The following is a 56,262-nucleotide window of genomic DNA, read 5'->3' as shown; positions in this document are numbered from 1 at the left end:
CCGCTCGTCGAATCGCACGTGGTCGTGCCAGTCGAGGCCGGCGTGCGAGAACGCCGCACCGAGGAACTCCGCGATCGAGTGCCCGACGCCCGTCGCCAGCACGTAGTCGTCCGGCTCGTCGACCTGGAGCATCCGCCACATCCCCTCGACGTACTCGGCGGCGTATCCCCAGTCTCGGATCGCCTCGAGGTTGCCGAGGTAGACATGCTCCTGACGGCCCGCGGAGATGGCGGCGACCGCCCGGGTGATCTTGCGCGTGACGAACGTCTCGCCGCGGCGGGGCGACTCGTGATTGAACAGGATGCCGTTGACGGCGAACATCCCGTAGGCCTCGCGATAGTTCCGCGTCATCCAGTACGAGTAGAGCTTCGCGGCGGCGTAGGGGGAACGCGGACGGAAGGGAGCGCTCTCGTCCTGAGGGGGCGTCGTGCTGCCGTACAGCTCCGAGGACGAGGCCTGGTAGAAGCGCGCGGGGACGCCCGCCACCCTCACGGCCTCCAGGAGGCGCGTGGTCCCCGTGCCGGTGATGTCGGCGGTGTGCTCGGGCTCCTCGAAGGACACGCGCACATGCGATTGCGCGGCGAGGTTGTAGACCTCGTGCGGAGCGATCTGCGACACGAGCGCGACGAGGCGGGATCCGTCGGAGAGGTCTCCGTAGTGGAGGAAGAGGCGTGCGCGCGGATCGTGCGGATCGACGTAGAGGTGGTCGATGCGGCTGGTGTTGAACGTCGAGGCCCGGCGGATCAGGCCGTGCACCTCGTAGCCCTTGGCCAGCAGCAGCTCGGCGAGATAGGAACCGTCCTGACCGGTGATGCCTGTGATGAGTGCACGCTGCTGCGTCACGGGGAACCTTTGCGGGGGAGGGAGGCGGCGCGGGGGCGTCGTCGTGACTGGGGTGGCATCAGCATACTGGAGTCCGGTTCGCCCGCCAGGCCCTCATGGATCCGGCCGGGGGCCGTGTGCGGATCGGCTCAGGCGACGGTGCGCTGCCGGTGGCCCTCGGCACGGGAACGGCGGACGACGTCGGACAGCAGCTCGGCGAAGCGGTCGACGGCGTGCTCGGCGTCCAGGACGGTCTCGCAGTACCTCCTTCCGCTCGCTCCGAGTCGGAGCGCGGCGGGCGCGTCGTGGCACAGGGCGAGCGCCGCGTCGAGGAGCGCGATCGGCTCGTCCGCCGGTACGACGACGCCCGCCCCGGCGGCACGGACCTCGTCGGCGGTGATGCTGTGGGCGTCGGTCGCGGCGAGCACCGGCCGGCCGGCGGCGAAGTACGACGTGAGCTTGCTCGGGACGGCCATGTCCGTCACGCCGGGACGCTCGTTGACGAGGAGCACGTCGGCCGCGCCGAGCGCGGCGAGGAACAGGTCGTCGCCGAGCGCGGGTGTGAACGTCAGGCTCGGGAGCTCCGCCGCCTCCCGGTGGAGGCGCTCCCGCTCGCTGCCGTCGCCCAGAAGCACGAAGCGGACCGCGGAGCCCCGCTCGTGAGCCGCTCTGGCGGCGGCGACGACGTTGTCGAGTCCCTGCTTGAGCCCCATGTTGCCCGCGTGCAGGACGATCCGCTCGTGCGGCCCCCAGCCGAGCAGCGCCCGCGTGCCCGTCGGGTCGGTCGGCGGCGTCCTGTCGACGTGGCTCCAGTTGCGGACGACGGAGATGCGTGAATCGTCGACCCCCAGATCGTCCCGGACGCGGGCGCGGAAGCGGTCGTGGATGACGACGACATGATCCGCGCCGTTGAGGAGACGCCGCTCCGCCGAGCGCAGTATCCTCGCGGCGAGTCCGTCGCCCTCGAGCTGAGACATCCCCTGGCCGTACAGATCCTGCACCCACACGACGAAGGGCGCGTCGCGATGCGTCAGACGCGCCCGCGCGGTCGCGATCCACGTCGCGAAGAGGGCGGGCGAGACGGCGACGACGGCGTCGGCGGAACCCCATGGCGTCGTGGCCAGGCGGATCCCGAAGGTGACCTCGGAGAGCAGACGGGCGAGGCCGCGGGGTCGTGCGGGGACGTAGTGGCGCAGCCGGAGCACCTCCACCCCCTCGGAGCGCTCCGCGCGCTTCCACTGGCCGTACCCCTCGTCGATGCGCCATGCGGGATAGTGGGGGTGCGCCGTCAGCACCTGCGTCGTGATCCCCCGCCGCGCGAGCCCTCGTGCGAGGCCGCCCGTGTACGGCGAGATGCCGGTCGACTCGGGCGGATAGTTCATGCCGAGCACGACCGTGCGGCGCAGCGGACGTGGCATAGCCTGAACATTACAACGATGCACGAGAGGCAGGGCGCCGTGGCAGACACGTCAGTGATCGATCTCTCGCGGGCGCCGGGCGAGCGGGCCAGCTGGGACCGGCCGGTCTGGGTCGTCTACGCCTGGTCGGTGTGCGAGCTGCTGTTCGTGAGCAACCCCTGGCAGATCAGCTCGCGGCTGCGTGCGCAGGTCCTCCGCGTCTTCGGGGCGGAGATCGGTCGCGGCGTCGTGTTCCGGCCCCGGACGCGGGTGAGGTTCCCGTGGAAGCTCCGCATCGGGGACAGGTCGTGGATCGGCGAGGGCGTCTGGTTCCACAACCAGGACGACGTGTCCGTCGGCAGCGACGTCGTCATCTCGCAGGAGACGATGCTCACCACGGGAAGCCATGCCCACCGGCGCGACATGGCCCTGCTCACGCGTGCCATACGGATCGACGACGGCGCCTGGCTCTCCGCACGCTGCCTGGTGCTGGGCGGCGCCCACGTGGGGCGGTCCGCCGTGGCCGCGCCCATGACCGTCATCCGGGGGGATGTGCCGGCCGGGGAGATCTGGTCGGGCAACCCCGCGAGAAGGACCGGTCTCCGTTTCCGGCGGGACGGGTCGTGATGCGCGTTCGCGCCGATGTCCGCGAGAGGCGCCTTCCCATCACGGTCCTCGTGCAGACGAAGAACGAGGAATCCGGGATCGGAGAGTGCCTGGACGCGCTGGGCGACTTCGACGAGGTCATCGTCGTCGACTCCGACTCGTCGGATCGAACGGCGGAGATCGCTCGGTCGCGAGGTGTCGACGTCGTCTCGTTCACGTGGGACGGCCGCTATCCGAAGAAGAAGCAGTGGCAGCTCGACAACGTGAGGACACGCCACGACTGGGTGCTGTTCCTGGACGCCGACGAGTTCCCCACGCCGGAGTTCGTTGAGGAGCTGCGCGCGTTCCCCTTCTCCTCCGTCGACGTCGCCGCCGTCGAGATCGATCTCGCCTATCGCTTCGCCGGTCGCATCCTCCGACACGGCCATCGTGTGACCAAGCGTGCGCTGGTGCACCGTTCGCGGGTGCGCTTCCCCGTCGTGGACGATCTCGACGCGCCCGGCATGGGGGAGCTCGAAGGGCACTACCAGCCCATCGCATCCGGGCGGGTCGTCTCGCTCCGCGCGCGCATCCTTCACGACGACCCGGACCCGGTCCGCACCTGGTTCGAGCGCCACAACCGCTACTCCGACTGGGAGGCCCACCTCCGCGAGAACGACCGCGTCCGCCGCGACGTCGCTCGTCGTCGAACGCTCAAAGGGCGGGTCTTCGACGCGGTTCCCGGCAAGCCCGTGCTGTTCTTCCTCTATTCGGCGGTGGCTCGAGGGGGCTTCCTCGACGGCCGCGCGGGCATCGACTACGCGATCGCGCTGTCGATGTACTACTGGCAGATCGGCCTCAAGACCCGGGAGCTGAGGCGAGACGCCGCCGGGGAGGCACGACGCGCGGACGGCCGCCCCCTCCGCATCCTCCAGGTCATCAACACGCTCGCCGCGACGGACGGAGGACCGCCGCGCAACGCCCTCGAACTCGGACACGCTCTCGGGCGCACCACGGGTGTCACGGACGTCATCGTCGAGATGAGGAGCACATCGGGCGCGACGGTGCTCGACGCCGACGAGGCGGACCTCCAGGGGACCGTGGTCCGACGGGCTCGGCGTCTCGCCGTCCGACGCGGTGCGATGACGCTGTCGCTCGTCGATTTCGCGCGACTCCTTCGGGCCGCGGACGTCGTGATCCTCCACGGCTACTATCTCTGGTGGCTGCCGGCGGTCGCTGTGCTCGCTCGGGTGTGCGGCGTTCCGGTGCTGCTGACCCCGCACGGGACGCTGACGGCGTACGACCGTGCACGCAAGCCCCGACGCAAGACGCTGTTCGACCTCGTCGCCTCCGTGCTCGTCGACCCGGGAGTGGCCGCCTTCGTGACGGGCTCCCCGGCCGAGCGCGCGGACCTCGTCCGCGCCCGCCCCGGTCGTCGTGTGGAGGTCGCGGGCATCGGCGTGGAGACGCAGGAGGGCGACGCGCCGGCCGCGCCCGTCGAGCGTGGGGAGCTGCATCTGCTGTCCGTGGGACGGATCGCGGAGAAGAAGCGCGTCGACCTCATGATCGACGCGCTCGCCGTGTGCCGTGAGCGGGGGGCCGACGCCTCGTTGTGCCTGGCGGGAACGGGCGATCCGCGGCTCGTGCGGAGGCTGGAACAGCTCGCGGAGAGGCGCGGCGTTCGAGAGCATGTCCGTTTCCTCGGCCATGTGGGGCCTGCAGGGAAGCGGGAGCTCTATCGGGAATCGCACGTCTTCCTCGCCCCGAGCGACGATGAGAACTTCGGCATCTCCCTCGCAGAGTCGCTGTGCCATGGACTGCCGGCGGTCACGAGCGACGCCGTCGCGGCGGCATCGTTGGTCGAACAGGACGCCGTCGTGATCGTCCCGGCGCCCGACGGGGAGCGACTCGCGTCGGCGATCGCGGAGATCGCCGAGCCCGAGCGCTGGCGGATCGCGGCCGCCGCCGCGCGGGAGAGCGCCCCGCGTGTCTTCGACTGGTCTGCGGTGGCGGGGCGCTGGCTCTCGATCGCCGAGAGCGTACGAGTCCGACATGGCGGACGCTGACGACCGGCGGACGCCCCTCCCCGTCATCGTCACGGTGAGCGCCGTCCACCCGTCCTACTCGGAGACGTTCGTCAGCAATGAGATCCTCGCTCTCCGGGAGCGGGGCGCGCGGGTCCTCTCGTACAGCCTGCGCCGGCCGCCGAGAGACCTCGTGCGTGCCGCCGAGCACATCGCGCCGCCCGCGGGGTTTCTCCGCCTGCTCCCCTGGGCCGTCCTCGCCGCCGTCGCACGACCCCGGCGGCTCCGGGTGCCCCGACTGCGAAGAAGAAGGGGGCTGCGCGCCGCGCTCTCGCGCTGGGCGGTCGACGCTCATGGTCTTCGCCTGGCCCGTGCCCTTCGGCGCCTGGGCGAGGAGCATGTCCTGCACGCCCACTTCCTCGCGCACACGGCGGAGGTCGCCGTGCGCGCGGCCGCGCCCACGACGCCGGTCGTGGTGACGGTCCATGCCGGCGATGCCGATCTTCGGCGGTCAGAAGACCATCGCGCCTTCCTCGGACGGGTCACGGCTTTCCGGTTCGCCAGCGAGGCGGTGCGACGCACCCTCCGTGCGGACCATCCCGAGGCGGGCGGCGAGGTGATCCCCTGTCTCGTGCACCTGCCGCCTCGCCGAACGCGCCTGCAGCCACTTCCGGACCGCCTGCGGGTCGTGACGGTCGCCCGCCTGATCGAGAGCAAGGGCTACGAGGAGATGATGAGCGCGATCGAGATGGCATCTCGCCGCGGACAGGTGACCTGGACCATCGTCGGCGAGGGGCCCGTGCGCGACCGGATCGAACGCTGGCAGCGTGATGCGGGGGGTCGGAACGTCACGACGATTCTCCGCGGCGCACTGCCTCACGCCGACGCGCTCTCGGCGCTTGACGACGCCGACGCCTTCCTTCTCCTGCCTCGCATGTACGGAGAGCGTGGCACCGTTCGCGACGGCGACGGCATCCCCGTCGCCCTGATGGAGGCGATGGCGCGCGGAGTGCCCGTCGTCACCACCGCCGCCGGCGGCATCCCCGAGCTCGTCGAGGACGCCCTGACGGGTGTCGTCCTCGACGGCGACGACGCTGCCCGCCTCGCGGATGCGCTCTGGGAGGCGGGACGCACGCCGCTGTCACAGGCGATCGTCGAGCGTGCAGAACGTCGTGTCCGGACGGACTACTCGCCCGCGACCGTCGCGTCGAGGCTCGCCGGGCTGCTCGGCGGCAGCCTCCGCCGCGGCGAGCAGTCGTCGTCGGGATGCGGCGCTCACTAGGGTGGAGTCGACCGGCCCGATTCGGGTGAGTCCCTTCCCGGGCGAGGAGCGCATGAGCGACGTGATCGCGATCTTCGGCGACTCGATCGTCGAGGGTCTCGGCGTGCGCGGCGGACGCTACGCCGACCTCGTCGCCGCACGGACGGGGCTCCGCCTGCTCGACTACTCCGTCAGCGGTTCCACCGTGGCGGACTCCGCGGAGCGGTTCCGGGCCGAGCCCGCGGACGTCGCGTACGCGGTCATCGCCCACGGCGTCACCGAGCCGATCCCGCGGCCGCGGGACGCAGCGCTTCGCCTGCTCCCTCGCCGCTACCGACGGCGCGGGTGGATGGACCCGCGGGCGTACTTCTCCCGGCGCAGATGGAAGCATGTGCTCGAGCGCGTGGAGTCCGCCCTGCGCTGGCGGACGAAGAACGTCCTCATGGCGTGCGCCGGGAGCGACGTCCTCCTGTCGATCGATGACTACGAGCGCGCGCTCCGCGCGCTCGTTCTCATGCTCGAGGAACGCGGCGCCGTGGTCCTCGTGCTCGGGCCGCCGCACATCGACGCCCGGTTCTTCCCCGGTGCGCCGGAGGGGCAGGCCCGGTACGCGGCGGTGGCCGAGAAGGTCGCGCCGCACTTCGTCGCCACACAGCCGGGCCTGAAGGCCTGGTCCGACTACTTCGCCGACCACTTCCACCCGAACGACTCCGGGCATGCGAAGCTCGCGGACCTCGTCACGACATGGATCGGCGACACGGAGTCCCGGCGAGGACGACATGCGCGGTGACGGGGAGCGCCTCGCGCGCGGCGGAGCCGTCCTCGCGGTGCATCTCTGGGTGCTGGAGGGGGCCCTCCGAAAGTGGGTGCCGGGGGTGGACGCGCTGTTCTACGTCCTCCGCGACGTCGTCGTCGTCCTGATCATCGCCGTCCTGATGCTGTCATCGGCGCGCGCCGCCCGACGCAGCGGCCTCCTCTGGGCGATCGGCATCGCACTCGGCCTGCTCGGCATCGTGCACGTCATCGGGGCGCTCGCGAGCCCCGCCGTCGCGCTCGCGGGACTGCGGGGCTACCTCGCTCCGCTGCTCATGCTCGGCCTCCTGTGGGCGTACGGCTCGGAACGCACCCTCGCCAGCGTGCTCCGGGTGATCGTCCTCTATGTGCCCCTCCAGGCCGCGATCGCGGTCGTGCAGGTCGTGAGCCCGCCCCGGTCCTGGATCAACCGCGAGGTCGTCGAGGATGCCGCTTCCTTCGTCAACGGCGACGTGGTGCGGGTCACGGGGACGTTCAGTGCACCGATCGGCATGACGCTCTTCCTCACGCTCGCCGCTGCGGCGGTGCTCAGCGCTGCGATGCGCTCGTCCGTCGCCCGGCTCTCGTGCATCTGCCTGGTCGTGCTCACGGTCGGGATCTCCGGTGCGCGCGGCGCGGTGGTCGCGGTCGCTGTCGTGTTCGCCGCGTGGCTGTGGAAGCTCGCAGCGACGCGGGGCGCGGCCGTCGTCAAGCCGCTGCTCGGCCTTGCCGTCCTCCTGGGCGCGACCGCATGGGTGATCAGCGCCGCCTTCCCGGGCGTCGTCCGCTCGTTCCTCGACAGATTCGCCACGGCAGCCGGGGAGGAGGACGTGGTCCGCCGGATCGTCGGCCAGACGCTCGGATTCGTGGCCTACGTCCCCTCCTGGATCGGGGAGGGCATGGGGGTGCACAGCCAGGTCGGGATCTCCCTCGGCTCCGGCGCGGAGTGGATCGAGACCGACTCCATCAGATGGGTCGCGGAGCTCGGGCTCGTCGGGCTCCTTTTCGCGATGGCGCGGCTCATCCTCGGTCTCTGGCTGGTCGGAGTCGTCGCGGTGCGGGCGCGCCACGTGTCGATGACTTTCGTCACCTTCGTCGCTGCTCTGGCGCCCGTGCTACTGTCCGGTCCCGTCACACAGAGCCCGACGACGCAGGGCTTTGCCGGGATCTGCGCGGGCGTCGTCGCTCTGGCCTCCGCCTCTGCCCGTCGTGACTCGTCGGTGTCGGCCACGGGGCCTGCGCGGCGGCGGACCGTGGACGTCTGATGGGCGGACGCAGGGCGTTGGCCGGCGCATTCACGCGTCATGCCTCCGGCCAGGTGGCGATCCAGGCAGTGCTCTTCGTCGTGGGCATCCTCATCGTCCGAAGCCTCGACAAGGACGAGTACGCCGCGTACTCCGTGGCGACGGCCGTTCTCGCCGCCGTCACCGTCCTCCTGGACGCCGGGGTGGGCGCCACTCTCCTCGCCGAGGGCGCGAAGCGGATCTCCCGTCCGCTCGCCGTCTCCGCGCTCTTCGCCACCGCCCGGCGGGCGCAGGGGCTGCTGAGCGCCGTGATCGGCGGCACGGCCGCGCTCTGGCTGTTCCTTCTGCTCACCGCGTCGGGCCAGACACCCGCCTCGTCGCTCCTCGTGACCCTGTCGTTCCTGCTCGCCTTCGCCCCGGTGCCCCACACGGCGCGCTACGAGGCCTACCTGCGTCTGACGTACCGCACGAGCCCGCTCCGGCGCGTCCCGCTGGCCTCCGCGGCCATCCGGCTCGTCGTCGTGCTGGTCCTGTCCGCGCTGGGGGTGCAGAGCGCCTGGGCGCTCGTGATCGCCATCGCCTCGGTCAACGTGATGTCTCTGATGGTCTACCGGTCCCTGGCGCTGCGCGAGATCCCGCGACGCTCGCCCCCGGAAGCGGAGCTGCGCGGGACGCTCTGGCACAACATCGCGCGCGCCCTCCCGTCCGTGGCCGCCCTGATCGTGTCGGAACAGGTCTTCCTCGCGCTCATCGCGGTGGAGGGAGGGGCCGACATCGTAGCGGAGTTCAGTGCGATGTCCCGATTCGGAGCGGCCTTTCTCATCGTCAATGCGGTGGTGACGGACATGGTCGCCCCACGTTTCGCGCGCACGGAGGCGCGACGTGCCGTGCTGCTTCCCAGATACGTCCTGTCCGTCGCCGTGTATGCCGCCGTGGTGCTGGCGTTCGTCGTCTTCGTCGCCGTCTGCGCGCCCCTGCTCCTGATGCTCCTGGGAGCGGATTACGCGGGACTCGAGGTCCCGCTGACCGTGATCGCCGCAGGCTTCGGGGCCGCGCAGACCGCTTACATGCTCAACGCCATCAACGCGTCGCGCGGGTGGCTCAAGCACTCGTGGATCCATCCGGCGCTCCTGCTCGTCTGGCTCATCGCGGTCCTCGCCCTGTTCGATCTGAGTGACATCGTGCAGGTGTCGCTCGCCTTCCTCCTGCAATGGCTCCCTGCGATCCTGATGCAATTGGTCCGGTCGGTCGCCGGATTCGTCGAACTCAAGCGACAGTGAGGGACCGGATCATGCGCGCACACTATGCGACGAACGTCTTCCATTACGCATACGTTGTCGACGCCCTCCGGCGTCTCTATGACGAGGTGTCCCTCAGCCGACGCTACGAGATCTCCCACCGCACGTTTGCACGGCTCGCGCCGTGGCTGCCGTCTTCGGCTCGACAGCTCGTGCGTCGACGCGTGGCGCCTGGGGACGGGGCGGATCGACGGTCGGTCCTCTGGGAGGCGAGCTTCGTTCCCGCGGTGCGCGGGCGGCTCGGCATTCCGCTGAGCGACCGCGAGGTCGTCGCGCTCACAGGCCGGTCGGCGGAATCGGCTCGCCGTGCCGCCGTCGGCGCGGCAGCCTTCCAATTCATCGAGGGACTCGGACATCGTGCGCTCAGGCGCGAGGAATTCGATGTGTCCGTCATGGAACGGCGGAGCCTGCATCACGGTGCGTTCGAGTCGACCGTCGAGGCATGGGGAGGATTCCCTCTGCAGACGTACGTCGACCCCCTTCGCGACGTCCTCGAGGAGGAGTACGCAGGAGCAGACGCGATCGTCGTCTACTCGGATGCGGCGCGGCAGTCCTTTCTCCAGCGCGGTCATGCGCCCGAACGTGTGTGGACGGTGCCTTTGCCGATCGTCGGACCACCGCCGGCTCCCGGAAGCGAGATCGCCAGGGATCCCTCATTGGCGATCTACGTCGGCCGGGGCCATATCGACCGCGGCCTGGATGTCGCCGTCGGCACGGTCGAGCGACTCGGCTCACCGTATCGGCTCGCCGTGGCAGGCCCCATGTCTCGTGACGTCCTGGAATGGATGCGCGGACATGACCGCGTCGATTACCTCGGCGTGCTCGGCGTGGAGGATCTCGGTCGTCTCTACGCCCGGGCGAGCATCCTGCTCGTTCCCTCCGTGGAGTCGTTCGGTCTCGCCCTTCTCGATGCCGCCGCGCTGGGCGTCCGAGTGCTGTGCCGAGAGACGTCGGGAGTGGGCCCGAGCCTGGGAGAGCCCTTCGCGCGTGTCGTCACCGGTCGCGACATCGCTGCGTGGGCGCATGCAGCGGCCGAGGAGTTCGCCGACGAGAGCGAGGAGCGGCGCGCCTCGCGCCGTGACGAGGCGCGAACCCTCGTCACACGGTTCACGCCCGCTGTCAGCAGCGAAGCGCTCACACGCGTGTACCGGGCTATCGGGTGAAGACCTGCTCGGCTCCTCAGCCACGGGAGCGCCGGGCGCGGCGGTTGCGGGTCGCCGGCTGGTCGGCGCGCGCGTCGTCGGCCCCCGGAGCGGGGGCGCCGTACCCGTATCCGTATCCGTCGTAGTCGTAGTACGCGTCCGGTCCCCGCGTGGGCACCATGGACAGCACCATGCCCGCGACGTTCGCGTGCACCGTCTCGAGCGCGTCGAGGGCGCCGCTCAGCTGAGGGCGCGTCGTCCGTCCGGCGGCGACGACGACGATCGCCCCGCCGGTCAGACGCGCGAGCACGGTCGCGTCGGTCACGGGCAGGAGAGGGGGCGCATCGAGGATGACCACGTCGGCTTCTTTTCGCACGCTCTCGAGGAGCTCCGTCATCCGGCGGGACCCGAGCAGCTCGCTCGGATTGGGCGGGACCTTCCCCGCGGGCAGCACGTAGAGACCATGTCGGCCCCATTTGCGCAGCACGTCCGGCAGGCGCACGCGTCCGATCAGCACGTCGGTGAGCCCGACGCCGCCCTCGATGCCGAGGTAGTCGGCGATCTTCGGCTTGCGGAGGTCGGCGTCGACGAGCACGACCTTCCTGCCCGCGTCGGCGAGGGCGATGGCGAGGTTGACCGAGGTCGTGGACTTGCCCTCGCCGGCCACGCTCGACGTGATGACGAAGCTGCGATTGCCCTCGATGTCGAGGAACTGGAGATTCGTCCGGAGGGACCGGAAGGCCTCGCTGCGCCGGTCGGCCGGATCCGCGTGCAGGATGATCGGCCGATCGCGTGCCTGCGGGTCGAAGGGGATGGCTCCGATGAGGGGGCTCGAGGTGAGCTGCTCGACGTCGCGGGGGGAACGGACCCTCACGTCCAGCATCGTGCGCAGAGCCGCTGCCGCCGCGCCGAGCACGAGTCCGGCGAGGAGGCCCAGCGCGAGATTGAGCGGCACGTTCGGGCTGACCGGATCCGCCGGGGCCTGGGCATCGTTGACGGGGGTGATCTTCACCGGGCTCGTCTCCGTCCCGGGAAGCGTCTCGACCTGATCGACCGCCTCGGTGAGGCTCATCGCGACGGCGTTCGCGATCTGCGCCGCGACGTCGGCGTCCTCGTCGGTCACAGTGAGCGAGATCACCGTCGTGTCGAGGGGCGACGAGGCGGTCACGCGCGTGGCGAGATCCGTCGCCGTCGTGTCGAGCGCGAGCTCGTCGATGACGGTGTCGAGCACGTACGGCCTGGTCGCCAGGGTGACGTAGGACTGCACGCGCGCCTGCGTGTAGGTGTTCCCCTGCTGCTGGTCCTCGATGGTCGTGCCCGCCTGCGAGGACACGAACACCTCGCTCGTCGCCTCGTACTCCGGCGTGCGGGTCAGCGAGTAGACACCTGCGGCCGCGACCGTGAGCAGCGCGATGAGGGCGATGAGGATGCTGTTCTTGCGCAGGATCCGGATGTAGTCGCGAAGCTCCACGGGAGACCCCTTCTGATCCCGGCCATCTTGCCACAGCGAGAGCGGATGTCCGGAGAGCACGGCCCGGCGCCGCGGGTCGGCCGTCGCCGCTCAGCTCAACGCCGCCCGAAGCACCCGGACCACCTGGTCGACGGCGGGGGCGATCTGCGCGCCGGCCATCTCATGGACGGGGTCCGGGCGACCGTGGGGATCGACGACGTCGTCTTCGCGGTCCGCGGGGAGCCCGGCGACGTCGCGCAAGCCGTCGAGGAGCAGGAGGAGCTCCCGGAGCCGTGCCGAGGGTCCGACGGCGCGGGACGCCGCATCCGACAGGGCGTCGTCGTCGGCGGCACGGGCGAGGCGTGCGAACTCGCGAAGCGTGAAGACGGAGCGGAGGACGGACGGATCGGTCTCGACCGCCCCGCGCCGGTGGCCGCGCGAGAGAGCGAGGACGAGATCGGCGCGACCGAGGTCGGCCGGGCGCAGCTGCCGTGCGCGGTGCGCGACGATGTGCTCCTCCCGCGCCCCGTGCTCCCGCGCGACCCGGGCGGTCGCGGCGTCGAAGGGCGAGCCCGTCAGCGCGCGCACGCCCGCGCTCGCGATCGACAGGCGAGGGTCGGCGATCCGCGCTCGCAGGAGCACCGCCGTCAGGGGGGATCGACAGACGTTCCCCGTGCAGACGGCGAGGACGCGTGGCATGGGATCCTCCCTCGCGGGTAGCGTTGCGGCGTGACTGATCAGCCTAGCGACGCGCCGTCGACGATGCCGCCCCGAGGACCGCGGCGATCGGCGCGCACATGGCGCTCGGGGAGCCGGACGACGCGTCGCTGGGGGACGGACCTGCTGGCGTGGGCGGCGGTGTGCGTGGGGCTCGGCCTCCTGCTCGCCGCCGCCGTGGAGGCGTATCTTCCTCGCGCGCCCGGGGAGATCGTCGGCACGCTCGTGCTCGTCGTCGCGATGGCGGTTTCTGCCGTCGTCGCGCTCCGCCGGGGGAGGCCGCGCGGGCTGCTGGAGCTCCGCCCCTCCGATCTCCTGTACGGAGTCGCGCTGGGCCTGCTCCTGCGCATCGCCGAGGGCTCCCTCGCGCTCGCGGCGGGGGACTCGGGGGCGCTGCCGGCCTTCGCGACCCTCGATGGGGAGATCCCCGTCGTCTCGGTGCTGACGACGGCCCTTCTCTCCGTCCTCGTCGCCCCCGTCGTGGAGGAGCTCCTCTTCCGCGGCGTCGTGCTGGTGACGGTGTTCCGCATCGCTCGGCGCGGTGTCGACGGCGCGCTGCTCGCGCTCGTGGCGTCCACCGCCGCCTTCGTCGGGCTCCACGCCGTCACGGGAATGACCCGGTGGGATCAGCCGGTGACGCTCTCGCTCGTGGGACTGACCTGCGGGATCCTCGTGCTCACGACCGGGCGCATCTGGGGCGCGGTCCTCGTCCACGCCGTCTTCAACGCGAGCTACGTCGTCCTCGCGGTCGTGGGGACCGTGCTGGGCTGAGCGCAGTCCGCGGTCGTCGACGCGCCGCCGCGAGACGTCACGACACGGCGTCGGGAATCCCCTCTGCCGTTCGCTCCGCTTCCGGCGCTATCCTGTGCGCACGAAGTCGCCCATCGTCGCGCGAACATCCGCGGCCGGTCCTCCGGCCGGAACGACGGGAGGCGACATGAGCGAACTGCGGGGGACCCGTCCTCCTCGCAGCCATGCCCGGTCGATCGTCGCCGGTACCCTTCTCGCGGCGTACACGGGGGCGATCCTTCTCGCGACCATGTGGCCGACGCCGATGGACCGCGGCTACTCCGCCGCGATCGAAGACCTCCTCGGCGTCCTCCACCGCAGCGGCCTGCCGTACTGGTTCGGCTACCGCAAGCTCGAGTTCGCGGCCAACGTCGCGATGTTCGCCCCCTTCGGCTTCCTCATCGGCTTGGTCATGCCGGCCCGTGCGGTCTGGACGGCATGGGTCCTCATCCCGGTCTTCTCGGCGGCCATCGAGCTCCTGCAGGGGGCGCTGCTGGCAGAGCGGTTCGCGAGCCCGTTCGACGTCCTCGCGAACACCGTCGGCGGCTACATCGGGATCTTCCTCGTCGCCGTCATCCGCAGGGTGATCTCGGGCCGCGACCGGAAGATGATCGCCGGCGCGATCTGGGATCACGAGGTGCGTCGCCAGGGGGCACGCGTCCGCCAGCGGTGAGCTCTCCGAGCCGAGCCGAGCCGGCCTCAGCCCAGGTTCGCCCCGCCCCGGTACCGCGCGCCGCGGTGGTTCCCGGGCAGCCGGTCGCCCCGTCCGAAGAGTCGATCGCGGAGGGACGTCGGCTCGCCGTCCTCGTGCAGCCGCCCGCGTCGGCGCAGCTCGGGGACGACGAGCTCGGCGAAGTCGCGCGCCGTCCCGAAGGAGTGGTACTGGCGCAGGTTGATGCCGTCGATGCCCGCCACGTCGAGCCACTGCTCGATCTCGTCGGCCACGACCTTCGGCGTGCCCGCGACGAAGAAGCGGTCCTCGCGCGACTCGACGATGCGATCGAGCGCCTCGCCGACCGTGCCGCCCGAGACGGGCAGGAAGCGTCCGGTGGCACCGGCCTCCCCGGCGTCCTCGAGCACCTTGGCGACCGGCGTCTCCCTCGGGTAGGCGGTGAGGTCGACCGGCAGGCTCGAGTGCGCCAGGATGCCGTCGACGCTCTGGTTCGCGCGGTAGGCGCGCAGCTTGTCCGCCGCCTCCTCCTCCGTCCTCCCGACGACGACGCCCGCCTGCACGACGAACTTGACGTCGTCGCCGGCGCGCCCCCGCGAGACGGCGGCGTCGCGCATGCCCTGTGCGTTGCGTCGGAAGTCCTCGATCGTCCGCCCTCCCGTGAAGACGACCTCGGCGTGCGTTCCGGCGAACGCGATGCCGGCGAGCGACCCCGTCGCCTGGTACAGGACGGGCGTGCGCTGCCGCGACGGCTCGGAGAGGTGAGGACCCTTCACGCGGAAGTGCTCGCCCGCATGGTCGATGTAGCGCACCTTCGTCGGGTCGGTGTAGACGCCCCGCTCGCGGTCGCGGATCACCGCGTCGTCGTCCCACGAGCCCTCCCACAGCTTGTAGAGCACCTCGAGGTACTCGTCGGCGATCTCGTAGCGCCGGTCGTGCGGGACCTCGCCGTCGAGACCGAAGTTGCGCGCGGCGTTCGGCAGATACGACGTGACGATGTTCCAGCCGATGCGCCCCTTCGTCAGATGGTCGAGCGTCGACATGCGCCGCGCGAAGGCGAAGGGCGGCTCGTACGTCGTCGAGAACGTCACACCGAAGCCGAGGCGCTTCGTCACGGCGGCCATCGCGGGGACGACGAGCAGCGGGTCGTTGCTGGGGATCTGGAGCCCCTCCCGCAGCGCGGTCTCGGGGCCGCCGCGGAAGACGTCGTACGCGCCGATCACATCGGCGAGGAAGATCCCGTCGAAGCCGCCGTGCTCGAGGATCTGCGCCAGCTCGGTCCAGTAGTCGAGGTCGTTGAACCGCTCGCGGTTGTTGTCGGGGAGCCGCCACAGCCCGTGGGTGATGTGGCTCGGGGTGTTCATCTCGAACAGGTTGACGATGAGCTTCTTCGGCTCGGTCATGCGGGGCTCTCCTCGCGGACGGCGGTGTCGTGTGCGCTCCTCGCGGCGCCCGCGGGCTCCCACCTCGGCAGCGTCCCGTTGAGCTCGAACTCGCCGATCGCGCGCCGTCGCTGCGCTGCCGGGTTGTGGGAGTGGATGGTGCGGACGTTGCGCCAGTGGCGGTCGAGCGCGACGCCGCGGCTCACGGCGGAGGCGCCGCCGACCTCGAAGAGCTCCGTGGCGGCCGAGAGCACGAGCGGGGAGACGACCTGCTGCAGCCGGAACACGTCGACGAGCACGTCCCGCAGCGCGTCCTCCTCTCCGCCGCGTCGGCGGGCGACGGCCCGTTCGACGTCGGCCGCCCCCGAGAGCACGAGGCGCGTGGCGGCGTCGACGGCGCTGCTGACCGAGCCGACGACGCCCTGGGTCACGGCGTCGTCGCGGGGGCGCGTCTCGCCGGGAGAGCCGAAGATCCGTCGGCGCGGGACGACGAACGCGAGCGTGTCGCGCAGGGCCGCCTGCCCGATCCCCGCGACGACGGCGAGCAGCACGAGCTGGAAGACCGCCGCCCGGTGGCCGTCGACGGCGAGGTCCCCTCCCGGCACGACGATCTCCGCGGGGTCGACGGGGACGGCGTCGAAGGTCGTCGTGCCGCTGCCCGTGAGGGGCTGCCCGAACCCGTCCCAGTCGTCGACGGACGTGACGCCGGGATCGTGCGCGGAGACGGAGACGAGCACCCGCTCGCCGTCGTCGAGCGCGCTCAGCACGATCCAGTCGGCGTAGATGCTGCCGGTCGTGTAGTACTTGCGGCCCGTGAGCAGGAGGCGCTCGCCGTCGCGATGCAGCGTCGTGGCGATCTCCGCGGTCTCCTGCCGTTCGGACTGCGCGTTGCCGACCAGGTCGCCGGCCGCGATGCGCTCGAACCAGGTGATCGTGTGCGCGTCGCCCGCGTCGCGTGCGAGCAGATCCTCGACGAACGCGATGTGCCCCCGGTAGACGTGGGCGAGATTCGAGTCGGCCGCCGCGATCCGCACCAGCCGTCGGACGAGCTGCTCGAACGAGACGCCGAGGCCCCCGTGGGCGACGGGCAGGCGCAACGCGCCGAAGCCGAGCGCCTGGAGCGCTGCGACGTCGTCGTGCAGCAGGACGCGATCGCGTTCGCGCTGCGCGGCGCTCGCGCCGACCTCGGAGAGGAGGCCGGAGAGGGCGCGGTCGAACTCCTCGAGCGTCGCCGGGCGGGGGAGAGGGGCGGAGGCACTCATAGGGCAGCGAGTCTATGGCGGCGATGCGACGCGCCGTGAACGCGCGTTGCGCAAGATTACCGCCCGTCCGCGGCGGTCCGGGAGGGGCCGATAGGTTTCTGCGGCACCCGGAGCCATCCGATCCTCCCGCCCGCACCGCGCCATCCCGTCGTCCGCAGCGACGTGCGCTCGTCTCTCAGGAGCAGACACACATGTCCTCACGCACCCGTCGTCTTCGCGCAGCCGCATCCCTCGCGCTCGCCGCCGCGGTTCTCGCGGGCTGCGCGAGCGCGGGCCCCTCGGACGCCGGCGGCGGCGAGAAGGAGGGCGGCACCCTCGTCTACCTCGACGCGGAGCTCACGAGCAACACCCAGCTGCAGTCGAGCGGCACCTGGCAGGACAGCGCGTACGTGACGAACATCACCGACCGCCTGATCTTCCGCGACCCCGACACCGGCGAGCTGCAGCCGTACATCGCATCGGCATGGACCGTGTCCGACGACGGCCTGAGCTACACGTTCGACATCGTCGACGGCGTCACGTACAGCGACGGCACCCCGCTCGACGCGGCGAGCGTCCGCCGCAACCTCGAATGGCAGGCGCGCGGAGACGCCGCAGGCGGCATCCCCGCCAACAACTGGTTCCCGGAGGTCGCCTCCGTCGAGTCCGACGACGACGCGCAGACGGTGACCGTCACGCTCGCGGAGCCGTATGCGCCGTTCCTCAACGTGCTCTCCTTCTGGCGGACCTCCCTCGTGGCCGACGCGACGATCGAGGCGAGCATCGAGGAGCAGTCGCAGATCACGGGCGTCATCGGGTCGGGCCCGTTCGTCGTCGAGTCGGAGAAGTACGGCGAGGAGATCGTCCTCGCCAAACGCGAGGGCTACGACTGGGCGCCGCCGAGCCTCGCGCACCAGGGCGAGGCCTACCTCGACGAGATCGTCATCATCCCCGTCACCGAGGACAGCGTGCGCCTCGGCTCGCTGACCTCGGGCGAGGCCGACGTCATCCGCTACGTCCAGCCGAGCGAGGAGGAGGCCCTGCAGGAGGCCGGCATCGACGTCGTCGGGGTTCAGGGCGCCGGCAACGCCAACGTGTGGGACGTCCGCCAGTCGGCCCCGTTCCTCGACGACGTGAACGTGCGACGCGCGCTGCAGCACGGCATCGACCGGCAGCAGATCATCGACGACCTCTACACCGAGAACTGGGAGGTCGCCACGAGCACGGTCACCCCCACGACCTTCGGCTACGTCGACCTCTCGGACGAGCTCGCCTACGACCCCGACGAGTCGAACCGCCTGCTCGACGAGGCGGGGTGGACCGAGCGCGACTCCGACGGCATCCGCCTCAAGGACGGCGAGCCGCTCCGCATCGTGACCTACGTCGACGTGTACGACAGCACGGCCAAGCCGCTGTTCCAGCTCGTGCAGTGGCAGCTGAGGCAGATCGGCATCGACCTCGAGATCAAGGAGACCGACTACGCCAACTACACGACGGTGCTCGAGGACACGACCGTGGGCCTCCGGCGCAACGGATGGCCGGAGGCCGACGCGTGGGTGCGGCAGACGGTGAACTACCACTCCGCGTTCAGCGACGCGTTCCTCCTGGCGGAGCCCGACACGACCCTCGACGGGCTGTACGACGCGCAGGCGGCGGCGACGGACGACGCGCGGCGCGCCGAGATCGTCGGGGAGATCCAGCGGTACGTCGTCGACCAGGCCTACGCGCTGCCGATCATCGACGACACGCAGGTGTTCGGCGTCCAGCCGACCGTGCACGACTTCCGGACCACCTATGAGGCGCGCCCGTGGTTCTACGACACGTGGACCGAGACCACGTGACCGCGACCACGTGACCGATACCGAACAGCGAGCTCGACGGGCCGGCCCGGAAAGGCATCCCATGCTCCTCACCATCGCGCGCCGGCTCGGGCAGTCCGTGCTCGTCGTCGTGCTGACGTACCTCTTCGTGTACTCCGTCCTGTTCCTGCTGCCGGGCGACCCGATCGAGAGCCGCATCGACAACCCCCAGAACCCGATCCCTGAGGACCAGGCTGCGGTCATCCTGTCGTACTACGGACTCGACCGCCCCGCGACCGAGCAGTTCCTCCTCACGGTCGAGCGCCTCCTGCGCGGAGATCTCGGCTACTCGCTGCGCGACGGGCGTCCGGTCGCCGAGCTGATGGCGCAGGGCATCGGCGGGACGCTCGCGCTCGCCTCGCTCGCGCTCGTCTTCGCGGTGGTGCTCGCTCTCGTCGTCGCGTTCGTCGCGGCGTTCGCCCCCTGGCCGCGCGTGCGCACGCTCGTGCGCACGCTGCCGGTGCTGGGGCTGTCGACGCCGAGCTTCCTCATCGGCCTGTTCCTGCTCCAGCTCTTCGCGTATCAGCTCGGCTGGTTCTCCTCCATCCGCGACGAGGGCTTCAAGTCGCTCATCCTCCCCGCCGTCACGCTGGCGATCGGCGTGAGCGCGCCGATCGCGCAGGTGCTCATCCAGGGACTGACCCGCGCCTCCCGGGAGCCGTTCGTGACCGTGCTGCGGGCATCCGGAACGTCCCCGAGCCGCATCATCGGACGACACATCCTCAAGAACGGCTCCATCCCCGCGCTCACGCTGCTCGGCCTCACCGCGGGCGAGCTGCTGGCCGGATCGGTGATCTCCGAGACGATCTTCTCGCGCACGGGGCTCGGCTTCCTCACGGAGCAGTCGGTGCGCGCCCAGGACGGGCCCGTCGTGCTGGCCGTCGTCATGTTCGTGTCGCTCGTCTTCACGACGGTGAACCTCGTCACCGATCTCGTCTATCCGCTGATCGATCCGAGGATCTCCACGCGTCGCGATCGTCGTGCGCAGCCCGCCCCCGAAGGAGTCGCCGCATGAGCCGGATCACGGAGGAGGCCCCCGTCGCGGCGGTGCGGACGCGAGGCGTGCGCGGATCGTCGAGGCTGAACGCCCTCGACGCGGTGGCGATCGCCTTCCTCGCGTTCCTGGCCGTGGCGATCGTCGCCCCGGGGCTGCTCTCGCCCTACGACCCGCTCGAGGCCGTTCCCGGTCAGACCCTGCTCGCACCGAGCCTCGAGCACCTCTTCGGCACCGACTACCTCGGGCGGGACCTCTTCACACGCGTCGTGCACGGCACCGGGCGGACGATCTTCGCGTCGTTCGTCGCCGTGCTCCTCGGCCTGGGGGCCGGCTCGCTCCTCGGTCTCGTCTCGGCCTCCTTCGGCCGCGCCGTCGACACGGCCATCAGCCGCATCGTCGACGTGCTCCTGTCCATCCCCGGCCTCCTGCTGTCGATGGTGGTCGTCGTGGCGCTGGGATTCGGCACGCTCAACGCCGCCATCGCCGTCGGCATCGCCTCGGTGGCCACCTTCGCGCGTCTCATGCGCTCGGAGGTGCTCCGCGTGCGCTCGCTGACGTTCGTCGAGTCGGCGCGGCACATCGGCGCCGGCCCGCTGACGGTGCTCGTGCGCCACGTGCTGCCCAACTCCTACGGGCCGGTGCTCTCGATGACGGCCCTGCAGTTCGGGTCCTCGATCCTGTGGATCGCGGCGCTGAGCTTCCTCGGCTACGGCGCCCCGCCGCCGCAGCCGGAATGGGGACTGCTCGTCGCCGAAGGCCGCGAGTACATCGCCTCGAACCCCTCGCTGACGCTGTTCCCCGGCCTCGTCATCATCCTCACGGTGCTCGCGGTCAGCCGCGTGAGCGGGCTCGTCGCGAAGACACCGGACGGGGCGGAGAGATGACCGGCCGCGGGCCCGACGAGGCCCCCGCGCTCGCCGCCGAGAACCTCGCCGTCTCGTACCGGCGCGGCGGCGTCCCGCGCGCGGTCGTGCACGGGGTCTCGCTCCGCGTCCCCCGGGGAGCGACCGTCGCGCTCGTCGGGCAGTCGGGCTCCGGGAAGTCGACGATCGCGCTCGCCGCCGCCGGCCTGCTCCCCGGCAACGGGGCCGTGACGGGCGGGGCGATCCGCATCGGCGACGAGGACGTGACCGCGTACGACGACCGTGCCTGGCGCACGCTGCGCGGGCGGCACGTCGGCTACGTCCCGCAGGATCCGCTGAGCTCCCTCGACCCGCTGCAGACCATCGGCTCGCGCCTCCGCGGCGAGCTGAGGGGCCACGGCGTCGCCCGGCGCGACCGCGCGCGGCGTTCCGTCGAGCTGCTCGAGCACGTCGGCATCGCCGACGCCGCGCACAAGCTGAGGTCGTACCCGCACGAGCTGTCGGGCGGGCAGCTGCAGCGCGTGCTCATCGCCGTCGCGATCGCCGGGAGCCCGAGCCTGCTCATCGCGGACGAGCCGACATCGGCCCTCGACGTGACGGTGCAGCAGACCATCCTCGATCTCATCGAGAGGCTGCAGCAGGAGCTCGGGCTCTCCGTGCTCCTCATCACGCACGACCTGGCGCTCGCGAGCGATCGCGCATCGGAGATCGCGGTGCTCCGTGACGGCCGTCTCGTGGATCGCGGCCCGACCGCGGAGGTGCTCGACGCGCCGTCGGACGTCTATACGCGGACGCTGTTCGCCAACGCACCCGCACTGACACCCGATCGCTACCGCGAGCGGGTGCGCGCGGAGGAGGACGACGGGGCGTCGGTCGCGATCACGGTGGAAGGGCTCGTCAAGCGCTTCCCCGGCACGTCGTCGCCCGCCGTCGACGGCATCGACCTCGCCGTGCGACGGGGGAGCATCCACGCCCTCGTCGGCGAGTCCGGGTCGGGCAAGTCGACCGTCGCGCGCGCGGTGTCCGGGCTCGCCTCGTTCGACGACGGCGTCATCCGCATCGGCGACAGGGAGCTGCCCCGCCGGGCGCCTGCGTCCAACCCGCACGCGCGGGAGCTGCAGCTCGTCTATCAGAACCCTCTCGCCGCGCTGGATCCGCGTCTGTCGGTGAGGAGGGCGGTCGAGGAGCCGCTGGCCCTGCACGGCTCGCTCGACGCCGGAGAGCGCCGCGCTCGCGTCCGCGCCGCGCTCGATCGGGTCGCGCTGCCGTCCGACGTGCTCGAACGACGGCCGTCCGAGCTCTCCGGCGGTCAGCGTCAGCGGGTGGCGATCGCGAGGGCCCTCGCGCTCGAGCCGCGGATCCTCGTGCTCGACGAGCCGACGTCCGCCCTCGACGTGACGGTGCAGGCGCAGATCGTCGATCTGCTCATGGACCTGCGCGACGAGGAAGGCCTCAGCTACCTCTTCATCTCCCACGACCTGAGCCTCGTGAGGCAGATCGCCGACGAGGTCTCGGTGCTCGAACGCGGCAGGCTCGTGGAGCACGCGTCGTCCGCGCGGCTGTTCGCCGCTCCGCAGCACCCCTGCACCGCGCGCCTCATCGCCGCGGTCCCGGGCCGGGGAGGAGCGCCGAGCCGGTCCCGGCGTCCTGCCGCTGCGGCGGCACCCGTCGGCTGACGGAGGAGGAGCGCGCCCGGCGAAGCGCGGGAGGCGCCGGAATCGTCGACGCTTTGCCGCGTCGCGCTTCATCGGCTAGCATTGATCTTTGGTGCCCGTTCCGGGCGCCGCGAACGTGAGCCCTCCACAGCGAGCGCTGGCCGGATGTCGTCGGGCCAAGCCGCACGGAGCGGGATTCACGAACGTCTCCGTTCGAAGAGAAAGCAGCACTCCTGTGACGCGCACTTACAGCCCGAAGGCCGGTGAAGCCCAGCGCGAGTGGCTCGTGATCGACGCCACCGACGTCGTCCTCGGCCGCCTCGCCTCGCACGCAGCCGCGCTCCTGCGCGGCAAGCACAAGGCGACCTTCGCCCCCCACATGGACATGGGCGACTTCGTCATCATCGTGAACGCCGACAAGGTCGCGCTCACGGGCCAGAAGCTCCAGCAGAAGAAGGCCTACCGTCACTCGGGCTACCCGGGCGGCCTCAAGTCGGTCACCTACGCGGAGCTCCTCGAGAAGAACCCCGTTCGCGCTGTCGAGAAGGCAGTCCGCGGCATGCTCCCCAAGAACACCCTGGGTCGCGAGCAGCTCGCCAAGCTGAAGGTGTACACCGGGTCCGAGCACCCGCACGCCGCGCAGCAGCCCAAGACGCACACCCTCGACCAGGTCGCCCAGTAAGCGCGCGGCACTTAAGGACTTCATCGTGGCGAACGAAATCGAAACCGAAGACATCCAGAACTACTCCACCGAGACGCCGGCCAACGACGTCGTCGTGGCCGAGCGCCCCGTCGTGAGCGTCCCCGGCGCAGCGGTGGGGCGTCGCAAGCAGGCCATCGCCCGCGTGCGCATCATCCCCGGCTCGGGCTCCTTCACGGTAAACGGGCGCAGCCTCGAGGACTACTTCCCGAACAAGCTGCACCAGCAGCTCATCACCGACCCGTTCACGGTCCTCAACCTGAACGGCGCCTACGACGTGATCGCCCGCATCAACGGCGGCGGCCCCTCCGGCCAGGCCGGCGCGCTCCGGCTCGCGATCGCGCGCTCCCTCAACGAGGTCGACCGCGAGAACAACCGTCCGACCCTCAAGAAGGCCGGCTTCCTCACGCGCGACGCGCGCGTCATCGAGCGCAAGAAGGCCGGTCTCAAGAAGGCCCGCAAGGCTTCGCAGTTCTCGAAGCGCTGAGTAGAGCCCACTCCATGCCGCTTTTCGGCACGGACGGCGTGCGAGGGCTTGCCAACGGCACCCTCACCGCCGACCTCGCACTGTCCCTGGCCCAGGCGACCGCCGTCGTCCTGGGCCAGGGGCGTTCCGCCGAGGCGCGACGCGCCGCGGGCAGGCGCACGACGGCGGTCGTCGGGCGGGACCCGCGCATCTCGGGCGAGTTCCTCAGCGCGGCCGTCGCCGCGGGGCTCGCGTCCTCCGGCGTCGACGTCTACGACGCGGGCGTCATGCCCACGCCGGCTCTCGCGTTCCTCATCGCCGACCGCGGCGCCGACTTCGGCGTCATGGTCTCGGCGTCGCACAACCCGGCGCCCGACAACGGCATCAAGATCTTCGCGCGCGGCGGCGTGAAGCTGCCCGACGAGGTCGAGCAGCGCATCGAGCAGTACCTCGAGCGCGACAAGCTGCTCCCCACGGGCGGCGATGTCGGGCGCATCCGCCGGTTCTCCGACGCGGAGGACCGCTACCTCCTGCACCTCCTCGGCTCGCTGCCGGCGCGGCTCGACGGCATCCACGTCGTGCTCGACTGCGCGAACGGCGCGGCCGCGGGCGTGTCCCCCGAGGCGTTCCGCGACGCGGGAGCGACGGTCACCCTGATCGGCGCGGAGCCGGACGGGATGAACATCAACGACGGCGTCGGATCGACGCACCTCGACAAGCTCTCCGCGGCCGTCCTCGAGCACGGCGCCGACGTGGGCATCGCGCACGACGGCGACGCCGACCGGTGCCTCGCCGTCACGGCCGACGGCACGCCGATCGACGGCGACCAGATCATGGCGATCCTCGCCGTCTCGCTGCAGGAGCGCGGGCTGCTCGCGGACGACACGCTCGTCGCGACGGTCATGAGCAACCTCGGCCTGCACGTCGCCATGCGCGAGCGCGGTATCGTGCTGAAGACGACGGGCGTGGGCGATCGCTACGTCCTCGAGGAGATGAACGCCCACGGCTACTCCCTCGGCGGCGAGCAGTCGGGCCACGTCATCATGAGCGCGCACGCGACGACGGGCGACGGGGTGCTCACGGGCCTTCAGATCGTGTCCGAGATGGCACGGCAGGGCAAGAGCCTCGCCGAGCTCGCGTCGATCATGACGGTCTACCCGCAGGTGCTCGTCAACGTGCGCGGCGTCGACCGCACGCGCGTCGGCGACGAGGTCGTGCAGGACGCGGTGCGCACCGTGGAGACCGTGCTCGGCGACACCGGCCGCGTCCTCCTGCGCGCCTCCGGCACCGAGCAGCTCGTGCGCGTGATGGTCGAGGCCGCGGACGAGGAGACGGCCCGCCGGCACGCGGAGGCGCTCGCCGCCGTCGTCGAGGAGCGTCTGGCGCTCTAGGGGCCCTTTCGGGCCGGCCGGAGCGCGTCCCGCGGGCGTCGTCGCGCGACGGAGGCGTCCGGCGATCCGGGAATACGTCGCGGGCGGCGGCGGTTCTCCCCCCATGTGATTGAGAATTCAAGCATCGTGGAGGCCCCCGTCGCCGCCGAGCGCGTCCGCGTCGAGGTTCCGCTGCGCTTCCCCGACGGATATGCGACGACGGCCGACGTCTTCACCTTCGACGGCCTCGCCGACGGCAAGGAGCACCTGCTGCTCGGACTCGGCGACTGGCGCGCCGCCCTCGGGCGCGACGGCGACGCGCCGCTCGTCCGCCCGCACAGCGAATGCCTGACCGGCGACGTGTTCGGATCCGAGCGCTGCGACTGCGGCCCGCAGCTCCGCGAGGCCGTCGAGCGGATCGCGGAGCACGGCGGCTTCCTGCTGTACCTCCGCCAGGAGGGTCGCGGCATCGGCCTCTACGCCAAGCTCGACGCCTACGCCCTGCAGGACACCGGCCTCGACACCTACGAGGCGAACGTGGCGCTGGGCCGCGGCGAGGACGAGCGCGACTACACGGTCGCGGCGCAGATGCTCCGCGCGGTCGGCGCCGACCGCATCCGTCTCCTCAGCAACAATCCCGACAAGGCCGCGCAGCTCGAGGCGCTGGGGGTCGAGGTCGTCGAGAGAGTGCCCACCGCGGTCCATCTCTCCGCGGCGAACGCCCGTTACCTGCGCGCCAAGCGCGACCGCACGGCCCACACGATCGACCTGCCCGCCGCGTGATGCGCGAGCCCACGGAACGGCGCCTCAGCGACGACGAGATGGCCGGCTGGCTGCCGCTCATCCGCACCGCGCAGCTGCTCCCGCAGTCCCTCGACCGCACGCTGCGCGAACGAGCCGGGATCAATCACGCGCACTACGTCATCCTCATCACGCTCGCGCAGGACGGAGACCGGTTCGTGACGCTGAGCGAGCTCGCGCGCGGAGCGGGGCTCAGCCGCTCGCGGCTCAGCCACGCGCTCGACGCGCTCGCGCGGCGCGGCTGGATCGAGCGCACCTCCTGCTCGAGCGACAAGCGCACCCAGTCCGCCGTGCTGACGGACGAGGGCCGCCGTGTCGTGCGGGGGGCGGCTCCCGCGCACGTCGCGCAGATCCGCGGACTGCTGGGGCGGCTCGACGCGGAGGAGAGGGAGAGCCTCGCGGCGCTGCTGTCGAAACTGCTCCCGGGCATCGAGGAGGCGCTCTGACGGCGGGCCCTCACCAGCCGAGGTCCTCGATGTAGCGCAGCAGCACGCCCTCGCGCAGCGCCCACGGCGACACCTCGATCTCCTCGACGTCGAGGGCTGCCATCGCCTCGTGCAGCACGACGGCGCCCGCCGTGATCTGGAAAGTGCGGTCGGCCGTGATGCCCGGCAGCTCGCGCCGCGCCTTCGCGGGGATGCGCGAGAGCACGGGGATCCACGACCCGAGCGCCTCGCGGCGCAGCACCATCCGCTCGGTCCCCGACCACCCCGCCATCGGATGCCCCGCGAGCCGGGCGAGGGACCGGATGGTCTTGGACGAGCCGACGACGTGGTCGGGGGAGGCGAGCGCGGCGAAGCGCTCCGCCACCGGCGCGAGCGTCGACGCCGCGTGCGCGCGCAGCCGGTCGACCTGCTCGTCTCCCGGCGGATCGTCCGGCAGGAAGGCGATCGTCATGCGGCCGGCGCCGAGCTGCACGGAGTCGGCGATCTCCGGCAGCTCCTCGCTGCCCCCGGCGATCTCGAGCGACCCGCCGCCGATGTCGAAGAGCAGGATCCGCCCCGCCGCCCATCCGAACCAGCGCCGCACGGCGAGGAACGTGAAGCGCGCCTCCTGCTCTCCGCCGAGGACCTGCAGCGGCGCGCCCGCCGCGGCCTCGATCTGCAGGATGACGTCGGCGCCGTTGGCGGCCTCGCGCACCGCCGAGGTGGCGGTGGCGAGCAGCTCGTCGACGCCCTCCTTCTCGGCCACCTCGCGCGCCCGCGCGACGGCGTCGACGATCGCCCTCACCCCCGCGTCGGAGATGCGTCCGTCGTCCTCGAGGTAGCGCATGAGGCGCAGCGTCGACTTCTCGCTCGTCCGCGCGAGCGGGCGTCCGCCGGGCTGCGCCTCCGCGACGAGCAGATGGACGGTGTTGGAACCGATGTCGAGGACTCCGAGGCGCACGACGCCAGAGTAGCGCGCGGCGTCCGGGGGCGCTCCGGCTGGCGCGCACGGGGCGAATCGGTGAACGGCGAATGAACGTGCACGGCTTGCGTCTCCTGCAAGCGCGATTGCCTCTAGCGTGGCGGCGTGCTCATCACGGAACTGGTCAGGAGCCGCGGGGACAGGCTCACCGCGACGGATCGCAGACTCGTCGCGGTGCTCCAGTCGCGGCCCGCCGAGGCGGCGTTCTGGTACGCGGCCGACCTGACCGAGCCGCTGGGCCTGCATCAGTCGGCGGCGACGCGGATGGCGCAGCGTCTCGGGTTCGAAGGGTACCCGCAGCTGCGCGACGCGCTCCGCCAGGACTACCTCGCCGGCGACGGGCCGTCGCAGCGGGTGCGCGGCCGGCTCGAACGGCACCCCGACGACGTGCTCGGCGGCCTCGTCGACGACGAGATCGGGGCGCTGGCGCAGCTGCCGCTCCACATCACGCAGGGCGAGCTCGACGATCTGGCGGCGCGCATCGCCGGCGCGGGCCACGTGCACCTCTTCGGGCACGGCAACGCGACCGTGCTCGTCGAGCTGCTCGCGCGCCGCCTCCGCCGATCGGGCATCCGCAGCACCGCCCTGGTCGGCTCCGACCGCGATCTGGCCGAGCACCTCTCCACCGTCGCGGCGGGGGACGTCCTCCTCGCGTGCGCCTTCCGCAGGGTCCCCGCCGCGCTCGGCACGGTCCTCGCCGTCGCCGGCGAGCGCGGCGCCTTCACGGCGCTCGTCACCGACACCCTCCTCTCCCTCTCGCCCCCGCCCGACGCGATCCTCGCCGCCCCGCGCGGCGCGGCCGACGACTATCTGTCGCTCACCGTGCCCATGGCGATCGCCAATGCGCTCGTCCTCACGATCGCGCGTCGGTCGCCCGACCGGGCGATCTCCTCGCTGGACGGCCTCGGGGCGATCCTCGAGCGCTTCGACCGCTGAGACCCCTCCGCCCCGTCCGCTCCCTCCCCGAACAGGAAAGACCACGATGCACACTCCCCGCAGAACCGGGCGCCGCGCGCTCGCCGCGCTCCTCCCGCTCGCGCTCGGCCTCGCCGCCTGCTCCTCCGAGCCCTCGACGACGGGCGCGGGAGACGACGCGACCGACTGGGACGCGCTCGGCCACGACGAGCTCGTCGAGCGCGCCGAGGCCGAGGGCGAGGTGGTCGTCTACGCCTTCACGAGCCGCATCGCCTCGATCGAGGAGTCGTTCGAGGCGGAGTACCCCGGCATCGACGTGGTCGCGAGCGACATCTCCTCGAGCGAGCTCATCACGCGTCTCGCGGCCGAGCACGCCGCCGTCAGCGCGACCGCGGACGTCGCCTACGTCTCCGACGCGCCCGTCGTCGTCTCGGAGCTGCTCGCCGACGGGGTGCTGCTGCCGTACGTGCCCGAGCGCGTCGCGGACGCGCTGCCGGAGGAGCACCGCACGCCGCTCGTCGCGAACCGCCTCTCCACCAAGGTGCTCATGTACAACGAGGAGGCGCATCCCGACGGTCCTCCCGTGTCGAACCTGTGGGAGCTCACGGAGCCGGAGTGGAGCGGGAAGGTGGTCCTCGTCGACCCGAACGCGCGCGGCGACTATCTCGATCTCGCGACCGAGCTCTCGCTGCGCGCCGACGAGATGTCCGCGGCCTACGAGGAGCACGCCGGGGCCCCGGTCGTCCTCGACGAGGGGGTGGCCGACGCGGGCCTCCAGTTCCTCAAGGACCTCTACGCGAACGACGCCGTGCTCGTCGACGACACCGACACCGTGAACGCCGCGGTCGGCGCGACGGGCCAGTCCGACCCGCCCGTCGGGTTCAGCTCCTCCTCCGACCGGCGGGACAACGCGGACGAGGGATGGGCGCTCCAGGTCGCATCGGGCGTCGTCCCGTCGCCCGGCATCGTCTTCCCCGCCCTGCTCGGGGTCACGGCGAACGCCGCGCACCCGGCCGCGGCCCGCCTGCTGATCGACTACATGATGGGCGACGAGACGGAGACGGGCGGCATCGCGTACGAGCCGTTCTACGTCGCGGGCGACTACCCGACCCGCACCGACGTCGTCCCGCCCGCCGGGGCGATCGCCCTCGACGAGCTGGGAGCGTGGCAGATCGACGTCGAGGCCACGGCGGAGCGTCGCGACGACGTCGCCGACTTCCTCCTCACCATCCAATGACGCTCCTCGCGCGCACCTCCGCGGCGGCGAGGCGGCCCGCGGCATGGCTCGCCGTCGTCGTCCTCGCGATCCTCGTCGTCCTCGTGGCCGCCCCGCTGGCCGCGCTCGTGGGAGCCACGATCGGCGAGGACGCGGACGGCGCCTGGGGCGACGTCCTCGCCAGCCCGATGTCGTCCGCGCTGCTGTGGCAGCCGCTCGCGGGCTCGCTGCTGGTGGGGATCGGCACGGGCGTGCTCTCCACGCTCGTCGGAGCCTTCCTCGCATGGGTGGTCGTCATGAGCGACGTCCCCGGGCGGCGCGCGATCGGCGTGCTCGCGGCGATCCCGTTCGCGCTGCCGAGCTTCGCGATCGCGCTCGCCTGGGAGAGCGTGTTCCGCAACGATCTCATCGGCGGCAGCCCCGGCCTGCTCGTCTCCCTCGGCGTGCCCGTGCCCGACGTGCTCGCCTGGGGGCCGGTGCCCGTCGTGCTCACGCTCGTCGCGCACTACTACTCCCTGAGCTTCGTGCTCGTGGCGGCCGCGCTCGCGAACGTCGGCGGCGACCTGGTCGCGGCGGCCGAGCTCACGGGGGCGTCCCGCCTCCGCGTGGCCGGCCGGGTCGTCATCCCCGTCGTGACGCCTGCTGTGCTCTCGGGATTCCTCCTCGCGTTCGCCGAGGGCGTCTCCAACTTCGCCGTGCCCGCCCTCCTCGGCCTGCCGGTCCGTTTCCACACGCTCAGCACGCGGCTCTACGGGGCCATCTCGACGGGAGACGCGGCGCGCGGCTCCGTGCTCTCCATCGTCCTCGTCGTCATCGCGGGTCTCATCCTGCTCGCCGGCGGACGCATGACGGCCGGACGCTCGTACTCCACGATCACCGGCAAGGCGACGCGGGCGCGCATGACGACGACGGGGGGATGGCGCTGGCCGCTCGGCGGCCTCGCGTGGATCGTCGTCGCGGCCACGGCGATCGTGCCCGGCATCGTGCTGGCCGTCAGCACGGTGCTGCAGCGTACGAACCGCCTCGACGGAGGGCTCACGCTGCACTACTGGACCGGCGAGTCCGACCCCGGCATCTCGCACGGCATGCGCGGCGTGCTGCGCGACCCCGCGGTCATGCAGGCACTGGGCGGGACGCTCGCCCTCGGCGTCACGGTGGCGCTCGGCGCGGTGGTCATCGGCACGCTCGCCGCGCAGGTCGTGCGGAGCCTGCCGCGGGCGCGACTCGTCGGCGGCGCGATCGGGCTGCTGTCGTACGTGCCGTTCCTCATCCCCGGCGTCGCTCTGGGGGCGGCGTTCATCGCGCTGTTCGGCGCTCCCGTCGGACCGTTCGGCTCCCTCTACGGCACGTTCTGGATCATCGTCCTCGCGGGGGTCGCCGCGAGCCTGCCCTTCGCGTTCCAGACGTCGAAGGCCGCCATCGGGCAGGTCTCCGGCGAGCTCGACGAGGCGGCCGTGCTGACCGGCGCGTCGGGGATGCGGCGGTTCGGGCGGGTCACGCTGCCGCTCGTCTCCCGCGGTCTCGTCAACGGCGGGCTCCTCGTCTTCGTCACGATGGTGCGCGACCTCTCGGTCGTCGTCCTCCTCGTGACCCCCGCGACCCCGCTGCTGTCGATGATGACGTTCCGGTACGCGTCGGAGGGCTTCGCGCAGCAGGCCAACGCCATCACCCTCATCATCGCCGTCGTCTCGGTGACGGCCACCCTCGTCGCCCGCACGCTGGGCGACGGCCGCGACGCCCGGCGGGGGCAGGATCGGAGACCGGCATGACATCCATCGCCATCGAGCGGCTCGGCAAGCGCTTCGGCGCCCACGAGGCCGTGCGCGAGCTCTCGCTCGACCTCCCGTCGGGCGGTTTCATCGTGCTCCTCGGGCCGTCGGGCTGCGGCAAGACGACCACGCTGCGCCTCCTCGCGGGACTCGAGGACCCGACGGCGGGGACGATCCGCTTCGGCGACCGCGTGGTCGCCGACGGCGATCGCGCCTTCAGCCTCCCGGCCCGGCGACGCGGGCTGGGCATGGTGTTCCAGAGCTATGCGCTCTGGCCGCACATGACGGTGCGCCAGAACGTCGGATGGCCCCTCGCCGTGGCGGGATGGTCGCGGGCCGACCGCGCGGCGCGGGTGGCGGAGGTGCTGGAGTCCCTCGAGATCGCCGGGCTGTCGGCCCGCACCCCGGCGCAGCTCTCGGGAGGCCAGCAGCAGCGCGTCGCGATCGCCCGCACCATCGCGCCCCGGCCCGACGTCGTGCTGTTCGACGAGCCGCTGTCGAACCTCGACGCGCGGCTGCGGACCGAGACGCGTGCCGAGCTCGGGCGCGTGCACCGCGCGAGCGGGGCGACGAGCGTGTACGTCACGCACGACCAGGTCGAGGCGCTCGCCCTCGCGACCCACGTCGCGGTCATGAAGGACGGCGTGCTGGAGCAGTTCGGCACGCCCTCCGAGCTGATCGAGCGGCCGGCCACCGCCTTCGTCGCGTCGTTCCTCGGCAGCCCCGCCGCCGTGCTCCTGCCGGGCCGGGCGGAGGCCGGCGTCTTCCGGCATGGAGCCGTCGCGCTCTCGGCGGGCGCCGAGGCCGCCCGCGCCGCACACGTCATGTACCGCCCGCAGGACATCCGTCTCGACCCGCAGGGCGAGCTCGGCTTCGAGATCCTCGAGTCCACGCCCTCGGCGGGCCGCCATCTCGTGACGGGCCTCGCGGGGGAGGAGCGCGGACGACGTCACCGCGTCACGATCGTGACGGACGAGGCGGCCCGCACGGGGGAGACGACGCGGCTGCGGCTGCCGTCCGTGCCCGCGGCCCTCTTCGACGGCGACGGACGACGCCTGTGACGACGCTGCTGCTCGTGCGCCACGGGGCGACGGAGTGGACCCTCGCGCGTCGCCTGCAAGGTCACGCCGACGTCGACCTCTGCGATCGCGGCAGGCAGGACGTCCGGGCCCTCTCGCCGATCGTCGCTCGATGGCGGCCGCGATCGGTCGTCGTCTCGCCGCTGCTGCGGACGCGGACGACCGCGCGCCTGCTGTGCGCCCCGCTGGCCGCGCCTCCGGACCCGGTCGTCGACGCGGCCTGGATCGAGCACGGCCTGGGGGAGTGGGAGGGGCTGACGCCCGACGCGATCGGCGCCGACTACGCACGATGGCGTGCGGGCGAGATCGTCCCGCCCGGAGCGGAGCCCGCGCGGGCCATCCGCGCGCGGGTCGCCCGCGCGGTCGGCGCCGCCGCACGCCTGCCGGGGCCCGTCCTCGTCGCGACCCACGGCGGCACCATCCGCGCCGTGCTGGCCGCGTGCGTCGGGCTCGAGCCGAGCCGGATCGAGCCCGTGGCCGCCCCGAGCCTGACCGTGCTCGACGTCGCAGGAGACGGCTCGGGGCGCCTGCGGCACCTCAACGTCGTGCCGTGAGCGCGTCCGGGCCGGCGGCCTCGCGCCGGTACCATGTTGCGGATGGCCACGACACCCGCATCCGCGTCGCTCTCGCTCTATCGCGAGGTGCTGCGTGCCGACTGGGCCCGGACGGCGGCGGGCATGGCCCAGCCGCTCACCGAGACCGAGGTCGTGCAGCTGCGGGGCCTGGGCGACCGGCTCGACATCGCCGAGGTGCGCGACGTGTACCTCCCGCTCAGCCGCGCCCTCAGCATCTGGGCGAGCGGCGTGCGCCGCATCGGCGCCGACATCGCCGGCCTCCTGCAGGAGGACGACCCGACGACGCCCTTCGTGATCGGCGTCGCCGGATCGGTCGCCGTCGGCAAGTCGACGGTCGCCCGCCTCCTGCGCGAGCTCATCAGCCGCTGGCCCGACACCCCGCGCGTGGAGCTCGTCACGACCGACGGGTTCCTCCTGCCCAACGCCGAGCTCGAGCGCCGCGGCATCATGGACCGCAAGGGATTCCCCGAGTCGTACGACCGGCGTTCCCTCGTCGACTTCGTCACGAGGGTCAAGAGCGGCGCCGACGAGGTGCGCGCGCCGTTCTACTCGCACATGAAGTACGACATCATGCCCGACGCCCAGGTCGTCGTGCGGCGGCCGGACGTGCTCATCATCGAGGGCCTCAACGTGCTGCAGCCGCCGCCGACCCCGAACGACGTCGCCGTGAGCGACCTGTTCGACTTCTCGGTCTACGTCGACGCCGACGCCGACCACATCGAGCAGTGGTTCGTCAACCGCTTCCTGGCGCTGCGCGAGGGGGCGTTCGCGAACCCGTCGTCGTACTTCAACGTGTTCCAGCACCTGAGCGACGACGAGGCCATCAGCACCGCGCGCGGGATCTGGAACGACATCAACCTGCCGAACCTCGTCGAGAACGTCGCGCCGACACGGCACCGGGCCAACCTCGTCCTCAACAAGGGCGCCGATCACACCGTCGCGAGCATCCTGCTGCGCAAGCTGTAGGCGGCGGTCGCGGACCCCGGGGCGCTGGCCGTGCTCGAGACCGGGCGGTCAGCGCGCCGCGCGACGGGCCGTCGACGCCGTGAGGTGCGCGCGCATCGCCGCGGCCGCCGCGAGCGGGTCGGCGAGGCGGACGGCCACGGCCACGGCGCGGTGCTCGGCCAGCACCGCGGCGGCCTCGGCGGCGTCGCGCTCCTGGTCCGAGATCCGTGCGCGGGGCAGGATGATGGAGCGGGCGCCCATCCGGTCGAGCGCGGCGAGGAGGTAGCGGTTGCCGGACGCCACCGCGATCGCGCGGTGGAACGCGAAATCCGCCTCCACGGTCTCGACGGGCAGACGGGCATGCGCGAGTGCCGCGAGAGCGTCGTCGACCGCCGCGATCTCCTCGGGAGACGGCGACCGGGCGGCGAGGGCGGCGGCCTCCGACTCGATCGCGATGCGGAACGCGTGCAGCTCCGCGCGCTCGGACTCCGAGCGCGCGGCGAGCCAGTCGTCGCCCGCGGCCGGGACCGGCGGCGTGAGCGCGTAGCTGCCCGACCCGACACGCGTACGCACGAGGCCGCGCGACTGCAGGCGGTGCAGGGCCTCGCGGACGACCGTGCGGCTCGCGCCGAACTCGGCCACGAGCTTCGCCTCGCTCGGCAGCCGATCGCCCGGTGCGACGATCCCCTCGACGATGCGGTCGGCCAGGACCCGGGCGATCTCCTCCGCGCGCGTGGTGCTCATCCGTTCATCATCGCGCCATCCGGCGCGCCCCGCTGCCTCTCAGCGCTCCGAGAGGCGGAACGACGGTGCACGCAGGATGCCCGAGCGCACGCCGACCGCGCGGCGCTCGGCGTCCTGCACGCGGAAGCGCACTCCGTCCGCCGCGATCGCCGCGGCGTCGGAGCCGTCGACGGCGGCGGCCGCGGCGGCGCGGACGCCGAGCGACGACACCGCGATCGTCAGCACGTGACGGCCCGCCGTGAGCCGGCCGAGCCCGATCGAGAACGGGGGGCGCCAGACGTCGCCGACCGGCGTCCCGTCCACGTCGACGTGCGCGACGACCGCGACCGGCGGATCCGCGGGAACGGCGAACGAGCTCGCGCGCCCCGCGCGCGGGGCGATGATCCCCTCGCCGAAGTCGACGACCACGTCGCCCGCGCGGTCGAGCGTGACGTCCGTCTCGTACACGAGGCGCTCCGTCTCGGGGGCGACGGCGGGGTCGTCCTCCCACACGTGCGGAAGGGCGACCGAGCGCCGTCCCCCCGGGGAGACGACCGACCAGCCGGACACGTCGAGCGCGGGGCGCGGGCCGGGGGCGACGGCGCGGGCGTCCGTGCCCATCTCGAGCACCGCGTCCGCCTGCGCCACGAGCACGCCGTCGTACGAGCCGAGCCGGACGATCGCCGGCCCGTCCGCCGAGACCGCGCGCACCCTGCCCGAGACGGCGTCCCACACGGTGAGCGCGCGTCCGGTGGCCTCGAGGACGACCTCCTCGGCCGTCGCCGCGGTGTTCACGATGAGTGAGACGCGTGCGTCGTCGAGCTGCCGCGTCGTGACCCCCACGGTCTCCGGGCGGCTCGTCGCGAGGGGAGGGACGACGGGCGCCAGCGCCGCGCGGATCTCCGCGTCGCGCGCCTCGCCCGCCGGCTCGGTCAGCCGCACGACCCGGACGCCCGACGCCGTGAGCAGCGCGTCCGCCCGTGGGGTCGGCGTGCAGCCGGCGGGGACGAGGACGACCTCGAACCGCTCGGTCCCGCCCGCTGCGAGCGACGCGTCGTCGACGAGGTCGTGATCCAGCCCGGAGGTGCGCACGGCCGAGACGAACGCGTCGTCGACGAAGCGTCTCGTCTGCCGCCACAGGTCGAACGGGCGCTCGCCCTCCGCGCGGGCGCGCAGCTCCGCGACGGGGTGATAGACGCCCACCTGGGCGATCCTGCGGCCGAGCTGGAGCACGGCGCTCGCGCGCGCGATCCCGTCGAAGAGCTCGCGCGCGACGGACCACCAGGGATTGCGCGCGTCGAGCGCGCCCGAGGCGTAGAAGACGGGCTCGCCGGCGCCGAGCGCGGCGCCCACGGGCCATCCGTGCCCGAAGAGGAGGTTGACGCCGCCGAGGAGGTGCTCGTAGGCCTCGCCGAGGAGGTCGAGGGGGCCGGCGCGGAACGACGGGGAGCGGACCCACGTCCACGTCTCCGACGACACGATCGTCCTGCCGTAGGCGCTCGCCGCGGAGACGGCCCAGGAGTTCTTCGTCCAGCGGCGCCATCCCCATCCCTCGCCCTCGAAGAGGTCGACGTGGCGGAAGCTGCTCGTGAGCATGGGCGGCTCGCCGTAGCACTGCGCGCGGAAGAGGATGCCGTGCGCGTGCGCCCACTCGGCGAAGACCGCGAGGAAGCGCTCCTCGAACAGCTCGGAGAGCGTCGTCATGAGATCGGCGCGGATGCGCGAGCCGCCCGGCGCGTCGACGCGGAGCATCCAGAGGGAGGGCAGGACGTCATAACCGCGTCGCGCGCGGAACTCCTCCGGCAGATCGGGAGTCCAGTCGGCGTCGTACACCTCGAAGCTGTCGCAGAAGCCCGCGTGCACGCGGGCGGCGCCGGCCGCCTCCAGCAGGGGAGCCGCGACGGCGTCGAGGTGCGCCCGCGCGGCGACGGCCGAGTAGTGGTCGAGGACGAGTCCCTCGCCGCCGCGGGGTGCGCGCTTGACGTTCTGGCCCGTGAGGCGCGACACCGCGATGAGCAGGACGCGGGGCCCGTCGCCGAACGCCGGCACGCGGATGCGGTCGCCGACCTCCGCGGGCTCCCACGACGCGGGCGTCTCCTGCAGGGACCCCGCTCCGACGTATGCGCTCACGACGACGTCGCCGTCGAACGGGGGCCGGTAGGCGATCCCGGTGACGCCCGGGGCGAGCTCGATCCGCTCCCAGTGCAGACCGCGCGCGGCCGTGGCGGCGTCGACGTGCGGACCGCCGAACGGCCAGCCCGCGCCGAGCGTGAGGTCGAAGCGCAGGCCGCGCCGCTCGGCGCCGCGCGCCGCGTACGCGACGAGCGCGAGGAGCTCGCGCGATCCGAAGCCCGGGCCGCCGTCCGCGACCGGGTACACGAAGGCGACCTCCACGCCGCCGATGCCCGCGTCGCGCATCGCGTCGAGATCGGCGTCGATCGCCGCCTCCGACACGTGGGACGAGAACCACCACCACCGCATGAGCGGTGCGGCGTGCGGGGCGGGCTCCCGCACGGCGCGCACGATGTCGGCCGCGACGCCGGTCATCCGCGCGCCCTCGCCTCGTCGGACGACGGGACGAAGGGGGCCTCGTCGTCCGCCGCCTCCTCGTCGATGACGGTCGTGCGCTGGCGGCTGAACACCGCGAACGCGAGCACCACCGCGACGAGGCAGGCGCCGGCGAGCAGGGCGAACAGCGCGCGGGGGCCGTTCGCGAGGACGATCGGCGTGACGAGAGCGAGCGCGGCGGATCCGAAGCGCGCGATCGCGATGATCGCCCCCTGCGCCGAGGAGCGCAGCAGCGTCGGGAAGGACTCCTGCGTCCAGATCTTCATGATGCCCTCGCCCGCGAACACGGTCCCGACGAGCCAGAGGAACATCATGACGTGGAGCGTCCAGACCTGCGGGCCGAACGCGAGCGGAACGCACATCGCGACGACCGTGCAGACGGCTCCGGCGACGAACCAGGCCATCCGCCACCGGGTCGCGACGACCTTCATGAAGACGAGGACGAGCAGCGCGCCGAGGAACATCGTGATGAGCTTCACGGTGGAGTACACCTGGACCGTCGAGTCCGCGACCTCGGTGTACAGGTACGCGCCGTACTGGCTGACCGTGTTCGAGCCGAGGTTCATGAGCGTGTAGAACACCGCGAGCGCGAGGAAGTACGTCACGAAGGGCGGCTGGAGGAGCGTCCTGAGGGTCGACCAGCCGAGGGCCGCGTCGGAGCGGCTGGAGGCATCCGCCCGCTCCGCGAGACGCTCCGCGCGCCAGCGCGCGGACTCGGGCACCGAGAGCCGCCCGACGAGGGTCAGGACCGTGATGACGAGGATGTGGCCGAAGAGGATCTGCGCGCCGAGCTGGCCCATGCCGCCGACGATCGTCGCGAGGCCCAGCACGACCATGCTGCCGATCTTCCAGAGCAGATGGCTGAAGCCGATCATGCTTCCGCGCAAGCCGGCCCTCGCCATCTCGGCGATCGTTGCGAGCGACACCGGCAGGTCGGCTCCGGCCCCCAGCCCGACGAGGATCATGCCTGCGAGGAGCCCCGGGAACACCTCGACGAAGACGAGGAGGACCGCGCCGAGCGCGATCATCACCATCGTCGCGAGGAAGACCGTCTTCCGCCCGAGGAGGTCCCCCAGCCGTCCGCCGACCAGCGCGCCGAGCGCCACCGAGAACGTGAGCGCGGAGGACAGCACCCCGATCGTCTCGGGCGTGAGCGCGAGCGTGTCCTTCAGCAGCACGAGCGCCGTGCCGCTGGACGTCATCGCGGCGGCGTCGATGTACGAGGCCATGCCCGCGATGAGGGCGATCCACCACATCCGGCGGGTCGGGATGGGCTGTGTCATTCGGGGAGACCTCTCTGTCGTCTTCACGGCGGCTGTGCCGTGGGATCCTGTGCCGAGTGCGGCGCGCGCGTACGGGCGGACGGGTTGGCACGTTTCAATCCGACCGTGAGGACGAGGCGACGGACGTGCGCCGATCGCCTCGCCCGCACTCGCGGACGCCGGTGGCGTGTCAGGCGGAGATCGTCACCGCGTCGGTCGTCCACGCACGGGCCTGCTCGCTGAACGTGAACCCGAGGCCGGGACGGTCGGGCACGACCATGCGGCCGTCGCGCGTCTCGAGGCGCTCCTCGAAGAGCGGATCGAGCCAGTCGAAGTGCTCGACCCACGGCTCGCGCGGGTAGCACGCGGCCAGATGCAGGTGGATCTCCATCGCGAAGTGCGGCGCGAGGTCCAGCCCCGCCTCGTCCGCGAGCGTCATGAGCCGGAGGAACTGCGTGATGCCGCCGACGCGGGGCGCGTCCGGCTGGATGATGTCGCACGCGCGCGCTCGGATGAGGCGCTCGTGCTCCGCGACGGATGCGAGCATCTCGCCCGTCGCGACGGGGGTGTCGAGCGCCCGCGCGAGGTCCGCGTGTCCCTCGGCGTCATACGCGTCGAGGGGCTCCTCGATCCAGACGAGGTCGAACTCCTCGAGGCGGCGTCCCATGCGCAGCGCCGTCGCACGATCCCACTGCTGGTTCGCGTCGACCATGAGCGGGACGGCGTCGCCGATGTGCTCGCGCACGGCGCGCACGCGGCGGAGGTCCTCCGCCGCGTCGGGGAGGCCGACCTTGATCTTGATGCCGCCGATGCCCTCCTCGATCGACTGCGTCGCGCGCTCGCGCACCTCGTCGATCGAGGCGTTGAGGAACCCGCCGGAGGTGTTGTACGTCCGCACCGAGTCGCGGTGCGCGCCGAGCAGCTTCGACAGCGGGAGCCCGGCGCGCTTCGCCTTGAGGTCGTAGAGCGCGATGTCGATGGCGGCGAGAGCCTGCGTCGCGACCCCCGAGCGTCCGACCGAGGCCCCCGCCCACAGCAGCTTCGTGTAGAGCTTCTGGATGTCGTAGGGGTCCTCGCCGATCGCGACGCCGGCGACCTCCTTCGCATGGGCGTACTGCGCCGGGCCGCCCGCACGCTTGGAGTAGCTGAACCCGTGCCCGGAGAACCCCTGCTCCGTCTCGATCTCGGCGACGAGGAACGCGACCTCGGTCATCGGCTTCTGCCGCCCGGTGAAGACCTTGGCGTCGGAGATCGGCGTGGCCAGGGGCAGGCGAAGGGCCGACAGTCGGATGGCTCGGATGGCGTCGGGCGTGTAGGTCACAGTGTCTCCTCCTCGAGAGCTCGACTGGAATCTATCAGTCAGCTTCTAAATCTGTCCAATAAGCGGGATGTCCGGCGGGGGCAGGCGACCTTCGACGGGGAAGGGTCACCGCACGAGGCAGGGGCGCTTCGGGTCGAAGGCCCAGCCCTCGACGAGGTACTGCATGGCGCGCGCGTCGTCGCGCGTCCCGAGCCCGTGCTCGAGGAAGAGCGCGTGCGCGGCGGCGAGCCGGTCTCGGTCGATCGTGACGCCGAGCCCCGCGGTCTCGGGAACGCGCACGGCGCCGTCCCGGATGACCGGGGGCGAGGTCGTGAGCCCCTGGCCGTCCTGCCAGATCCAGTGCGTGTCGAGGGCCGTGATCTCGCCGGGGGCGGCCGCGCCCACATGGGTGAACATCGCGAGCGAGACGTCGAAGTGGCTGTTCGAGTGGGAGCCCCACGTGAGGCCGAAGTCGGCGCACAGCTCCGCGACGCGGACCGATCCGGCCATCGTCCAGAAATGCGGGTCGGCGAGCGGGATGTCGACGGCCTCCTCCCGCACCGCATGGGCCAGTTCCCGCCCGTCGGCCGCGATCATGTTCGTCGCGGTGCGCAGACCCGTCCGCCGGCGGAACTCCGCCATGACCTCCCGGCCCGAGAACCGCCCCTCCGCGCCGCAGGGGTCTTCCGCGTACGCGATGACACCGCGCAGCCGCTCGCCGAGGCGGACGGCGTCGGCCAGCAGCCATCCGCCGTTCGGGTCGAGCGTGATCCGCGCCTCGGGGAAGCGCCGCGCGAGCGCCGTGACGACGTCCGCCTCGGCGTCGCCGTCGAGCACGCCGCCCTTGAGCTTGAAGTCGCGGAAGCCGTATCGCCTCCGAGCGGCCTCGGCGAGACGCACGACCCCCTCTGCCGTCATGGCCTCCTCCCGACGCACCCGTTCCCACGCATCGGCCCCGCTGGGCTCGCGCAGGTACGGCAGGTCGGTGCGGTCGGGGTCTCCGACGAAGAAGAGGTAGCCCAGCATGGGCACGGCCTCGCGCTGCTGGCCGGACCCGAGCAGCTCCGCGACGGGAACTCCGAGCTCCTGGCCGTGCAGGTCGAGCAGGGCCGACTCGAGGGCCGTGACGGCGTGCACGGTCGTCCGCAGGTCGAAGGTCTGCGGCCCGCGGCCGCCGGCGTCGCGATCGGCGAACGCCTGCGCGACATCGCGCAGCAGCGAGCGGAACCGCGCGACCGGCTTCCCGACGAGCAGGGCCCCGGCCTCCGCGATCGTCGATCGGATGGCCTCGCCGCCCGGCACCTCGCCGAGCCCCTCACGGCCGTCCGAGTCGGTCACGATCGCGATGTTGCGCGTGAAGAACGGCGCGTGCGCGCCCGACAGGTTGAGCAGCATCGAGTCGTGCCCCGCGACCGGCACCGCCTCCACGCGCGCGATCGAGGCCGTCATGCGCCGCCCGGCTGCAGCACGCCGTCGACGCGACGCGTGAGGTTCCACGGGTTGGCGTCCCGCAGCGCGGCGGGCAGGAGCGCGTCGGGGAGGTTCTGGTACGCCACCGGCCGCAGGAACCTCTCGATCGCGAGCGTGCCGACGCTCGTCGTGCGGGAGTCCGACGTCGCGGGGAACGGGCCGCCGTGGACCATCGCGTGCCCGACCTCGACGCCCGTGGGCCATCCGTTCGCCAGGATGCGGCCGGCCTTGCGCTCGAGGACCGGCAGCAGGGCCGCGGCGAGGGCGTGGTCCCGCTCGGCGAGCTGGATGGTCGCCGTGAGCTGCCCCTCGATCCGCTCGGCCGCAGTGGTCAGCTCGTCGGCGCCGTCGTAGCGCACGACGAGCGACGCGGCGCCGAAGATCTCGTCCCGGAGCGCGTCGTCCGCGAGGAAGTCCGACGACGACACGGCGTGGACGACCGGTGCCGGCGCGTTTCCGCCCGGCCCCTCGGAGCCGCGCGCGAGGACGGCGGCCCGCGAGGAGCGCGTCTCGACGCCCTCCCGCCAGGAGCGGGCGATCCCCGGCGTGAGCATGACCTGGCCTGCGGCCTCGTCGACGAGGCGCGTCGTCGTCGCGAGGAAGCGGTCGCCCGCGTCGCCTCGCGGCACGAACACGACGCCGGGCTGCGTGCACAGCTGGCCGCTCGACCCCGTCACGCTCGCGACGTACGCCGTCGCGAGCGCGTCGACGTCGCCGTCGAGCGCGCCGGGCAGGACGAAGACGGGGTTGACCGAGCTCATCTCGGCGTACACCGGGATCGGCGTGGGGCGTGCCTGGGCCGTGCGGACGATCGCGAGGCCCCCTGCGCGGGAGCCCGTGAACCCCACGGCCTGGATGGCGGGGTCGGCGACGAGGGCCTGGCCGACGGCCGCGCCGGGACCGTACACGAGGGAGAAGACGCCGGGATGCAGGCCGTGCGCGGCGATCGCCTCGGCGATGGCGGAGGCGACGAGCTCGCTCGTGCCCGGATGCGCGTTGTGCGCCTTGAAGACGACCGGGCAGCCGGCGGCGAGAGCCGAGGCCGTGTCGCCGCCGGCCGTCGAGAACGCGAGAGGGAAGTTCGACGCGCCGAAGACGGCGACGGGGCCCAGGGGCACCTTCCGCTGCCGGATGTCGACGCGGGGGAGCGGCCGGCGGTCGGGCGCGGCGGGGTCGATGCGCACGCCGCGGTGGTCGCCCTGGCGCACGACCGACGCGAAGAGGCGCAGCTGGCCCGTCGTGCGGGCGCGCTCGCCCGTGATCCGCGCGGCCGGAAGGCCGGTCTCGAGCGCCGCGCGCTCGACGAGGGCCTCGCCCAGCGCGTCGATGCGGTCGGCGACGCCGTCGAGGAACGCGGCGTGCGCCGCGGGCTCGAGCGTCGAGAACGGTCCGGACGCCTCGGCGGCGGCCGTCGTCGCCGCGGCCACCTGATCGACGTCGAGCAGCGTGTAGGGGGGGTCGAGGCGCTCGCCCGTGGCGGGCGAGACGGCGTGCGTCGTGCCCGCGGTGCCGGCGACGCGCTCGCCCGCGATGAGGGAGTGGCCGGTGAGCGCGGTCATGATGCGATCCTCTCGGTGGCGATGCCCGCGCGCTCGATGAGCGCGGCCAGGTCCGCGTACTCGCCCTCGCGCAGATCGTGCAGCGGCGGGCGCACGGGGCCCACGTCGCGCCCGACGGCCCGCAGGCCCGCTTTGACGATCGAGACCCCGTAGCCGTGGCCGCGGTCGCGGATCTCGACGTAGGGCAGCACGAACCGCGAGAGCTTCTCGGTCACGGCGGCGCGGTCCTGTGCGCGGACGTCGCGGTAGAAGTCCAGGGCGAACTCGGGGGCGAAGTTGAACAGCGCCGACGAGTACGTGCTCAGGCCCATCTGCAGCAGCGGCAGGGCGAACGTCTCGGCGGTCGGCAGGCCGCCGAGGTAGAAGAGACGGTCGCCGTTGCGCGCGTAGACCTTCGCGAGGTGCTCGATGTCGCCGATGGCGTCCTTGAAGCCGATGACGTTCGGGTGCCGATCGGCGAGGCGTTCGACCGTCTCGGCCGCGTAGATCGCGGTGCCGCGGTTGTAGACGATGATCGCGAGGCGCGTCGCCGACGCGATGGCGTCGACGTGGGCTTCGAGCCCCTGCTGGTCGCACTCCGTGAGGTAGGGCGGCAGCACGAGGAGCCCCTCCGCGCCCGCCTCCTCGGCGGCCCTCGCGTTCTCGACGGCCTGCCAGGTGGCCCCGCCCGCCGACGCGAGCACGGGCACCTCGGGGCGCGACGACTCGACGGCGGCGCGCACGACGGCGGCCGACTCGGCGGGGCTGAGGCTGAAGCCCTCGCCCGTGCCCCCGGCGGCGAAGAGGCCGGCGACGTCGTAGCCCGACTGCCACTCGACGTGCGCGCGGTACGCGCGCTCGTCGAAGGCGAGGTCGGGCGTGAACGCCGTGACGGGGAAGGACAGCAGGCCGTCCTTGAGATGCGCCGCCAGCTCGGCGGGGGTGAGGCGTGCCACGAGTGCTCCAGAGGGCCGTGCCGGCGACACCGGCATACGAAGGGGACGCACGCCACGGTAGGCGGAGTCGTCCATGCCTGTCCAAGCCAATGCCTGGATGATTCGATGCTCTGCGGGTATCAGTCGGCTCCGAGGAGCTGCACCACGCGATGCAGCGCCGGATTGCCGTTCGTGCGGCTCCAGATGGCGGCGAGCCGCACGACGCCTCGGGCCTCCTCGCCGAGATCGAGATAGGCGACCCCGTCGATGCCGAGGAGACGCGCCGACTCGGGGACGAACGCGACGCCGTGCCGGGCCGCGACGAGGGCGACCATGGTCGCGATCTGGCTCACGACGTGCACGACCCCCGCATGGTCGGCCGGCAGCATCCGCGCGGAGAGGTCGTGGAAGTAGCGCGCGTTCGTCGCCGAGTGCATGATGAGCGGCTCGCGCCGGAGCGTGTCGGGCGTCGGGGCCCCGGCCGACGCCGCGAGCGGATGTCCGACGGGCACCGCGAGCACGAGGTCCTCGGCGAGGAGCGGACGCGAGTCGAAGCGCGCGGGGTCGAAGGGCGGCCGGGCGAGGCCGAGGTCGAGGGATCCGGCGTCGAGCGCGTCCTTCTGCTGCCCCGTCACGAGCTCCTCCAGTTCGACGCGGACGCGCGGCAGCTCCTCCGCGATGGTCGTGAGCAGGGGGCCGAGCACGCTGTAGCCCGATGCGGCGGTGAAGCCGATGCGCACGACGCCGATGCGACCGGCGGCGACCTCGCGAGCCGTCGCCGGCGCCCGGTCGACGGCGGCGAGGATCTCCCGCCCCTCGCGCAGGAACGCGCGTCCCGCCTCCGTGAGCGTGACCCGTCGGTTGTCCCGATCGAGCAGCGTGACCGCGAGGATCGACTCGAGACGCTGGATCTGCCGGCTGAGGGGCGGCTGCGTCATCCGCAGCCGTGCCGCCGCGCGCCCGAAGTGGAGCTCCTCGGCCACGGCGACGAAGCAGCGGACCTGGTCGAGCGTGAACATGATGCTGCGAGAGTATCGCTTTATGCGAAATGGGGTTTGGACGCGCATGCACGGCGGTTCTTAGTCTGAACTGCCTCTCCACACGGCAGTTCGCGGACAGGAGCAGGGCGACGACGCCCCGCTCGGAAAGAAGCCGATATGAAAGCCATCCGTCTCGCAGGCGCCGTCGCGCTCACGGCTTCCGCCCTCGCTCTCACCTCGTGCGGCGGAAATCTGTCGTGGATGCCCGGCAGCGCCGATTTCCCGACCGGGCCCGTCACGATCACCGTCGGCCAGGCGCCCGGCGGATCGAGCGACCTCGTGGCGCGTGCCGTCGCGGAGGGCATGGCGGCGTCGCTCGACGTCGCCGTCCCCGTGCTCAACAAGGAGGGCGCGAACGGCGCGCTCGCCACGGAGCAGGTCGCGGCATCCGCTCCCGACGGCTACGAACTCCTCATGCTCAACGCCTCGCTCATCACCATCACACCGCTCGCCGTGAGTCCCGCGGAGGCCGTGAGCCTCGACGATCTCACGGTGCTGAAGGGGCTGTCGCAGGACGACTACGTGCTCGTCGCGAGCCCGGCCTCGGGGTTCGAGAGCCTCGACGACCTCATCGCCGCGCCCGACCTCGACTACGGCACGACGGGCGTCGGCACCGGCTCGCAGCTGGCCCAGGCCATCCTCTTCGCGGAGGCGGATGTCGCCGGCGAGGCCGTCCCCTTCGACTCGGGCTCACCGGCCCTCACCGCCGTCATGGGCGACCAGATGCAGGTCGCGACCGTCCAGCTGGGCGAGGCGAAGCCGCAGATCGACGCCGGCACGGTGACGCCCCTCGTCGTCTTCTCGGAGGAGCGCAACGCCTTCGTGCCCGAGGTGCCGACCGCGGCCGAGCTCGGGTACGAGGTCCCTGTCGCGCAGTACCGCGCGATCGCCGGTCCCGCCGACATGCCCGAGGACGTGCAGGATCGCCTCGTCGACGCGATCGACGACGCGATCGCGTCCGACGCCTACAGGGCCTTCAACGAGAGCAGCCTGCTCACGCCCCGCGAGATCTCGGGCGACGAGGTGGTCGCCGAGTGGACGGAGCTCGCGGAGACCTACCGTGCTCTGGCCGAAGAGCACGACATCTCCCTCACCGGCTGATCCGAGACCGGCCCACCCGTTCCATCCACCCCGGAGGAGGTCGTCTCATGGACGACGAACCGCTCACGAAACCGTCGGCGACGCTGCCGACGGACACCACGCCCGTTCCCATCGACGACACGCCCCCGCCGGCCGGCCCCGTCGCCAATCTCGCATCCTCGCTCGTCACCGCGGCGATCGGCGTCACCGGCGTCGTGCTCTCGGTCGCTCTCGGAACCGGCTCGCCGGCGCAGCCGGGCCCCGGGCTCTGGCCCCTGGGCGTCAGCGTCGTCGTGCTCGCCCTGTCGATCGCGCAGCTCGCCGTCGGCCGCCGGGGCGGGGGAGGCGAGACGTTCAGCCACGCATCGTGGATGGCCGCATGGGGCTTCGCCAGTCTCGTCGCGCTCGTCGTGCTCATGCCGCACCTCGGGTTCGAGATCCCCTCGCTCCTGCTCTGCCTCTTCTGGCTGCGCGTTCTCGGCCATGAGCGCTGGACGACCACGATCATCACCGCCCTGGCCGTCGTCGTGGGGTTCTACCTCGTCTTCGTCGCGGCGCTCGGCACCGCCATCCCCCATCTCCTCTGACACCGAGAGCCACCACCATGGACTTCCAGCCCGTGCTCGACGGCTTCGCCACCGTCTTCGAGCCCCTCAACCTGCTCTACTGCCTCATCGGCGTCGTCATCGGCATGTTCGTGGGCGTGCTGCCCGGCCTCGGGCCCGCGGCGACCATCGCGATCCTCCTCCCGCTCACCTACGGCATCGAGCCCGTCACGGCGATCATCATGCTCGCCGGCATCTTCTACGGCGCGCAGTACGGCGGCACCATCACCTCGGTGCTCCTGCGCCTGCCGGGCGAGGCGAGCTCGGTCGTGACCGTGTTCGACGGCTACGCGCTCGCCAAGCGCGGCAAAGCCGGCACGGCGCTCGGCATCGCCGCGATCGGCTCGTTCATCGGCGGCACGGTCTCGATCGTCGGGCTCACGCTGTTCGCTCCCGTCGTCGCGGGATGGGCGCTGCGCTTCGGCCCCGCGGAGTACGCCGCGCTCGCCCTCCTGGGCATCCTGCTCGTCGCGACCATCTCGAGCGGCTCGAAGCTCAAGGCGATCATCGCCGCCGGGATCGGCCTGCTGCTGGCGACGGTCGGCCGCGATCCGTTCACGGGCGCCGAGCGGTTCACCTTCGAGAGCCTGCAGCTGGCCGACGGCATCGACTTCGTGCCGATCGCCATGGGCCTGTTCGGTCTCGGCGAGATCCTCTACAGCCTCGAGGAGCGGCACCGAGCCGAGACCCTGACGCCCGCGCACGTCGCCAATGTGTGGCCGAGCCGGTCGGAGCTGCGCCAGTCCTCCGGCGCGTTCGCCCGTGGATCGGTGCTCGGCTTCCTCCTCGGCCTCCTGCCGGGAGGCGGCGCGACCATCGCCTCGATGGCGGGCTACGCCGTCGAGAAGAACCGCGCGAAGGATCCGTCTCGCTTCGGCCACGGTGCCGTGGAGGGCATCGCGGGCCCCGAGACCGCGAACAACGCCGCCGCGACGAGCTCGTTCATCCCGCTCCTCACCCTCGGCATCCCCGCGAACGCGACGATGGCGCTCATGTTCGGCGCTCTTCTCATCCAGGGCGTGACCCCGGGTCCCCAGCTGGTCGACCAGCACCCCGACCTCTTCTGGGGCGTCGTCAACTCGATGTACATCGGCAACGTGCTGCTGCTGATCATGTCGCTGCCGCTCGTGGGACTGTTCGTGCGCATCCTCCGCGTGCGCGCGGCGGTGCTCGCCCCCATCACGGCGCTCATCACGCTCATCGGCGCGTACACGATCAACAACTCGATCTTCGACGTCGCGCTCGTGGTCGCCTTCGGCGCGATCGGATACCTCATGAAGAAGTTCGGCTTCGAGCCGGGCCCCCTCGTGCTGGCGTTCGTGCTCGGGTCGCTGCTCGAGTCGAGCATCCGCCGTGCCCTGCTGCTCTTCGACGGCGACCCGACGGGCTTCCTCGCCCGGCCCATCTCGGGCGTGCTCGTCGGCGTCGCGGTCGTCGTCATCGCGCTGCCCATCGTCCAGTCCGCCCTCCGCCGGCGTCGCGCCCCGGTCGGATCCGGTCGCCGATAGCGCCGTCCTGGCGCGGTTCACAGCATGCCGAACCTAGGATGAGGAGCATGTGCGGAATCGTCGGATACGTCGGTCCTCGGGAAAGCCAGGACATCCTCCTCGCGGGTCTCGCCCGTCTCGAGTACCGGGGGTACGACTCCGCGGGGATCGCGGTCATCGACGGCGAGGGCTCGCTCGGCATGCGCAAGAAGGCCGGCAAGCTCGGCCGGCTGCGCGAGGCGCTCGAGGACAAGCCGCTCGCCGCGGGCACGACGGGCATCGGCCACACGCGGTGGGCGACGCACGGCGGCCCGACCGACGTCAACGCGCACCCGCACCTGGCCGACGACGACCGCCTCGCGGTCATCCACAACGGCATCATCGAGAACTTCTCCGAGCTGAAGGCCGAGCTCGAGGCCGAGGGCTTCGCGTTCCGCAGCCAGACCGACACCGAGGTCGCCGCCATCCTCCTCGGCCGTGAGTACCGCGCGAGCGGCGGCGACCTGGCCGCCGCGTTCCGGGCCGTCGTGCGCCGTCTGGAGGGCGCCTTCACGCTCCTCGCGATGCACGAGGACCACCCGGGCCTCGTCGTGGGAGCGCGCCGCAACTCACCGCTCGTCATCGGGCTCGGCGACGGTGAGAACTTCCTCGGCTCCGACGTCGCCGCCTTCGTCGAGCACACCCGCAGGGCGCTCGCGATCGGGCAGGACCAGATCGTCGCTATCACGCCCGACGGCGTCACGGTGACCGACTTCGACGGCGCCGCCGTGGCCGTCGAGGCGTTCGAGGTCTCGTGGGACGCCGCCGCCGCGGACAAGGGCGGATGGCCGAGCTTCATGGCGAAGGAGGTCTCGGAGGAGCCCGAGGCCGTCGCCAAGACGGTGCTCGGCCGCGTGAAGGACGGCGGCATCGTCATCCCGGAGCTCGACGGGCTCGACGAGCTCTTCCAGGGGATCGACCGCGTCATCGTCCTCGCGTGCGGCACGGCCTACTACGCGGGCCTCGTCGGCAAGTACGCGATCGAGCAGTGGGCGCGCATCCCCGTCGACGTCGAGCTCGCGCACGAGTTCCGCTACCGGGACCCCATCGTCGGATCGACGACCCTCGTCGTCTCGATCAGCCAGTCGGGCGAGACGATGGACACGCTCATGGCCGTCAAGGAGGCCGCGCGCCTCGGCGCGAAGACGCTCTCCATCTGCAACACGCAGGGCGCGACCATCCCGCGCGAGTCCGACGCGATCGTCTACACGCACGCCGGCCCCGAGGTCGCCGTGGCGTCGACCAAGGCCTTCGTCGCGCAGATCACGGCGTTGTACCTGCTCGCGCTGCACGTGGGCCGCGTGCGCGGCGCGCTCGCGCCGTCCGTCGCCGAGGAGAGCATCGACGAGCTCGAGGCGCTCCCCGCGAAGATCCAGTGGGTGCTCGACAACGAGCAGGAGCGCATCGAGCAGCTGTCGCACTGGATGGGCGACACGCGCTCCGTCCTCTTCCTCGGCCGTCACGTGGGGTATCCGATCGCGCTGGAGGGCGCGCTCAAGCTCAAGGAGCTGTCGTACATCCACGCCGAGGGCTTCGCCGCCGGAGAGCTCAAGCACGGTCCCATCGCGCTCATCGAGCCGGGGCAGCCCGTGTTCGTCATGGTGCCGTCCCCGCGCGGCTCGGCCACGCTGCACGCGAAGGTCGTCTCGAACATCGAGGAGATCCGCGCCCGCGGCGCCCGTGTCATCGCCGTCGCGGAGGAGGGCGACGCCGCGGTGCTGCCGTTCGCCGACGAGGTGCTGCGCGTGCCGCTCGCCTCGCCGCTGTTCGAGCCGCTCATCGCCGTGGTCCCCCTGCACATCTTCGCCATGGGCCTCGCGACCGCGAAGGGCCTCGACGTCGACCAGCCGCGCAACCTCGCCAAGTCGGTCACGGTCGAGTAGGCGCTGAGCGCGCCGACCCGACCATCCGGCCCGCCGTCCGATGTCGTCCCGACGTGCGGAACCCGTGCGACGGGGGTCGCGTCGGTGACACGATGTGGGATGACGGATGCGCCCGGACGGATCGGGCGGTGAGGAGCAGTGGATGATCGTCGGAATCGGCGTCGACCTCGTCGACGTCCCCCGGTTCGAGCGCACCCTCGCGCGGACGCCGCGGCTGCGCGAGCGGCTCTTCACCCCGGCGGAGCGCGACCTGCCGCTGCGCTCGCTCGCGGCCCGGTATGCCGCGAAGGAGGCGCTCATCAAGGCGCTCGGCGGCTCGGAGGGCGTGACGTGGACGGAGATCGAGGTCGCGCGTCTGGAGAGCCGTGAGGCTCCGCGCTTCGAGCTCTTCGGCGCGACGTCCGCAGCGATCGCGGCCCGCGGGGTCACGAGCGTGCACCTGTCGCTGTCGCACGACGCGGGGCTCGCGATCGCGTACGTGGTGGCGGAGGGCGGCGCGGCTCCGGGGACCGGAGATCCCGTGAACGCCGGAGAGATCCGGCGAGAGGCGTCCGGCGTTCGCGATATCTCCGGCACTCAGGGGCCGAGCGGGGCGCACAGCGCGACGCGCGCGGGGCAGGACCGGGGATGAGCGGGGAGCGGAGCATGCGCGAGGCCGTCGTCGACCGCTCGGCGATCGTGCACAACGTCCGGCATCTGCGAGAGGTCGCGGGAACGCCGGAGTTCATCGCCGTCGTGAAGGCCGACGGATACGGGCACGGCGCGGCGACCTCGGCGCTCGCCGCGATCGAGGGCGGCGCGACGCGGATCGGGGTGGCGGAGATCCCCGAGGCGCTCGCGCTGCGCGCAGCGGGCGTCCGCGCGCCGATCATCGCGTGGCTGCACGACCCCGTCGAATCGTTCGCGGAGGCCGTCTCGGCCGGCATCGAGCTCGGCGTCTCGCGCATCGCACAGCTCGAGGAGATCGCCGCGGCCGGGGACGCCGCCCGTGCGTCGCAGGCCGGCCTCTCGCCGGCCGTCTCGGGTGATGCGCGACGGGCGAGCGCGCCGAAGGCGCACCTGAAGCTCGAGACGGGTCTCGGACGCAACGGCCTCGCTCCCGACGACTGGCACGCCGCCTTCGCCGAGGCCGCGCGGCTCGAGGCCGAGGGGCGCCTCGTCGTCGAGGGGGTCTTCAGCCATCTCTCCGGCACGAGCGACGCGGACGACCTCGCACAGGTGCGCGTCTTCGAGGAGGGCGTCGGCGCCGCGTCGGCCGCCGGACTCCGTCCGCGTCTGCGTCACGTCGCCGCCACGGCCGCGGCCATCCGGCTGCCCGAGGCGCGTTTCGACGCCGTACGTGTCGGCATCGGCATATACGGCCTCTCGCCGTTCGACGACGCGACGTCCGCCGACCTCGGCCTGAGGCCGGCGATGACGCTCCGCGGCAGGGTCGCGGCGGTGCGCCGCGTGCCGACCGGTCAGGGCGTCTCCTACGGATACGCCCATCGCACCGTGCGGGAGACGACCCTCGCGCTCGTTCCGCTCGGCTACGCCGACGGCGTTCCGCGTCAGGCGTCGGGCACGGCGCCCGTCGCGATCGGCGGCGAGCGGTTCCGCGTCTCGGGCCGCATCGCGATGGATCAGTTCGTCGTCGACGTGGGCGACCATCCCGTCGCGGTGGGCGACGAGGTGCTGCTCTTCGGCGACCCCGCTGCGGGCGCTCCCGCCGTCGAGGAGTGGGCGCGGGCCGCCGGCACCATCAACTACGAGATCGTCACGCGCGTCGGCCCCCGCGTGGCGCGGAGGGCGACCGGATGATCCCCGACGACCTGCTCGGCACGCACGAGGTGCCCGCGGCATCCGACATGGAGGAGCTCGGCCGCCGGCTCGGCGCGCGCCTCGAGGCGGGCGACCTCCTCGTGCTCACGGGCCCTCTGGGAGCGGGCAAGACGACCCTCACGCGGGGGATCGCCGAGGCTCTCGGCGTGCGCGGGCCCATCCAGAGCCCGACCTTCGTGATCGCCCGCACGCATCCCTCGCTCGTCGGCGGCGCTCCGCTCGTGCACGCCGACGCCTACCGGCTGTCCTCGGCCGTGGAGCTGGACGACCTCGACATCGACGCGGACGGCTCCGTCGTCGTCATGGAGTGGGGACGCGGCAAGGCGGAGGGACTGCGGGACAGCTGGTGGGATGTGGAGATCACCCGGCCCGTGGGAGGCCGCGGCGCGGACACCATGTGCGGCGACCTCGCGCGCGCGTCGGCGGAGCTCGACGACGACGCGCCGCGCGTCGTGGTGATCGAGAAGCGCACGGCATGACGCTCGCGTCTCTCGGCGCCCGTCTCGTGCGGCGCCCGCCGCGGACGGCGGGGCGACCGGAGGACCGGGATGCGCCGACGGCACGGGAGAGCGTCCCCGGCGCTTCGCGATCGGCGGGGAAACTACGCTGGAGGGCATGATCCTCGCCGTCGACACCTCCATCGGCTCGGCCGTCGCCGTCGTCGCGGCGGACGGCGTCGTCCTGGCCGAGGCGGAGAGCGGGAACGCGCTCGGCCACGCGGAGGTCATCGGCACGCTGCTCGAGAGTGCGCTGTCCGATGCGGGCGTCGGGCCCGATGCGATCACGCATGTCGCGGCGGGAATGGGGCCGGGCCCCTTCACGGGCCTGCGCATCGGGATCGCCGCGGCGCGCGCGTTCGCACTGGGGCGCGGCGTCCCCGTCGTCCCGGTCGTGAGCCACGACGCCGTGGCGATGGAACTGCTCGGCGTCCTCCCCGAAGGAGGCTTCGCCGTGACGACGGACGCGCGCCGCCGCGAGAACGCCGTGTCGGTCTACGGCGCCCCGGATGGACGGGGCCTCCCGCATCGGGTCGCCGGCCCCGAGCTCCGCCCGCGCGACGCCGACCTCGCCTCCGATCCGCTGCTCGCCGTCGTGCGACGGGCGCGGGGGACCGACGCGACGTCGGAGGCGCCGCGCACCGCGGAGGAGATGCGCACCGGCGAGAGCTCCCTCCCCCGCGCGAGCGGCGGCGTCTTCGAGGCCACGCGCGTCCCCGTCGGCCTCCTGGGCCGGATCGCGGCCATCCGGGTGCGGCACGGCATCGCTCCCGACGTCGACGCGCCGCTGTATCTGCGCTCGCCCGACGTGAAGGCGCCCGCACCGCGGAAGCGGGTCGGCTCATGACCGTCCGCGCGGCGACGGCCGAGGACCTCGATGCGATCATGGCGCTCGAGCGCGCGTCCTTCCCGACAGACGCGTGGAGCGAGGCGATGATGCGCGAGGAGCTCGCCTCTCCCCACGGCCACTATCTCGTGCTCGAGCAGACGGGCCATGTCGTCGGGTACGCGGGGCTGCGGGCGCTGTCCGGCTCGCGGGACGCGGATGTGCAGACGATCGCGATCGCCGAGCAGGCGCGCGGGCGGGGCCGGGGAAGGGCGCTCCTGCGCGCGCTCCTCGACGAGGCCGAGCGCCGCCGCGTGCGCGAGGTCTTCCTCGACGTGCGCGCCGACAACCCCGCCGCGCAGGGTCTCTACGCGAGCGAGGGATTCGCGCGGATCGGCCGTCGTCCCCGGTACTACCAGCCGGACGACGTCGATGCGATCGTCATGAGGCTCGACGTCCGCTCGTGGGCGGCCGCGCGCGTCCCCGACCCCGACGACGCGGGAGCCTGCTGATGAACCCCGCCGAACCCCTCGTCCTCGGCATCGAGACGAGCTGCGACGAGACCGGCATCGGCATCGTGCGCGGCCGCACGCTCCTGTCGAACACGATCGCCAGCAGCATGGACGAGCACGCCCGCTACGGCGGCGTCGTCCCCGAGGTCGCCGCGCGCGCGCACCTCGAGGCGCTGCAGCCGGCGATCGAGGCCGCCGTCGCCGAAGCCGGCGTCCGCCTGGGCGACGTCGACGCGATCGCCGTCACGAGCGGCCCCGGCCTCGCCGGCGCCCTCATGGTCGGAGTCGGGGCCGCGAAGGCGCTCTCGGTCTCGCTCGCGAAGCCCCTCTACGCCGTCAACCACCTCGTCGGCCACATCGCCGCGGACATCCTCGCCGCCGACGCCGAGCCGCTCGAGTACCCGACCGTCGCGCTGCTCGTCTCGGGCGGCCACACGTCCCTGCTGCTCGTGCGCGACCTCACGAGCGATGTCGAGCTCCTCGGCGAGACCGTCGACGACGCCGCGGGCGAGGCCTTCGACAAGGTCGCGCGCATTCTCGGCCTCCCGTACCCCGGCGGCCCCGAGATCGATCGCGCGGCCGTCGTCGGCGACCCCTCCGCCATCCGGTTCCCCCGAGGACTGTCGCGGGCGAGCGACCGCGCGAGACACCGCTGGGACTTCTCGTTCTCCGGGCTGAAGACCGCCGTGGCCCGCTGGATCGAGCAGCGCGAGGCGGCGGGGGAGGACGTCCCGCTGGCGGATGTCGCGGCGAGCTTCCGGGAGGCGGTCGTCGACGTGCTCGTCACCAAGGCGCTCGACGCGTGCGCGGAGCACGGCGTGCCGCGTCTGCTCCTCGGCGGCGGCGTCATCGCGAACCGACGGCTGCGCGAGGTCGCCCTCGCCCGCGCGGAGGCCGCGGGCGTCACGGTGCGCATCCCGCCGCTCAGCCTCTGCACCGACAACGGCGCGATGATCGCCGCGCTCGCGTCCGAGCTCATCCAGAGCGGACGGGAGCCGTCGACGCTCGTCTTCGGCGCCGACTCGACCCTGCCCGTCACGGACATCCAGGTGTCCCGGCGCGCATGACGGAGCCGGAGGAGGCCGCGCGGCTCGACGACGCCGAGCTGCTCAACGTGCTGCCCTCCCGGCCGGCCCGGCGCCGGATCTCGCTCTCGAGCCCGTCGATGGTCGTCGGGACGTTCTCGCTCACGATGTCGTGGTTCACGCCCTGGGTCGCGCCGCTCGCCCTCATCGCCGCGCTGCTCGCCGTGATCGCCCTCGCCCGCCGCCATGCGCAGCGCGTGCTCGCCTGGTGGGGGCTGGGGCTCGCCGTGGCCGCGGTGCTGTTCTGCGGCGTCTGGGCGCTGTGGATCGTCGGCCAGCTCGGCGAGGCGCCGGCGCTCGAGCTGCCGTCGCTGCCGTAGTCGCGGGGCATCCGCCGACGCCCGATCGGACGGGTGCCCCGCCTCACACCCTCTCGGCGAGCACGGCCGTGCGGCGGCCGGCGATGCGGGTGAGGAAGAGCGTCGCAGAGGCATCGCCCTTCAGGCCCAGCCGCCTCCGCAGCAGCGCCGGGTCGACGTCGACGCCGCGCTTCTTGATCTCGAGCGTGCCGATGCCGCGTTCGCGCAGCGCCTTCGCGAGCGCCTTCGCGTCGGCCGGGAGCGTCTCGCGCACGCGGAACGACGACACGAACGGCGTCGTGAGGGCCGCGTCCCCCGTGAGGTAGGCGATGCCCGGCGCCACGGGGCCGGCGTCGAGCGACCGTGCGACATCGCCGACGAGACGCGCCCGGATGACGGCGCCCTCCGGCTCGTGCAGGTATGCGCCGAGCGGATGCACGGGCTCGTCCTCCGCGTCGGCGGCGGCCGTCAGCTCGTGCGCCTCGTCGCCGCGGACGACGAGCGCCGACCGTCCGATGTCCTCGCGCGCCAGCGCTCCCGACCACAGCACGAGCTCGACGGTCGACCCGTCGACGCTCACCCACTGCGCCTCGACGCCCTGCGGGAGGGTCGCGCGGTCGTGCGCCGGCCCGAGCTTCAGGCCCACGGGCAACCGCTCGCCCAGCGCATGAGCCCAGCCGAGCGAGGGCGAGTAGTCGGATGCCGACACGCGGCGTGTCTCGGAGTGCCCGGCCGTCCGGCGGGCCGGGTCGAGCCAGACGGCGTCCCAGCCGTCGAGATCCACGTCCTCGGCGCGCGCCGAGCGGACCTCGACGGCATCGCCGAACGGACGGAGGTTGTACGCCGCGAGCGCCGCGGTCACGGGGTCGGCGTCCACGGCGAGGACGTCCATCCCGAGCCCGGCGAAGCCGAGCGCGTCGCCGCCGATGCCGCATCCGAGGTCCGCGACCCGGCCGACCCCCGCCGCGCGCATCCGCCCGGCGTGGTGCGCGGCGACGGCCATCCGCGTCGCCTGCTCGAGCCCCGCGCGGGTGAAGAGCATGCCCGCCGCGAACGGCCCGAACTTCGTCGCCGCCCGTTCGCGCAGTCGGGCCTGGCCGACCACGGCCGACACGAGCGCGGGCGGGTGGCCCGCCGCGCGCAGCCGCGAGACCGCGCGGGCGACGTCCGCCGTCGTCTCCACGGGATCGAGCCCGTCGAGCAGCGCCAGACCCTCGGTCGTGAGCAGCGCTTCCAGTTCCCCCTGATCCATGCTCCCCATTGTCGCGTGTCATCCCGCGTCATCGACCTGGCACTCGCGTTGCATGAGTGCCAGGTCCGGGCCTACACTCGGATTAGCACTCTCCTGACGAGAGTGCGAATGTCTTCCGTCGAAGCACACGAAAGAAGAGGTACACCGTGTCGGTTTCCATCAAGCCGCTCGAGGACCGTATCGTCATCCAGCAGGTCGAGGCCGAGCAGACCACCGCCAGCGGTCTGGTCATCCCCGACACCGCCAAGGAGAAGCCCCAGGAGGGCGAGGTTGTGGCCGTGGGCCCCGGCCGCATCGACGACAACGGCAACCGCGTCCCGCTCGACGTCGCCGTCGGCGACCGCGTGCTGTACAGCAAGTACGGCGGCACCGAGGTCAAGTTCGGCGCCGACGAGTACCTGGTGCTGTCTGCTCGCGACGTCCTGGCGGTCGTCGTCCGCTGACGAGAGGTCCTTCGAGAGGGCCCGGCGCTTCGGCACCGGGCCCTCTCGGCGTCTCCGGGCGTCTTCCCCGGATGGCAGGATTCCGGCGGCATGTGGCGGACGGAGGCTCTTCGGGCCGGCTCGGCGCCCCGCCGCCGGGTCTAGCCTGGACGGGTGATCCAGCGCC

At 72.4% G+C, this 56,262-nt stretch carries 52 protein-coding genes and 1 pseudogene (2 of these 53 running past the window's edge); 37 read left to right on the top strand and 16 right to left on the bottom strand.

The window, feature by feature from the left end; all coding sequences use genetic code 11:
- Both gmd and N8K70_RS12845 read right to left on the bottom strand, forming a co-directional pair.
- Positions 1-843: the 5' portion of a GDP-mannose 4,6-dehydratase gene (gene gmd, locus N8K70_RS12850; RefSeq protein ID WP_317138741.1), read on the bottom strand. Its footprint begins 309 nt before the window's first position; 843 of the gene's 1,152 nt are visible here — the first part of the coding sequence; the start codon lies at positions 841-843; its stop codon lies off the left edge, out of view.
- 128 nt (positions 844-971) lie between these two features.
- The gene (locus N8K70_RS12845; protein WP_317138740.1) at positions 972-2,240 is read right to left on the bottom strand and encodes a glycosyltransferase; all 1,269 of its coding nucleotides are present in this window, start codon (positions 2,238-2,240) and stop codon (positions 972-974) included.
- Between the two features lie 39 nt (positions 2,241-2,279).
- Between N8K70_RS12845 and N8K70_RS12840 the strand changes: the two genes are divergently transcribed.
- From N8K70_RS12840 to N8K70_RS12810, 7 genes are read left to right on the top strand one after another with little or no spacing between them, the layout of a single operon-like run.
- Positions 2,280-2,846, top strand: coding sequence for an LbetaH domain-containing protein (locus N8K70_RS12840; RefSeq protein WP_317138739.1), 567 nt, complete (start codon positions 2,280-2,282; stop codon positions 2,844-2,846).
- Positions 2,846-4,870: a glycosyltransferase gene (locus N8K70_RS12835; RefSeq protein ID WP_317138738.1), complete on the top strand. Its 2,025-nt coding sequence runs from the start codon at positions 2,846-2,848 to the stop codon at positions 4,868-4,870. Before N8K70_RS12840 ends, N8K70_RS12835 begins: the two co-directional genes overlap by 1 nt.
- Positions 4,857-6,110 (top strand): glycosyltransferase family 4 protein, encoded by a 1,254-nt coding sequence (locus N8K70_RS12830; protein ID WP_317138737.1) that lies wholly within the window; start codon positions 4,857-4,859, stop codon positions 6,108-6,110. Before N8K70_RS12835 ends, N8K70_RS12830 begins: the two co-directional genes overlap by 14 nt.
- Positions 6,111-6,162: 52 nt before the next feature.
- Positions 6,163-6,879 (top strand): SGNH/GDSL hydrolase family protein, encoded by a 717-nt coding sequence (locus N8K70_RS12825; protein ID WP_317138736.1) that lies wholly within the window; start codon positions 6,163-6,165, stop codon positions 6,877-6,879.
- Positions 6,869-8,146: a hypothetical protein gene (locus N8K70_RS12820; RefSeq protein ID WP_317138735.1), complete on the top strand. Its 1,278-nt coding sequence runs from the start codon at positions 6,869-6,871 to the stop codon at positions 8,144-8,146. Before N8K70_RS12825 ends, N8K70_RS12820 begins: the two co-directional genes overlap by 11 nt.
- A 53-nt stretch (positions 8,147-8,199) precedes the next feature.
- Positions 8,200-9,405 carry a polysaccharide biosynthesis protein gene (locus tag N8K70_RS12815; RefSeq protein ID WP_317138734.1) on the top strand — a complete coding sequence of 402 codons (1,206 nt, stop codon included), beginning with the start codon at positions 8,200-8,202 and terminating at the stop codon, positions 9,403-9,405.
- 11 nt (positions 9,406-9,416) lie between these two features.
- Entirely contained in the window at positions 9,417-10,586 is a 1,170-nt protein-coding gene (locus N8K70_RS12810; RefSeq protein ID WP_317138733.1) for a glycosyltransferase, read from the top strand.
- A 16-nt stretch (positions 10,587-10,602) separates the two neighbouring features.
- Here N8K70_RS12810 and N8K70_RS12805 read toward each other — a convergent pair whose 3' ends face one another.
- The gene (locus N8K70_RS12805) at positions 10,603-12,036 is read right to left on the bottom strand and encodes a polysaccharide biosynthesis tyrosine autokinase (protein WP_317138732.1); all 1,434 of its coding nucleotides are present in this window, start codon (positions 12,034-12,036) and stop codon (positions 10,603-10,605) included.
- A 90-nt stretch (positions 12,037-12,126) separates the two neighbouring features.
- Positions 12,127-12,714 (bottom strand): arsenate reductase/protein-tyrosine-phosphatase family protein, encoded by a 588-nt coding sequence (locus N8K70_RS12800; protein ID WP_317138731.1) that lies wholly within the window; start codon positions 12,712-12,714, stop codon positions 12,127-12,129.
- A gap of 30 nt (positions 12,715-12,744) precedes the next feature.
- Here N8K70_RS12800 and N8K70_RS12795 point away from each other — a divergent pair, with 30 nt between their 5' ends.
- Both N8K70_RS12795 and N8K70_RS12790 read left to right on the top strand, forming a co-directional pair.
- Entirely contained in the window at positions 12,745-13,503 is a 759-nt protein-coding gene (locus tag N8K70_RS12795) for a CPBP family intramembrane glutamic endopeptidase (protein ID WP_317138730.1), read from the top strand.
- A 166-nt stretch (positions 13,504-13,669) separates the two neighbouring features.
- Complete coding sequence (locus tag N8K70_RS12790; protein ID WP_317138729.1) at positions 13,670-14,194, top strand: VanZ family protein; 525 nt, start codon at positions 13,670-13,672, stop codon at positions 14,192-14,194.
- 26 nt (positions 14,195-14,220) lie between these two features.
- Here the strand turns inward: N8K70_RS12790 and N8K70_RS12785 are convergent, their stop codons facing one another.
- Positions 14,221-15,594: an LLM class flavin-dependent oxidoreductase gene (locus tag N8K70_RS12785; protein WP_317138728.1), complete on the bottom strand. Its 1,374-nt coding sequence runs from the start codon at positions 15,592-15,594 to the stop codon at positions 14,221-14,223.
- Positions 15,591-16,835: an acyl-CoA dehydrogenase family protein gene (locus tag N8K70_RS12780; protein ID WP_317138727.1), complete on the bottom strand. Its 1,245-nt coding sequence runs from the start codon at positions 16,833-16,835 to the stop codon at positions 15,591-15,593. The genes N8K70_RS12785 and N8K70_RS12780 overlap by 4 nt, the downstream gene beginning before the upstream one ends.
- Positions 16,836-17,026: 191 nt before the next feature.
- On the opposite strand from N8K70_RS12780, the gene N8K70_RS12775 reads away from it, so the two are divergent.
- From N8K70_RS12775 to N8K70_RS12735, 9 genes are all read left to right on the top strand, one after another.
- Positions 17,027-18,655, top strand: coding sequence for an ABC transporter substrate-binding protein (locus N8K70_RS12775; RefSeq protein WP_317138726.1), 1,629 nt, complete (start codon positions 17,027-17,029; stop codon positions 18,653-18,655).
- 61 nt (positions 18,656-18,716) lie between these two features.
- Entirely contained in the window at positions 18,717-19,688 is a 972-nt protein-coding gene (locus tag N8K70_RS12770; RefSeq protein WP_317138725.1) for an ABC transporter permease, read from the top strand.
- Complete coding sequence (locus N8K70_RS12765; protein WP_317138724.1) at positions 19,685-20,554, top strand: ABC transporter permease; 870 nt, start codon at positions 19,685-19,687, stop codon at positions 20,552-20,554. Before N8K70_RS12770 ends, N8K70_RS12765 begins: the two co-directional genes overlap by 4 nt.
- Positions 20,551-22,209, top strand: a complete 1,659-nt coding sequence (locus N8K70_RS12760) for an ABC transporter ATP-binding protein (protein WP_317138723.1) — start codon at positions 20,551-20,553, stop codon at positions 22,207-22,209. The genes N8K70_RS12765 and N8K70_RS12760 overlap by 4 nt, the downstream gene beginning before the upstream one ends.
- Before the next feature lie 214 nt (positions 22,210-22,423).
- Entirely contained in the window at positions 22,424-22,870 is a 447-nt protein-coding gene (gene rplM, locus N8K70_RS12755) for a 50S ribosomal protein L13 (protein ID WP_317138722.1), read from the top strand.
- A 37-nt stretch (positions 22,871-22,907) separates the two neighbouring features.
- A complete protein-coding gene (gene rpsI / locus N8K70_RS12750) occupies positions 22,908-23,375 on the top strand; it encodes a 30S ribosomal protein S9 (protein ID WP_394357840.1) in 468 nt (155 codons plus the stop codon).
- A gap of 14 nt (positions 23,376-23,389) precedes the next feature.
- Positions 23,390-24,745, top strand: coding sequence for a phosphoglucosamine mutase (gene glmM, locus N8K70_RS12745; protein WP_317138720.1), 1,356 nt, complete (start codon positions 23,390-23,392; stop codon positions 24,743-24,745).
- Positions 24,746-24,871: 126 nt separating this feature from the next.
- Positions 24,872-25,507, top strand: a complete 636-nt coding sequence (locus N8K70_RS12740) for a GTP cyclohydrolase II (RefSeq protein WP_317138719.1) — start codon at positions 24,872-24,874, stop codon at positions 25,505-25,507.
- The gene (locus tag N8K70_RS12735) at positions 25,507-25,971 is read left to right on the top strand and encodes a MarR family winged helix-turn-helix transcriptional regulator (protein ID WP_317138718.1); all 465 of its coding nucleotides are present in this window, start codon (positions 25,507-25,509) and stop codon (positions 25,969-25,971) included. Before N8K70_RS12740 ends, N8K70_RS12735 begins: the two co-directional genes overlap by 1 nt.
- A 10-nt stretch (positions 25,972-25,981) precedes the next feature.
- Here N8K70_RS12735 and N8K70_RS12730 read toward each other — a convergent pair whose 3' ends face one another.
- Complete coding sequence (locus tag N8K70_RS12730; RefSeq protein WP_317138717.1) at positions 25,982-26,911, bottom strand: Ppx/GppA phosphatase family protein; 930 nt, start codon at positions 26,909-26,911, stop codon at positions 25,982-25,984.
- Positions 26,912-27,037: 126 nt separating this feature from the next.
- Between N8K70_RS12730 and N8K70_RS12725 the strand changes: the two genes are divergently transcribed.
- The 6 genes from N8K70_RS12725 to coaA are packed head-to-tail and all read left to right on the top strand — an operon-like array spanning position 27,038 to position 33,452.
- On the top strand, positions 27,038-27,868 hold the full coding sequence (locus N8K70_RS12725; RefSeq protein ID WP_317138716.1) for a MurR/RpiR family transcriptional regulator: 831 nt from the start codon (positions 27,038-27,040) through the stop codon (positions 27,866-27,868).
- Between the two features lie 46 nt (positions 27,869-27,914).
- On the top strand, positions 27,915-29,084 hold the full coding sequence (locus tag N8K70_RS12720; RefSeq protein ID WP_317138715.1) for an ABC transporter substrate-binding protein: 1,170 nt from the start codon (positions 27,915-27,917) through the stop codon (positions 29,082-29,084).
- Entirely contained in the window at positions 29,081-30,832 is a 1,752-nt protein-coding gene (locus N8K70_RS12715) for an ABC transporter permease (protein ID WP_317138714.1), read from the top strand. The genes N8K70_RS12720 and N8K70_RS12715 overlap by 4 nt, the downstream gene beginning before the upstream one ends.
- Positions 30,829-31,893 carry an ABC transporter ATP-binding protein gene (locus tag N8K70_RS12710; RefSeq protein WP_317138713.1) on the top strand — a complete coding sequence of 355 codons (1,065 nt, stop codon included), beginning with the start codon at positions 30,829-30,831 and terminating at the stop codon, positions 31,891-31,893. The genes N8K70_RS12715 and N8K70_RS12710 overlap by 4 nt, the downstream gene beginning before the upstream one ends.
- Entirely contained in the window at positions 31,890-32,465 is a 576-nt protein-coding gene (locus N8K70_RS12705; RefSeq protein WP_317138712.1) for a histidine phosphatase family protein, read from the top strand. The genes N8K70_RS12710 and N8K70_RS12705 overlap by 4 nt, the downstream gene beginning before the upstream one ends.
- A 42-nt stretch (positions 32,466-32,507) precedes the next feature.
- Entirely contained in the window at positions 32,508-33,452 is a 945-nt protein-coding gene (gene coaA / locus N8K70_RS12700; RefSeq protein ID WP_394357782.1) for a type I pantothenate kinase, read from the top strand.
- Between the two features lie 48 nt (positions 33,453-33,500).
- Here coaA and N8K70_RS12695 read toward each other — a convergent pair whose 3' ends face one another.
- From N8K70_RS12695 to N8K70_RS12660, 8 genes are all read right to left on the bottom strand, one after another.
- Positions 33,501-34,175 (bottom strand): FadR/GntR family transcriptional regulator, encoded by a 675-nt coding sequence (locus tag N8K70_RS12695; protein WP_317138710.1) that lies wholly within the window; start codon positions 34,173-34,175, stop codon positions 33,501-33,503.
- A gap of 39 nt (positions 34,176-34,214) precedes the next feature.
- The gene (locus tag N8K70_RS12690) at positions 34,215-36,701 is read right to left on the bottom strand and encodes a glycosyl hydrolase (RefSeq protein WP_317138709.1); all 2,487 of its coding nucleotides are present in this window, start codon (positions 36,699-36,701) and stop codon (positions 34,215-34,217) included.
- The gene (locus N8K70_RS12685) at positions 36,698-38,005 is read right to left on the bottom strand and encodes an MFS transporter (RefSeq protein ID WP_317138708.1); all 1,308 of its coding nucleotides are present in this window, start codon (positions 38,003-38,005) and stop codon (positions 36,698-36,700) included. The genes N8K70_RS12690 and N8K70_RS12685 overlap by 4 nt, the downstream gene beginning before the upstream one ends.
- Positions 38,006-38,174: 169 nt before the next feature.
- Entirely contained in the window at positions 38,175-39,305 is a 1,131-nt protein-coding gene (locus tag N8K70_RS12680) for an L-talarate/galactarate dehydratase (protein ID WP_317138707.1), read from the bottom strand.
- Positions 39,306-39,410: 105 nt separating this feature from the next.
- Entirely contained in the window at positions 39,411-40,733 is a 1,323-nt protein-coding gene (locus N8K70_RS12675) for an enolase C-terminal domain-like protein (protein ID WP_317138706.1), read from the bottom strand.
- Positions 40,730-42,313: an aldehyde dehydrogenase (NADP(+)) gene (locus tag N8K70_RS12670; protein ID WP_317138705.1), complete on the bottom strand. Its 1,584-nt coding sequence runs from the start codon at positions 42,311-42,313 to the stop codon at positions 40,730-40,732. Before N8K70_RS12670 ends, N8K70_RS12675 begins: the two co-directional genes overlap by 4 nt.
- Positions 42,310-43,248, bottom strand: coding sequence for a 5-dehydro-4-deoxyglucarate dehydratase (kdgD, locus tag N8K70_RS12665; RefSeq protein ID WP_317138704.1), 939 nt, complete (start codon positions 43,246-43,248; stop codon positions 42,310-42,312). The genes N8K70_RS12670 and kdgD overlap by 4 nt, the downstream gene beginning before the upstream one ends.
- A gap of 119 nt (positions 43,249-43,367) precedes the next feature.
- Positions 43,368-44,246, bottom strand: coding sequence for a LysR substrate-binding domain-containing protein (locus N8K70_RS12660; RefSeq protein WP_317138703.1), 879 nt, complete (start codon positions 44,244-44,246; stop codon positions 43,368-43,370).
- Positions 44,247-44,384: 138 nt separating this feature from the next.
- On the opposite strand from N8K70_RS12660, the gene N8K70_RS12655 reads away from it, so the two are divergent.
- The 11 genes and pseudogenes from N8K70_RS12655 to N8K70_RS12605 all read left to right on the top strand — a co-directional run bounded on the left by N8K70_RS12655 (position 44,385) and on the right by N8K70_RS12605 (position 54,422).
- Positions 44,385-45,368, top strand: coding sequence for a tripartite tricarboxylate transporter substrate binding protein (locus N8K70_RS12655; protein ID WP_317138702.1), 984 nt, complete (start codon positions 44,385-44,387; stop codon positions 45,366-45,368).
- A 47-nt stretch (positions 45,369-45,415) separates the two neighbouring features.
- Positions 45,416-45,934: a tripartite tricarboxylate transporter TctB family protein gene (locus tag N8K70_RS12650; protein ID WP_317138701.1), complete on the top strand. Its 519-nt coding sequence runs from the start codon at positions 45,416-45,418 to the stop codon at positions 45,932-45,934.
- A gap of 17 nt (positions 45,935-45,951) precedes the next feature.
- Complete coding sequence (locus N8K70_RS12645) at positions 45,952-47,460, top strand: tripartite tricarboxylate transporter permease (protein ID WP_317138700.1); 1,509 nt, start codon at positions 45,952-45,954, stop codon at positions 47,458-47,460.
- Positions 47,461-47,507: 47 nt separating this feature from the next.
- The gene (glmS, locus tag N8K70_RS12640; protein ID WP_317138699.1) at positions 47,508-49,361 is read left to right on the top strand and encodes a glutamine--fructose-6-phosphate transaminase (isomerizing); all 1,854 of its coding nucleotides are present in this window, start codon (positions 47,508-47,510) and stop codon (positions 49,359-49,361) included.
- 142 nt (positions 49,362-49,503) lie between these two features.
- Positions 49,504-49,860: pseudogene (locus N8K70_RS12635) on the top strand (holo-ACP synthase); the annotation flags it as partial.
- 128 nt (positions 49,861-49,988) lie between these two features.
- Complete coding sequence (alr, locus tag N8K70_RS12630) at positions 49,989-51,161, top strand: alanine racemase (RefSeq protein ID WP_317138698.1); 1,173 nt, start codon at positions 49,989-49,991, stop codon at positions 51,159-51,161.
- Entirely contained in the window at positions 51,158-51,661 is a 504-nt protein-coding gene (tsaE, locus tag N8K70_RS12625) for a tRNA (adenosine(37)-N6)-threonylcarbamoyltransferase complex ATPase subunit type 1 TsaE (protein WP_317138697.1), read from the top strand. The genes alr and tsaE overlap by 4 nt, the downstream gene beginning before the upstream one ends.
- A 136-nt stretch (positions 51,662-51,797) precedes the next feature.
- Positions 51,798-52,526: a tRNA (adenosine(37)-N6)-threonylcarbamoyltransferase complex dimerization subunit type 1 TsaB gene (gene tsaB, locus N8K70_RS12620; protein WP_317138696.1), complete on the top strand. Its 729-nt coding sequence runs from the start codon at positions 51,798-51,800 to the stop codon at positions 52,524-52,526.
- On the top strand, positions 52,523-53,017 hold the full coding sequence (rimI, locus tag N8K70_RS12615; RefSeq protein ID WP_317138695.1) for a ribosomal protein S18-alanine N-acetyltransferase: 495 nt from the start codon (positions 52,523-52,525) through the stop codon (positions 53,015-53,017). Before tsaB ends, rimI begins: the two co-directional genes overlap by 4 nt.
- Complete coding sequence (gene tsaD, locus N8K70_RS12610; RefSeq protein WP_317138694.1) at positions 53,017-54,084, top strand: tRNA (adenosine(37)-N6)-threonylcarbamoyltransferase complex transferase subunit TsaD; 1,068 nt, start codon at positions 53,017-53,019, stop codon at positions 54,082-54,084. Before rimI ends, tsaD begins: the two co-directional genes overlap by 1 nt.
- The gene (locus N8K70_RS12605) at positions 54,081-54,422 is read left to right on the top strand and encodes a hypothetical protein (RefSeq protein ID WP_317138693.1); all 342 of its coding nucleotides are present in this window, start codon (positions 54,081-54,083) and stop codon (positions 54,420-54,422) included. The genes tsaD and N8K70_RS12605 overlap by 4 nt, the downstream gene beginning before the upstream one ends.
- 43 nt (positions 54,423-54,465) lie before the next feature.
- Here N8K70_RS12605 and N8K70_RS12600 read toward each other — a convergent pair whose 3' ends face one another.
- Positions 54,466-55,653 carry a class I SAM-dependent methyltransferase gene (locus N8K70_RS12600; protein ID WP_317138692.1) on the bottom strand — a complete coding sequence of 396 codons (1,188 nt, stop codon included), beginning with the start codon at positions 55,651-55,653 and terminating at the stop codon, positions 54,466-54,468.
- 146 nt (positions 55,654-55,799) lie between these two features.
- Here N8K70_RS12600 and groES point away from each other — a divergent pair, with 146 nt between their 5' ends.
- Both groES and rarD read left to right on the top strand, forming a co-directional pair.
- Entirely contained in the window at positions 55,800-56,096 is a 297-nt protein-coding gene (gene groES / locus N8K70_RS12595; RefSeq protein WP_067242196.1) for a co-chaperone GroES, read from the top strand.
- A gap of 156 nt (positions 56,097-56,252) precedes the next feature.
- Positions 56,253-56,262: the 5' portion of an EamA family transporter RarD gene (gene rarD, locus N8K70_RS12590; RefSeq protein ID WP_317141224.1), read on the top strand. The gene runs 938 nt beyond the window's last position; 10 of the gene's 948 nt are visible here — the first part of the coding sequence; it begins with the start codon at positions 56,253-56,255; its stop codon lies off the right edge, out of view.

The sequence above is a fragment of the Microbacterium sp. AB genome, from assembly GCF_032878875.1.
GTDB lineage: Bacteria > Actinomycetota > Actinomycetes > Actinomycetales > Microbacteriaceae > Microbacterium > Microbacterium betulae.
Note: the sequence above shows the minus strand (reverse complement) of the source record. Positions and strands in the feature narration are given on the sequence as shown.

What these genes read in the sequence shown, in the direction of transcription:
- N8K70_RS12845 (WP_317138740.1), bottom strand. Translation starts at nt 2,240, where the DNA reads ATGCCACGTCCGCTGCGCCGCACGGTCGTGCTCGGCATGAACTATCCG.
- N8K70_RS12835 (WP_317138738.1), top strand. Translation starts at nt 2,846, where the DNA reads ATGCGCGTTCGCGCCGATGTCCGCGAGAGGCGCCTTCCCATCACGGTC.
- N8K70_RS12830 (WP_317138737.1), top strand. Translation starts at nt 4,857, where the DNA reads ATGGCGGACGCTGACGACCGGCGGACGCCCCTCCCCGTCATCGTCACG.
- N8K70_RS12825 (WP_317138736.1), top strand. Translation starts at nt 6,163, where the DNA reads ATGAGCGACGTGATCGCGATCTTCGGCGACTCGATCGTCGAGGGTCTC.
- N8K70_RS12820 (WP_317138735.1), top strand. Translation starts at nt 6,869, where the DNA reads ATGCGCGGTGACGGGGAGCGCCTCGCGCGCGGCGGAGCCGTCCTCGCG.
- N8K70_RS12810 (WP_317138733.1), top strand. Translation starts at nt 9,417, where the DNA reads ATGCGCGCACACTATGCGACGAACGTCTTCCATTACGCATACGTTGTC.
- N8K70_RS12800 (WP_317138731.1), bottom strand. Translation starts at nt 12,714, where the DNA reads ATGCCACGCGTCCTCGCCGTCTGCACGGGGAACGTCTGTCGATCCCCC.
- N8K70_RS12790 (WP_317138729.1), top strand. Translation starts at nt 13,670, where the DNA reads ATGAGCGAACTGCGGGGGACCCGTCCTCCTCGCAGCCATGCCCGGTCG.
- N8K70_RS12785 (WP_317138728.1), bottom strand. Translation starts at nt 15,594, where the DNA reads ATGACCGAGCCGAAGAAGCTCATCGTCAACCTGTTCGAGATGAACACC.
- N8K70_RS12780 (WP_317138727.1), bottom strand. Translation starts at nt 16,835, where the DNA reads ATGAGTGCCTCCGCCCCTCTCCCCCGCCCGGCGACGCTCGAGGAGTTC.
- N8K70_RS12775 (WP_317138726.1), top strand. Translation starts at nt 17,027, where the DNA reads ATGTCCTCACGCACCCGTCGTCTTCGCGCAGCCGCATCCCTCGCGCTC.
- N8K70_RS12770 (WP_317138725.1), top strand. Translation starts at nt 18,717, where the DNA reads ATGCTCCTCACCATCGCGCGCCGGCTCGGGCAGTCCGTGCTCGTCGTC.
- N8K70_RS12765 (WP_317138724.1), top strand. Translation starts at nt 19,685, where the DNA reads ATGAGCCGGATCACGGAGGAGGCCCCCGTCGCGGCGGTGCGGACGCGA.
- N8K70_RS12760 (WP_317138723.1), top strand. Translation starts at nt 20,551, where the DNA reads ATGACCGGCCGCGGGCCCGACGAGGCCCCCGCGCTCGCCGCCGAGAAC.
- glmM (WP_317138720.1), top strand. Translation starts at nt 23,390, where the DNA reads ATGCCGCTTTTCGGCACGGACGGCGTGCGAGGGCTTGCCAACGGCACC.
- N8K70_RS12735 (WP_317138718.1), top strand. Translation starts at nt 25,507, where the DNA reads ATGCGCGAGCCCACGGAACGGCGCCTCAGCGACGACGAGATGGCCGGC.
- N8K70_RS12720 (WP_317138715.1), top strand. Translation starts at nt 27,915, where the DNA reads ATGCACACTCCCCGCAGAACCGGGCGCCGCGCGCTCGCCGCGCTCCTC.
- N8K70_RS12715 (WP_317138714.1), top strand. Translation starts at nt 29,081, where the DNA reads ATGACGCTCCTCGCGCGCACCTCCGCGGCGGCGAGGCGGCCCGCGGCA.
- N8K70_RS12710 (WP_317138713.1), top strand. Translation starts at nt 30,829, where the DNA reads ATGACATCCATCGCCATCGAGCGGCTCGGCAAGCGCTTCGGCGCCCAC.
- coaA (WP_394357782.1), top strand. Translation starts at nt 32,508, where the DNA reads ATGGCCACGACACCCGCATCCGCGTCGCTCTCGCTCTATCGCGAGGTG.
- N8K70_RS12695 (WP_317138710.1), bottom strand. Translation starts at nt 34,175, where the DNA reads ATGAGCACCACGCGCGCGGAGGAGATCGCCCGGGTCCTGGCCGACCGC.
- N8K70_RS12690 (WP_317138709.1), bottom strand. Translation starts at nt 36,701, where the DNA reads ATGACCGGCGTCGCGGCCGACATCGTGCGCGCCGTGCGGGAGCCCGCC.
- N8K70_RS12685 (WP_317138708.1), bottom strand. Translation starts at nt 38,005, where the DNA reads ATGACACAGCCCATCCCGACCCGCCGGATGTGGTGGATCGCCCTCATC.
- N8K70_RS12675 (WP_317138706.1), bottom strand. Translation starts at nt 40,733, where the DNA reads ATGACGGCCTCGATCGCGCGCGTGGAGGCGGTGCCGGTCGCGGGGCAC.
- N8K70_RS12670 (WP_317138705.1), bottom strand. Translation starts at nt 42,313, where the DNA reads ATGACCGCGCTCACCGGCCACTCCCTCATCGCGGGCGAGCGCGTCGCC.
- N8K70_RS12660 (WP_317138703.1), bottom strand. Translation starts at nt 44,246, where the DNA reads ATGTTCACGCTCGACCAGGTCCGCTGCTTCGTCGCCGTGGCCGAGGAG.
- N8K70_RS12655 (WP_317138702.1), top strand. Translation starts at nt 44,385, where the DNA reads ATGAAAGCCATCCGTCTCGCAGGCGCCGTCGCGCTCACGGCTTCCGCC.
- N8K70_RS12650 (WP_317138701.1), top strand. Translation starts at nt 45,416, where the DNA reads ATGGACGACGAACCGCTCACGAAACCGTCGGCGACGCTGCCGACGGAC.
- N8K70_RS12645 (WP_317138700.1), top strand. Translation starts at nt 45,952, where the DNA reads ATGGACTTCCAGCCCGTGCTCGACGGCTTCGCCACCGTCTTCGAGCCC.
- glmS (WP_317138699.1), top strand. Translation starts at nt 47,508, where the DNA reads ATGTGCGGAATCGTCGGATACGTCGGTCCTCGGGAAAGCCAGGACATC.
- alr (WP_317138698.1), top strand. Translation starts at nt 49,989, where the DNA reads ATGAGCGGGGAGCGGAGCATGCGCGAGGCCGTCGTCGACCGCTCGGCG.
- tsaE (WP_317138697.1), top strand. Translation starts at nt 51,158, where the DNA reads ATGATCCCCGACGACCTGCTCGGCACGCACGAGGTGCCCGCGGCATCC.
- tsaB (WP_317138696.1), top strand. Translation starts at nt 51,798, where the DNA reads ATGATCCTCGCCGTCGACACCTCCATCGGCTCGGCCGTCGCCGTCGTC.
- rimI (WP_317138695.1), top strand. Translation starts at nt 52,523, where the DNA reads ATGACCGTCCGCGCGGCGACGGCCGAGGACCTCGATGCGATCATGGCG.
- tsaD (WP_317138694.1), top strand. Translation starts at nt 53,017, where the DNA reads ATGAACCCCGCCGAACCCCTCGTCCTCGGCATCGAGACGAGCTGCGAC.
- N8K70_RS12605 (WP_317138693.1), top strand. Translation starts at nt 54,081, where the DNA reads ATGACGGAGCCGGAGGAGGCCGCGCGGCTCGACGACGCCGAGCTGCTC.
- N8K70_RS12600 (WP_317138692.1), bottom strand. Translation starts at nt 55,653, where the DNA reads ATGGATCAGGGGGAACTGGAAGCGCTGCTCACGACCGAGGGTCTGGCG.